This is a genomic window from Streptosporangium sp. NPDC051022 (genome assembly GCF_040683035.1).
GTDB lineage: Bacteria > Actinomycetota > Actinomycetes > Streptosporangiales > Streptosporangiaceae > Streptosporangium.
Genome location: NZ_JBFBCF010000038.1, coordinates 55,992 through 101,219 on the forward strand (window position 1 = coordinate 55,992; position 45,228 = coordinate 101,219).

Sequence of the window (45,228 nt, forward strand, 5' to 3'; positions counted from 1 at the left end):
CGCCGAATCCCGGGGTGAACGGGACGCCGGGCCGTACCCCGTAGAAGGTCGTGCCGATCTCGGCGGCGTCGGGCAGGAACGCCTGGTCGAACTCGGCGGCGGCGGCCAGCACCAGGGCCAGCTCCGCCGGGCGCAGCGCGGGCAGGTCGGCCTGGAGCGCGCCCACGGCGTCCGCGGGCGCCAGCCGTACGGCCTCCCCGGCCCCGTGGCGCAGCGCCGCGTTCAGTCCCGCCTCGGGGTCGGCGACCACGTGCGCGCCCACGGCGGTGAGCGCGCCGGCGGCCACCGGATCACCCGTCACCACCACCACGCGGGCGACGCAGGCGCAGCTCAGCGCCGCTTCGACGGTGTCGCAGGCGATCGCGACGGCCAGTGCGGCCCGGTGCGGGCCCGCGGCCTGTGAGAGCCGGGTCTTGGCGGCGACCAATGTCTTGACCGGCACGACGAGGGTCCAGTCGGAACTCTGCGGAGCAGGCATAGCCTTAAGCATCTCGCCTCGACATCCCATGCGGCCAACCGGGACACTTGGGACGCGCCGCGCTCACATGGAGGAGTTCATGAGACGTCCTGGATGGCCTTCCCGGTTCTGGGTCGCCGTGGCCGTCACGATCGTCAAGCCGATCTCATGGCTCCTGGTCAGGAAGGACTGGCGGGGAGGCGACCGCCTGCCCAGGACCGGTGGCATCATCCTGGCGACCAACCATCTGTCGTGGCTGGACCCCGTCCTGCTGGCGCACTACCTCTACGACAACGGCCGCTGGCCGACGATCCTGGCCAAGTCGGGGCTGTTCTCGGTGCCGCTGCTCGGCCACATGGTGCGGGAGCTGATGGCCGTCCCGGTCGAGCGGGGGAGCGCCGACGCGGCCCGCTCGCTCGCCGAGGCCGAGCGCAGGATCGCCGACGGGGCGTGCGTGCTGTTCTACCCCGAGGGCACCTGCACCCGCGACCCGCTGCTGTGGCCGATGGAGGGCAAGACCGGCGCGGCCCGGCTGGCCCTGGCGACCGGCGCGCGGGTGATCCCGGTGGCGCACTGGGGCGCGCAGGAGATCCTCCCGTACGGCGCCAAGCGGCCCCGGCTCTGGCCGCGCAAGACCTTCCGCGTGCTGACCGGCCCGCCAGTCGACCTGTCGAAGTACGAGGGGCAGCCGCTCCACGCCGACGTCCTGCGTGAGGCCACCGCCGACATCATGGCGGCGATCACGGCCCAGCTCGCCGAGTTGCGCGGAGAGAAGGCGCCGGAGACACCGTTCAAGCGGCCGACGGACGGCTGACTTCGACGTACGGTGATTAAATGACCAAGGCGGCTGTATTCGGTACAGGTTCATGGGGCACGACCTTCGCGATGATCCTCGCGGGGACCGGCACCAAGACCACCCTGTGGGGCAGGCGCCCCGAGGTCGTCGAGGCGATCGACCGCCGCCATGAGAATCCCGACTACCTGCCGGGCGTGGCGCTGCCGGAGACCCTGCGCGCCACCTCCGACCCGGCCGAGGCTCTCGACGGCGCCGACTTCGTCGTGCTCGCCGTACCCTCCCAGACGCTGCGCGCCAACCTGATGGGGTGGAAGCCGCACCTGCCGCCGCAGGCGGTGCTGGTCAGCCTGATGAAGGGCATCGAGCTCGGCACGACCAAGCGGATGAGCGAGGTGATCCGCGAGGTCGCCGAGGTGCCCCGGGAACAGGTCGCGGTGGTCTCCGGGCCGAACCTGGTCGGCGAGATCGCCAGGGGCCAGCCCGCGGCGACCGTGGTCGCCTGCACCGACGAGCGCACCATGGAACGGCTCCAGGAGGCCTGTCACCTGCCGCCGTGGTTCCGCCCCTACACCAACCCCGACGTGATCGGGGTCGAGCTCGGCGGGGCGGTCAAGAACGTGATCGCCCTGGCCGTCGGCGTCGCGGCGGGCATGGGACTCGGCGACAACGTCGGGGCGATGCTGATGACGCGCGGGCTGGCGGAGATCTCGCGCCTCGGCGCGGTGCTCGGCGCGGATCCCCACACCTTCGCCGGTCTGGCCGGGATGGGAGATCTCATAGCGACCTGTACATCGCCATTGTCCAGGAACCGTACCTTCGGTGAGAATCTTGGCCGGGGGATGACCCTGGCCGAGGTGGTCGCCGCGACGAAGCAGACCGCCGAGGGGGTCAAATCCTGCGAGTCGGTTCTGGAGCTGGCCAGGAAGCACGATGTGGAGATGCCGATCACGGAGGTGGTTGTGGCCGTCGTCCACGACGGGATGCCTCCTGCCGAGGCCGCCATGCTGCTGATGTCGCGGACCCCGAAACCGGAACGGTACGGCGTTTGACGCCGTTCCGGCCTCGAAGCCGAGGATTCCCAGCCGTCCGACCCCATCGACGTTCCGAGGGAGGGAAGCGCCGTCGCTCTCCGGCCCCGGGATCGGAGCACCCCCGGCGCGGATCCGGTGAATCGACGCGTACGCAGACCAAAGGGCGAGAACACCCGGTCGGTGCACCTGCCGGCCCCGGCCGAACCCCGGCAGGCCCCGCTGGGCCTGCCGGTGTGGCGCAGCTCGGACTGGGGCTTCGGCGACTCGGCCGAGTACGCCGACGTGTGCGACGAGAAGAGCTCGGGCTTCGCCTACGGCCGGATGGACAACCCGACGACCGCGGCTTTCGCCGCCGCGGTCGCCTCGCTGGAGGGGGCAGCGGCGCCCAAGGACGTCGCCGGGCAGGCGTTCGCGTCCGGGATGGCCGCGATCAACGCGGTCCTGATGACCTTCCTGCGTGCCGGAGCGCACATCGTCGCCCCGGTTCCGGTGTACGGCGGCACCTACTCGCTGATCACCAACGTGCTGTCCCGGTTCGGCGTCACCGCCGGCTTCGCGGACTACGGTGATCTCAGCCGGGTGAACGCCGAGGTCAGGTCGAACACGAAGATCATTTACGCGGAGACCCTGTCGAACCCGACCATGGCCGTCTCCGACATCCGGGGCCTGTACCGGATCGCCCGCCGGGCCGGGGCGCTGCTGGTGGTCGACTCCACCTTCGCCACCCCGATCGTGTGCCGTCCCCTTGAGCACGGCGCCGACCTGGTGATCCACTCCGCGACCAAGTACCTCGGCGGCCACGACGACTGCAGCGGCGGCGTCGCGGTCGGCCGTCCCGACCTGATCGCGCAGCTCCGCGAGGTCCGTATCGACACCGGCGGCACGCTCTCCCCGGACGACGCGTTCCTGCTCCGCAGGGGACTGGCGACCCTGCCGCTGCGGGTGCGCCGGATGTGCGCGACCGCGATGGTGTTCGCGGCCGCGGTGGCCAAGCATCCCGCCGTGCGCCGCGTCGACTATCCGGGCCTGCCCGAACATCCCGGCCACCAGCTGGCCCGGCACCTGTTCGACTCGGGCCCCGAGGGGACCCGGTACGGCGCCTGCGTGACGGTCACCCCGCACGGCGGCTACGACGCGGGCGTGGCGCTGGCCGACGGGCTCAGGCTCGCCTCGATCGCCACGTCGGTCGGGGGCACCCGGACCAAGGCCACGCACGTCGCCTCGATGAGCCATCCGCAGCTCGGCGAGGCCTCCGGGGTCGACGCGGCGGCCGTCCGGTTCTCCATCGGCCTGGAGGACGCCGAGGACCTCATCGAGGACGTGACCAAGGCGCTTGACTCCCTGCTCGACCGGGGAGCCGGGCAGGGGCAGGTACCGGGGGCGGCGCAGGGGCCGATACAGGGGCCGATACAGGGGCCGCTACAGGGATCGCCACAGGGGCCGGCGCGGGGGCCCGCGACGGGACCCGCGCGGACGGTCGCGCCTGGGCCGGCGGCCGGACCCGCGCCGAGGACCGTGCCGGGCAGGACATCTGGCGGGGCATCGGGCCGATAGGCGCGTCTGACAACCGGAACGAGCCCCCAGAGAGGGTAGATTCGGTCATCATGAGCGAGCAGCACGAAACCCGGCCGCGAGTCGCAATCGTCTTCGGTGGCCGCAATTCCGAGCACGCCGTCTCCATCCTCGGAGCCGGGAGCGTGCTGAATGCCATCGACCGGTCCAAGTACGAGGTCATCCCCGTGGGAATCGCCCAGGACGGGCGGTGGGTGCTCGCCTCGGGCGACCAGCGTTACGCGATCGAGGACGGCTCGATGCCGGCCGTCGACGCCCGGGGCGCGGCGCTGGCGCTGCCGTCGGGAGGCGGCTCGCTGGTGGCCCACGACGCGGGCAGCATCCCGGTCGAGCTGGGCCAGGTGGACGTGGTCTTCCCCGTGATGCACGGCCCCTTCGCCGAGGACGGCACGATCCAGGGGCTGCTGGAGATGGCCGGGGTCCGCTATGTCGGCTCGGGGGTGCTGGCCAGCGCGGTCGGCATGGACAAGGGCTACATGAAGATGGTGCTCGCCGCCTCGGGGCTGCCCGTCGGCCCGTACGTGGTCGTCCGCGACCGCGACTGGCGCGTCGACCGCGACCGCGTGCTCAAGGAGGTCGAGGAGCTCGGCTGGCCGGTCTTCGTCAAGCCCGCCCGCGCCGGGTCGAGCCAGGGCATCTCCAAGGCCCACGACCTCCAGGAGCTGGAGCGGGCCGTGGAGTTCGCCCGGGAGCACGACCCCAAGGTGCTGGTCGAGGCCGCGATCGTGGGCCGCGAGATCGAGTGCGCGGTGCTGGAGTCGCTCGGCGACGAGGCGCCCCGGGCCAGCCTGCCCGGCGAGGTGCTGGTCCGCGGTGACCACGACTTCTTCGACTTCGAGGCCAAGTACATCGGGGACGACATGTCCCTGGCCGTGCCCGCCGACATCCCGGCCGAGGTGGCCGAGGACCTGCGGGCGATGGCCGTGCGCGCCTTCGAGGCGCTGGGGTGCGAGGGACTGTCCCGCGTCGACTTCTTCTACACCGAGGACGGCGGGCTGGTCCTCAACGAGATCAACACGATGCCCGGCTTCACCGCCATGTCGGTCGCGCCGCAGCTGTGGGCCGCCACCGGCCTGCCGTACGCCGAGCTGGTCGAAAGGCTGATCCAGCTGGCGCTGCACCGCTCACCCGGTCTGCGGTAGCGTCTCCTTGATGGGGGTCGCGAGGTCGAGGAGCACGTTCTGCGGGACATGCTCGCGGGAGATCGTCACCTCGACGTAGGCCTCCCGGCCGATCGCCGTGAACAGCGCGGGCCTTTCCGGGTCGTTGAACCACGCCACCCCGTTGATCTCCGGCACCTGGTCGGTGGCCATCATCGTCACCGGCCGGGGCACCCCGCAGCGCAGCGCGATCCGTGCCTTCCCCCACACCGCCACGTACGGCGAGACGGGCGTGGTCTCCACGCGCTCCAGGCCGTCGAGCACGCGGGGCAGCCGCTCGCCGAGTGCCCTGCACGCGGCGGCGGCCGCCCCCTCCGGCGTGGGTGGTTCCACGCGGACCGCGCCGCCGCATCCCGCCAGGATCAGTGGGAGACAGGCGTACGCCGCCCAGCGGGCGAACCGGAGTGACATTTCACGTTCCCGATGGATCAGATATGGACGATGGGACACGTAAGAGTACGTGTGATGCCCTCCACCGCCTGAATCTGGGCCACCACGAGCTTTCCTAGATCATCCACATTGCGGGCCTCGGCGCGGACGATCACATCGTAGGGACCGGTGACGTCCTCGGCCTGGGTGACACCGGCGATCGTGGCGATCTTTCCTGCCACGTTCGCCGCCTTGCCGACCTCGGTCTGGATCAGGATGTAGGCCTGCACCATAACGTCCTCCCGGGCGATTGGATCAGTGCCGAAGGGCCACCGTACCCTGTGATGAACGGGAGGTGCGTCATCACAGTCGGAGATCTCGGCGAATTCGGAGTTGTTGCTCGTATAGCCGAACGCTTGCCACAGGGTGGGACCGTGCTCCTCGGTCCCGGGGACGACGCCGCGATGGTGAAGTCTCCTGATGGACGGGTCGTCGTGACGACAGACTTATTGATCGAGGGTAGGCACTTTCGCCGCGATTGGTCCAGTGGCTATGACATTGGCCGCAAAGCCGCGGCACAGAATCTTTCAGACGTCGTCGCCATGGGGGCCGACCCCACCGGCATCGTGGTCGGCCTCGGCATGCCCGCCGACGCGGCCACGGGCTGGCTCGACGACCTCACCGACGGGTTCCGCGACGAATGCGACCTGGTCGGCGCCAGCGTGGTCGGCGGCGACATCACCCGGTGCGACCTGGTCGTGATCGGGGTCACCGCCCTGGGGGACCTGGGCGGGCGGGAGCCGGTCACCCGCTCCGGCGCGCGTCCCGGGGACGTGGTCGCGGTCGCGGGGCGGCTCGGTCATGCCGCCGCCGGTCTCGCGCTGCTCGCCGCGGGCGAGAGCGGCCCGGTGGAACTGCTCGACGCGCACCGCCGCCCGGCGCCGCCGTACGCCTGCGGCCCCCAGGCGGCCCTGCTCGGCGCGACCTCCATGCTCGACGTCAGCGACGGCCTGCTCCAGGATCTCGGCCACGTCGCCACGGCGAGCGGGGTCGGCGTCGTGCTCTCCCCGGAGGCCTTCGAGATCCCCGCCCCGCTGCGGGAGGCGGCCCGGCTCCTCGGGGCGGACCCGCTGGAGTGGATCCTCTCCGGTGGCGAGGACCACGCCCTCGCCGCGACCTTCCCCGAAGACGTACGGCTCCCGCCCCCGTGGACCGTGGTCGGCCGCGTGGAGTCCGGCGAGAACGTGCAGGTCATCGGCTATTCGATCACGCGCGGCGGATGGGATCACTTCCGAGAGTGACGTTTCCCACTCCTGTGACATCAGTTAAAATTGCCACAAAGGGTTACTAAAATGGTATGAAGTTGGGCGGCCGAGATTCCCTAGAGGAAGGGGCGACATGGGCCGCCATGGTGGACATGGGGAAAACGCCCCCCGTAAACGGGGGAAACGTGAGCCGGAGCCCATCCCGGACTCCGCTCCACATTCCATCCCGCACGCCGCTCCGGACTCCGCTACGCACACCACCGCGGGCTTCGCCTCGCACACGGTTCCGGACGCCACCCTGCACGCCGCCCCGCACTTCGACATCCTCGACTCCGGCGCCCCCGGCCCCGGTCTCCCCGAGGAGTCGATCGGGCGCAGGCTCCGCCCCGAGGAGTCGGCGACCGCCGCCCCCCGCGGGGGCTTCCTGGGATCGGGATGGTCGGCCTCCTCCGAGCCGTCCGACCCCGTCTGGCCGGACGAGAGGCGCAGGCCGCGCGGACGGGCCAAGCTGACGCTGCTCGCCGCCGCGGCGGTGGTCGCGGTACTCGGCGGGACCGTGGCCGGCATCCAGCTGGTGGGCAGCCCGGCCGACTCGGCCACCGTGTGCCCGCCCGGCGGATGTGTCGCCGGAGCGTCGAACCAGCCGGCCCCGGAGACCTCTCTCACCGAATCCGCCGAGGAGTCCCCGCCGGTCGAGGAGCCCACCCCCGACGAGAAGGCGGAGTCGGACACGGACACCTCCCCGGTCCCCACGCCGACGACCACCCCGCGCCGGGTGGCGCCCCGTACCCAGGGAACCAAGTCCACCGTCGAGCCGACGGCCGCGCCCACCCCGCGCCGCACCCAGCCCGCGCAGCCCACCGCCGAGCCGGAGCCCACGCCGGACTCGACCAACGAGTCCCTCGTCTCCACCACCCGGCCGAGACCGCTCGACACCCCCGGCACCGTCGCTCCCACGACCGTCCCGACCACCGCTCCGACCGCCGAGCCCTCGACCCCGGTCGCGCCCGCCGGCGCGGCGGTCAAGGTCGGCTTCGGCCTGGTGCGGGACAGGGGGCAGGCCTACACCGCCCAGCTGGTGGTCACCTCCGACGAGAGGCTGAACGGCCTGACGCTGAGGGTGCCGGTGAGCGGCGAGGTCACCTCGGTGACCGGCGCGGGCTGGGACCAGGTCGGCGACACCCTGGTGCTCGAGTCCCCGAGGAACCTGGGCGCGGGGGAGGACCTGGTCGTCACCTTCACCGCGGACGGGCAGGCCCGGACGCCGCGGAGCTGCCAGAGCTCCCAGGGGGATTGCGTCGTTGTCTGACTGAAAGCTGGTTGGATGATACGTATGACCGATTCCACCCCTCCCCGTGTGCTGACCGTCGCCGGTTCCGACTCCGGCGGCGGCGCGGGCATCCAGGCCGACCTGAAGACGATGCTGGCCCTCGGCGTTCACGGCATGAGCGTCATCGCCGCGGTGACCGCCCAGAACTCGCTGGGCGTGCAGGGCTACTGGGAGCTCCCGCCGGAGGCGGTACGGGCCCAGCTCGACTCGGTACTGGGCGACATCGGCGTCCAGGCGGTCAAGACCGGGATGCTCGCCTCGCCCGTGCTGGTCGAGACGGTGGCCGAGATCCTCGCGGGGGTCGAGGCGCCGGTCGTGATCGATCCGGTCGGGGTCTCCAAGCACGGTGACACGCTGCTCGCGCCCGAGGCGGTGGACACGGTCAGGTCGCGGCTGCTGCGGACGGCCACCGTGGTCACCCCGAACCTCTGGGAGGTGGCCCAGCTCACCGGCGTCAAGGTCGAGGACGAGGGGGACATGCGCCGGGCCGCGGAGGCGGTCCTGGAACTCGGGCCGACCTGGGCGCTGATCAAGGGCGGTCACCTGCCCGGAGCCCCGGTCGACCTGCTGACCGACGGCACCCGGGAGTTCCGCTTCACCGCCGAACGGTACGACAACCGGCACACCCACGGCACCGGCTGCACCCTGGCCTCCGCCATCGCCTCCCACCTGGCCCTCGGCGAGGACGTCCCAGCGGCCGTCGAGAAGGCCAAGGCGTACGTCACCGGCGCCATCGCCCACGGCTTCGCCCTGGGCTCCGGCATCGGCCCCGTCGACCACGGATGGCGCTGGCGTTAGGGCCGGCGCCGCCCTCGTCCCCCGCGGGCCCGCCCGGCCGGGCCCGCGGGCGCGGCCTAAAGGATCTTGGTGATGGGGTCGGTGCCCAGGCGGCGGAGGATGTCGACGGCCTCGGCGGCCCGCTCGGCCTCGGGGCCGGTCCGGTGACCCGACTCGACGGCCTCGGCGAGGGCCGCCAGCTCGTGCGGCGGCAGGAAGCCGCCCGGCGTGCGCAGGCGCAGCCGTACTCTGGCGCCGTCCCGGTCCTGGACCGCCAGGTGGGGGATCCGGCGTCCCGTCCTGCGCCGGGTGTCGCCGCTCCCGGTGTACTCGGGGGAGGAGTCCAGCCAGACGCGGGCCCTGGAGAGGTCGGCCCTGCGCGTCGTGAACGTGTCCCGGACCTCCAGGACGCTCCCGTCCAGCACCGCGCGGAAGCGGAAGGTGCCGAGGACGTTGATCACGAAGACCGTGATGACCGCGACGGGGATCGGCAGGAACAGATAGGGGAGGCGGAACACGAAACCGCCGGTGAACGGCACGTCCAGGTTCACGAGCATGACGATCATGAACAGCGGGATGCCGACGAAGGGTACGGCGAAGAGCAGCATGCCGATCTTCGTGCCCCTGCCCGCGCCGACACTCAGCTCCAGTGCTCCGGGGGGAGTGTTCACCCACCAGACACTAGCCATCCAAAGCGCTGATTCCGTGAGATGTCCGGAAAAGGCGGCCTGGTGACGGCGGCCGGGAGAACCGGCGGAGGGGGCGGGAAAAGGCGACGGCCCACCGCTCCCGAGGTGGGAGCGGCGGGCCGTACGCGCACGTCTGGCTAGCGGGTGACCTTGCCGGCCTTGATGCAGGAGGTGCAAACGTTCAGCCGCTTCGGCGTGCCGTTCACCACTGCGCGCACGGGCTGGATGTTCGGGTTCCAGCGGCGGCGGGTGCGGCGGTGCGAGTGGGAGACGTTGTTGCCGAAGGTCGGCTTCTTAGCGCAAACATCGCAGACGGAAGCCACGGTTCGCTCCTTAGATCAGTCGAGAGGCTCGATCCGCCGCACTGGCGGGCGGTCATCGGGCACGCCGGGACGACCGGCTGGCCACACGAGGATATCCGATGTCCGTCCATGCATGCCAACACGGGCCGCCATGACCGGGCGAACGGGGATAATCTCCAAAGGCAACCGTATCGCATCCGCGAAGGGGGAGGGTGGCATGTCGCGAGTTCCCGGTCCACCCGCGGTCCGGAGCGATTCTGTCGCACGAACGCGATAGAAACTTGGGGTGACGAGCTTCGACGAGCCGCTGACCAAGGCGCTTGACCCCAAGACCGCCAAGCTGCTGGAGAGCGTCCTCGATCTGCGCACCGTGGGCGACCTGCTGCGGCACTATCCCCGCCGTTACGCCGAGCGGGGTGAGCTGACCGACCTCGACGACCTGCAGGTCGACGAGCACGTCACCGTGGTCGGAGAGGTCACCAGGGCCATGCGCAGGCCGATGCGGAACAAGGGCGGCACCTGGCTGGAGGTCGAGGTCGTCGACGGCCGCCGCAGCAAGATCTATCTGTCGTTCTTCGGCAAGACCTCCCACATCGCGGAGACGCGGCTGCGGCCCGGCAGGCGGGGCATGTTCGCCGGCAAGGTCGGCGCGTTCGGCCAGGGCGACAAGCGCAGGTGGCAGCTCTCGCACCCCGAGTTCGAGATGTTCGACGAGAGCGAGGCCGACGCGGAGAAGTTCGCCGCCGCGCTCGTGCCGATCTACCCCGCGGGCAAGGACGTCACCCCCTGGGCCATCCGCAGGGCGCTGGGAGTCCTCCTCGACACCCTTGAGCCCCTCGACGACCCGCTCCCGGCCGACCTGCGGGCCAAACACCACCTCCCCGGCCTGGCGGAGGCGCTCGTGGCGGTCCACCGGCCACGCGACCACGCCGACGTCGCCAGGGCGCGCAAGCGGCTCAAGTTCGACGAGGCGTTCCTGCTCCAGGCCGTTCTGCTGCAGCGCCGGATGGCCGCCGCCTCCTGGCCCGCGACCCCCCGGCCCGCGCGCGGTGACGGGTTCCTGGCCGACTTCGACGCGCGCCTGCCGTTCCAGCTCACCGAGGGGCAGCGGAGCGTGGGGGAGGAGATCGCGGCCGACCTGGCCCTGGCCCACCCCATGCACCGGCTGCTCCAGGGCGAGGTCGGCGCGGGCAAGACCGTCGTCGCGCTGCGCGCCATGCTCCAGGTGGTGGACGCCGGGGGACAGGCCGTCCTGCTGGCGCCGACCGAGGTGCTCGCCCAGCAGCACCACAGGTCGATCTCGGCCATGCTCGGCGACCTGGCCACCGGCGGGATGTTCGGCGGGACGGCGGTCGCCCTCCTCACCGGCTCGCTGGGCGCGGCGGCCCGCCGTACGGCCCTGCTCGACGCCGCCTCCGGCGCGGCCGGGATCGTGGTCGGCACCCACGCGGTGCTCCAGGATCGCGTGCAGTTCGCCGACCTGGGCCTGGTCGTCGTCGACGAGCAGCACAGGTTCGGCGTCGAGCAGCGCGACGCGCTCAGGGAGAAGGCCGGCGGGGGCCGCCCGCACGTGCTGGTCATGACCGCCACCCCGATCCCGCGCACGGTCGCCATGACCGTCTTCGGCGACCTCACGGTCTCCACGCTCTCCCAGCTGCCCTCGGGCCGCGCGCCGATCACCACGCACGTGGTGCCCGCCGCGGAGAAGCCGCACTTCCTGGACCGCGCCTGGACCCGCCTGCGCGAGGAGGTCGAGCTCGGACGGCAGGCCTACATCGTCTGCCCGCGCATCGGCGATCTGGAGGGCGACGAGGGCGACCTGTCGAAGGACGACGACGAGCGCCGCCCGCCGCTGGCCGTGCTGGAGGTGGCCGAGACGCTGTCGCAGGGGCCGCTGCGGGGGCTGCGCACGGCCGTGCTCCACGGCAAGCTACCGCCCGAGGAGAAGGACGCCGTGATGCGGGCCTTCACCCGGGGCGAGACCGACGTCCTGGTGGCCACCACGGTCATCGAGGTCGGCGTGGACGTGCCCAACTCCTCGGTCATGGTCATCATGGACGCCGACAGGTTCGGCGTCTCCCAGCTCCACCAGCTGCGCGGCCGGGTCGGCCGGGGCGGGCTGCCGGGGCTGTGCCTGCTGGTGACCGACTCCCTGGGCGGCACCCCGGCCCGCGCGCGGCTCGACGCGGTGGCCTCGACGCTCGACGGCTTCGAGCTGTCCAGGGTCGACCTGGAGCAGCGCCGCGAGGGCGACGTGCTGGGCGTGGCCCAGTCGGGCCGCAGGTCGTCGCTGAAGATGCTGCAGCTCCTGCGGGACGAGGAGGTCATCCACGCCGCCCGCCTGGACGCCGAGGCGATGCTGGCCGCCGACCCCGACCTGGCCGGCAACTCCATCCTCAGGACGGAGATCGGCAGACTGCTGGCCGACGAGCGCGCCGAGTACCTCGAGAAGACCTGAGAGGCGCGGGCGGGGCACGCGGGTGGTGACGGGGTGAGGAGCGAGGCGACCGTCCGGCGGGGTGGTCGCCCGGCGAGGTGACCGCTCGATCCGGGCGACCGCCCGAGTGCGGGGACGGCCTCCCCCCGAATGCCGTCCCCGCCTGGGCCCACTCTCGGGTCAGGTGCCGAGAGCACCGGCGTGCGGAAGGGCTCACGATCACGCCGGTCGGCCTCCTCCTGGGTCACTCGAAGGCCGCAGGACTCATCATGCAAGGCCCGGTGACCTGGGGGAACGACCCTTGCGCTTTCGTCGCCACTCCTTGCCCACTCTTGACCTAGATCACCTGTGCGGACCCTTTTGACCTGCGGTTATGTGATGCTTCGCGACACGCCGGGCTGCCGGGACGCGGGGAACGGGCGGCCTGGCCGGACAAGGGAGGACATCCGCCGGGCATGCCGTACCGGGACGGCGCCGGGACAGCCGCGGGGACAGCATCGAGACGGCGCCCAGACGGCGCCCAGACAGCGCCCGGACGGTGCCGGGACGGGGCCTGGACAGCGCTGGGACAATGGGCCGGTGAGTCGAGTCATCGCGGGAAGCGCAGGGGGACGACGGCTGGCGGTGCCGCCGGGGAGGGGGACCCGTCCCACGAGTGATCGGGCCAGGGAGGGGATCTTCGCGACCGTGGGGTCGCTGCTCGGCTCGCTGGAGGGGGTGAGGGCGCTGGATCTCTACGCGGGCTCGGGCGCGTTCGGCCTCGAGGCGCTGTCGCGGGGCGCGGTCCACGCGCTGCTCGTCGAGTCGGACGCCAAGGCGGTCAGGACGATCCGGGCGAACATCGCCTCCCTGGGGCTTGAGGGAGCCGTCCTCGCGGCGGACCGGGTCGAGAAAGTGCTCGAGCGGGGGTGTGCGGAGCCGTACGACCTGGTGTTCGCCGATCCGCCGTACGCGGTGACCGCGGAGACGGTGGAGGCCGTGCTGGGGCAGTTGCGGGACCATGGCTGGCTGGCGGAGGACGCGCTGATCGCGGTGGAACGGGAGAGCCGGGGGAAAGACCTGGTGTGGCCCAGCGGATACGAAGAGGAGAGGGTCCGTCGTTACGGTGAAGCGTCCGTTTGGTACGGTCGCGCCGCCGGAAATCCATAGAGCAGGGGGTTTCGCCTTGCGTCGCGTTGTCTGTCCGGGATCGTTTGATCCCGTTACCAACGGCCATCTGGACATCATCGGCCGGGCCTCCCGCCAGTACGACGAGGTCGTCGTGGCCGTGCTGATCAACATCGAGAAGAAGAGCCTGTTCACGGTCGAGGAGCGGATCGAGATGCTCCAGACCGTGACCAAGGAGTACGGAAACGTGCGCGTGGACAAGTTCCACGGCCTGTTGGTGGACTACTGCAGACAGCAGGAGATACCGGCGATCGTCAAGGGCCTGCGGGCGATCAGCGACTTCGACTACGAACTCCAGATGGCCCAGCTCAACTACCGGATGTCCGGGGTCGAGACGCTGTTCATGGCGACGGGTCCAGAGGTGTCGTTCCTGTCCTCCAGCCGCATCAAGGAGATCGTCCGCTACGGCGGGAACGTGACCGGCCTGGTTCCCGATCTCGTTCAGGAACTCCTGGTCGAACGGCTCCGCGGCTAGGTCCTGGTATCCTCTTGTTTCTGCCTTGCACGACGGCGTTGATTCGCCATGCCTAATGAGAGTGGAATGACTCCGCACAACCTTGACCCCCGCGCCCCATGGGTGGTCTCCACCCATGACCTGGGGCGGAGGCCAGGGTCGATGCGCCGGATGCATCTCACTCTCCCGGCACCGGCGGACATCGGCGTCGACATGATCGGCATCCCCAGGGATGCCGACGTCGAGCTGGACATCCGGCTTGAGGCGGTCATGGAGGGGGTGCTCGTCACGGGCACCGCGCAGGCCCCGCTGCGGGGGGAGTGCGTACGCTGTCTGGAAGAAGTCGTCTCGCAGGCCGAGGTGAGCTTCCAGGAACTGTTCCTCTACTCGGCGGAGGATGCCGCCGAGGACGACTCGCTTCTCGACGGTGAACTACTCGACCTCGAACCCGCCTTCCGTGACGCGGTGGTGCTCACACTGCCGCTGAGCCCGGTCTGCAGCGAAGACTGCACCGGGCTCTGCTCGGAGTGCGGGATCAGGCTGGCGGATGCCGAGCCTGATCATCGACACGAGGTCGTCGATGCCCGCTGGGCCAAGCTGCAGGGCCTGGTACCGGAACATAACAACGATCAGGAGAGCTGACGTGGCTGTCCCCAAGCGCAAGATGTCGCGGAGCAACACTCGCTCCCGCAGGTCGCAGTGGAAGGCCGCCGCGGTTTCGCTCGTGAGCTGCCCCCAGTGCCGCTCGCCGAAGCGTCCGCACGTGGCGTGCCCTTCCTGCGGCACCTACAACCGCCGTCAGGTGATCGAGCCCTCCGCCTGATCGCATTCTGACCGACGGACGCCGGCCGGACCCTTCCGGTGACGGCCGGCGTCACCGTCCGCATTTCAGTGCGATGGCGGTTCGCCCGCGGCCGTGGTGGACGCCGGGTCCGTGTTCACACACGTACCCTCCCGGCGTCCACCACGTCTTCGGGCATTTCTCGTTCGCCCCTTCGCCATCGCGCATTCGACGAGAAACGTGCGAGGAGAAGACGTGGGTATGAGCAGTGTCAAGCCGGTGGCCGTGGAGTTCGTCAGGGACGAGCTGGAGCGGCTCCTGTCGGTGCGGCTGGACGTCGCGATCCTGGAGCGGGCGCTGACCCACCGCTCCTACGCGTACGAGAACGGCGGTCTGCCGACCAACGAGCGCCTGGAGTTCCTGGGCGACTCCGTACTGGGCCTGGTGGTCACCGACACCCTCTACCGCAACCATCCCGACCTCCCCGAGGGACAGCTCGCCAAGCTCAGGGCGGCGGTCGTCAACATGCGTGCCCTCGCCGGCGTGGCCCGCACCCTGGGCCTGGGGCGCTTCCTGCGGCTGGGCCGGGGCGAGGAGGGCACGGGAGGGCGCGACAAGTCCTCGATCCTCGCCGACACCCTTGAGGCGCTGATCGGCTCCGTGTACGTCAACCGGGGCCTGGACGAGGCCTTCCGCGTCGTCCACCTGCTCTTCGACCCGCTGATCACCCGTTCGGCCTCGCTGGGCGCCGGACTCGACTGGAAGACCTCGCTGCAGGAGCTCACCGCCTCGGAGTCGCTCGGGGTGCCCGAGTACCACGTCGAGGAGAGCGGCCCCGACCACGCCAAGTCCTTCACCGCGATCGTCCGCGTCGGCGGCGAGGAATACGGCTCGGGTTCCGGGCGCTCGAAGAAGGAGGCCGAGCAGCAGGCCGCCGAGGCCGCCTGGACCCGGATCCGTGACGACCGGGACAAGCGCGAGGCCGGCTGACCCGCCGACGGGAGACCGGAGATCGACCGGCGGGGCCGGTCGGTCTGTCAGTGTGGGAGCGTGCCGGCGGCGGACCGGCCCGATCTGCCCGAGGAGGGGTGCATGCCCGAGTTGCCCGAGGTCGAGGTCGTACGGCGGGGCCTGGAGCGCTGGGTGTCCGGGCGGGTCGTCGCCCACGCCGAGGTGCTCCACCCGAGAGCCGTCCGGCGGCACGTCCCCGGGGCCGAGGAGTTCGCCTCCCGGCTCAAGGGCCGGGTGATCGGTTCGGCCGAGCGCCGGGGCAAGTACCTCTGGCTGCCCCTGGACGGCTCCGACGCGATCCTCGCCCACCTCGGCATGAGCGGCCAGCTGCTGGTCGTGGAGCCCGACTCGGATCCCGAGAGGCATCTGCGGGTCCGGATCTCCTTCACCGACGGCGGCCCCGACCTGCGCTTCGTCGACCAGCGGACCTTCGGGCACGTGCTGGTGACCGAGATGGCGCACGCCGGGGGACGGCCCGTGCCGGAGCCGATCGCGCACATCGCGGCCGACCCGTTCGAGGAGCACTTCGACGAGGCCCTGTTCGCCCGCCGCCTGCGGGCCAGGCGGACCGAGGTCAAGCGGGCGCTGCTGGACCAGTCGCTGATCAGCGGGGTCGGCAACATCTACGCCGACGAGGCGCTCTGGCGGGCGCGGCTGCACGGGACCCGGCCGACCGGGGCGCTGACCGGGCCGAAGATCTCCGAGCTGCTGGGCGCGGCCCGCGAGGTGATGACCGCCGCGCTGGCCGAGGGAGGCACCTCCTTCGACAGCCTCTACGTCAACGTCAACGGCGAAAGTGGCTACTTCGACCGTTCGCTGGCCGTCTACGGCAGGCGGGACGAACCCTGCCCGCGGTGCGGGGCACCGATCGTCAGGGAGTCGTTCATGAACCGTTCCTCCTACAGCTGTCCCCGCTGCCAGCCCCGGCCGAGGAGGACGGCGCCGTGACGGACGTCCGGTTGACCGCCTGGGTCAGGGGGCGTGTGCAGGGTGTGGGTTTCCGCTGGTGGACGCGGGCGAGGGCGCTGGAGCTCGGGTTGACCGGCTGGGCGAGGAACACCGACGACGGGCGGGTCGAGGTCGTCGCCGAGGGCGGGCGGGAGTCGTGCGACAGGTTGCTCGACCTGCTCAGAGGTGCCGAAACCCCGGGAAGGGTTGACGTGGTCGTGGAACGGTGGAGTGTGGCCAAGGGAAACCTTGCCGGTTTCCTGGAGCGCTGAGTACTTCCTTAAACCGCCCAAAATAAGGTATATTTTACTGTCGAGAGTGCCCACTGGTGCATCCACACGGAGCGTTCAACTTGACCGCCCCTCCCGCCGGTGCGACTCTTGATAAGAACCACGCGCACCCCTCCCGCGGCAAGAAGTGCGCGAACCAGTCTGGTCACTCAGCGTGGAGGACCCTTTACCATGGCGAAGGCTCTACTCGGCCACGTCGGTGGTCCTGACCCTCGTATGGTCTCGGAAATGCGCCGTCTCCAACAGCGCGTCCGGGATCTCGAGGCAGAGCTCATCCGGCTCCAGGCCCAGAACGACGAGCTCGCGGCCAACAGCCGCGACGAAGCGTTCACCCGCCTGCAGGATCGTGAGCCGGTTCTCACTTAGAGACCGGGACGAAACACACTGCCCAGGGGCGCCTCTTCGGGGCGTCCCTTGCCGTGACCGGTACTCGCCGTACGCGGGATCATGTGCAGTGCTATCTGACCACATGTGATGGAAAAAGTCACATGTGGCGGGAAAAAAATGTCAACTGCTCCGGGAGCACCCGGAGCCGATAGGCGGTGTCCGGACATCCCGGAGAGATCCCGCCCTCTGTCGTCGCGCCCAGCGCCTTCAGTCCCTTCAACATCGTTTCCGTCTGTGGAGCGCGGTCGTCGCGCTCCCCGCACCCCAGCCAGACCGGTATCTCGACCAGCTCTCGCAGCGGCGCCCGCGCCGCGGTGACGGCCGGCGAGGCCGCGGCGACAGCCGAGACCTGGCCGGGGCCCAGCTGCGCGGCCAGCCTGAGGGCTTCCGCGCCTCCCGTCGCCCAGCCCAGCAGCCCGATCCTCGTGGTGTCCAGTCCGCTGGCCCGCAGGTAGGGCAGCAGGGCCCCGGCGATGTCCACCGACGGCCAGCCGTCGATCGAGGCGAGCGCGAAGCGCCCCTGGCTCGCGGCGAGATACCGGTCGATCGCATACATGTCGAACGGCGTCCGCGCGCCGCCGGGGGCCTCCGGGAGCACGATCACCACGGAGACCGGCTCCCGGGCTCGCGGCGGCAGCGAGATGACCACCCGGCGGCCGTCCAGCCTGCTCTCCTGGCGTCGTCCCGGCCGAGCCCGGGGTGGTTCCGGCGCCGAACCGCAGACGATGTTGGCGTACGCCCTCCGGAAGCCGTCAGGCCCGGCCGCCAGCGCGAGGCCGCCGACGCCCAGTACGGCCAGCCCGCCGCCGACCAGGAAGGCCCGCCGCCTGAGACGGCCCTCCCCGCCGCGCGGGGATGCCGGAGTTTCGCGGTCACCGCGTTCCGCGTCCATGCAGGGCACCATAGGCGCTGAACGGGCGAGCGCGGGTGAAGAACGGTAGTCTTCCCAGGCGGGAGCGACCGGCCGTGGCGGGAGGGCCGGCTCGCGGTGGCCCGGACCCGTGGGGTACGGCGCCGCGGCTGCGCGGTGCCACGACGGGTGCGGACACGTGTCAGGCGGACGATACGGACACGAAGCGGCCATCACGCGAACACCGCGGGGACATCGAGGGGACACCGAGGGGACGGGGCGTGAACACGGCGCGGACGGAGCACGCGGATCGCGCCGACACCACGCCGGCACCGTGCGAACATGGCACGGGCACGGGCACGCGGGCGCGGTGGACAGGGGGCGATGGATGTATCTGAAGACGCTGACCCTGCGCGGTTTCAAGTCCTTCGCCTCGGCCACCACCCTCCGGTTCGAGCCCGGCATCACCGCGGTCGTCGGCCCGAACGGTTCCGGCAAGTCCAACGTGGTCGACGCGCTGGCCTGGGTCATGGGCGAGCACAGCGCCAAGTCGCTGCGCGGCGGCAAGATGGAGGACGTCATCTTCGCCGGGACCTCCTCGCGGGCCCCGCTGGGCCGCGCCGAGGTCACGCTCACCATCGACAACACCGACGGCGCGCTGCCGATCGACTACACCGAGGTGACCATCAGCCGCCTGATGTTCCGGGCCGGCCAGAGCGAGTACGCCATCAACGGCGACACCTGCCGCCTGCTCGACATCCAGGAGCTGCTGTCCGACTCCGGCATCGGCCGGGAGATGCACGTCATCGTCGGGCAGGGTCAGCTCGACCAGGTGCTGCACGCCGGTCCCGAGGAGCGCAGGGCGTTCATCGAGGAGGCCGCGGGTGTTCTGAAGCACCGCAAGCGCAAGGAGAAGGCGCTGCGGAAGCTGGACGCCATGCAGGCCAACCTGACCCGCGTCCAGGACCTGACCACCGAGCTGCGCAGGCAGCTCAAGCCGCTGGGCCGCCAGGCCGAGATCGCCCGTAAGGCCGCCGTCATCCAGGCCGACCTGCGGGACGCCAGGCTCAGGCTGCTCGCCGACGACGTGCTCACCCTGCGCACCACCCTCGAACGGGAGACCGCCGACGAGGCCGCCGTGCTGGCCCGCCGTACGGTGGTCGAGGCCGAGCTGGAGCGGAGCCAGGCCACGGAGACCGAGCTGGAGGCCGCCGAGGCCGAGGCCCAGCCGCGCCTGGCCGCCGCGCAGGAGACCTACTTCCGCCTCTCCTCGCTTCGCGAGCGCCTGCGGGGACTGGCGGGACTGGCCGCCGAGCGCCACCGCAACGCCACCGACACCGCCGTCGAGCGCCGGGGACGCGACCCGGAGGACTACGAGCGCGAGGCCGAGGAGGTCCAGGAGCAGGAGAGGGTCCTGCGGGAGCTGCTCGAACAGGAGCAGGAGACGCTGGCCGGGGCCGTGGCCCGGCGCGCCGAGAGCGAGGCGGCGCTCGCGGCCGAGGAGCGGCGGCTGGCCGCCGAGGCCAGGGCGGCGGCGGACAGGCGCGAGGGGCTGGCGAAACTCAGCGGGCAGGCCGGCGCGGCGCGCAGCCGGGCCGGGGCCGCGGAGGAGGAGATCGGGCGTCTCGCGCTCTCCCTGGAGGAGGCCGAGCAGCGCGCGGAGCACGCCCGCGCCGAGCACGACGGTCAGCGGCAGGCCGACCCCGAGACGGATCCCGCCCTCACCGAGGAGCTGGAGATCTCCCTGGAGGCCGTCGAGCAGGCCAGGCAGGCCGTCGACCAGGCCAGGACGGTGGTCGACGAGACCAAGGCCGCGGTCGCGGGCCCGAGCGCCGCCCTCGGCGCGGCGAAGGGCGCCCTGGGGGCCGCACGCAAGGCCGACCAGGAGGCACAGCGCCAGGTCGCCGCCCTGGAGGCCAGGTTCGAGGCGCTCGAACTGAGCCTGGCCAGTGGCGCGGACGGCGCGGCGGCGCTGCTGTCCGCAGGCCTGGCCGGGGTGCTCGGCCCGGTGGCCGCCATGCTCGCCGTCGCCCCCGGCGCCGAGGTCGCCGTCGCCGCGGTGCTCGACGCCGTCACCGAGGCCGTCGCCGTCGAGTCCCTGCAGGCCGCGGCGGACGCCGTCGACTTCCTCAGGAGCGAGGGCGCGGGCCGGGCCGCCCTGCTCATCGCCGCCGACGGGACCGAGCCCGAGACCGGGCCCGTGCCGGTCGCGGGGGCCGAGTGGGCGATCGGCCTGGTCACCGTTCCCTCCGGGCTGCGGGCCGCCGCCGCGCACCTGCTGGCGGACGTGCTGGTCGTCGAGGACCTGGCGACGGCGAGGAAGGCCGTCGAGCAGTGGCCGCACCTGCGGGCCGTCACCCGCTCCGGTGACCTGCTCGGCTCCTACACGGGCAGGGGAGGTCCGGCGGGCGGCACCTCCGCGCTCCAGATGCGGGCCGCGCTCGACGAGGCCGTCGCCGACCTGACCTCGGCCAGGGAGGCCGCTGAGCAGGCGGGCGACGTCCTGGAGGAGGCGGCCCGGGCGGAGACCGAGGCGCAGCTCGCGGTCGAAGCGGCCCAGGCGGGGGTGGCCGAGGCGCAGACGGGCGTGCAGACCGCGCAGGCCGGGGTGAACGCGGCGCAGGCCGCACTGGACCGGCTCAGGACCCGGCAGCGCGACGCCGACCAGCGGGCCGCGGCGGCCGCCAGGCGGCTCGCCCAGCTGGACGCCGCGGCCGAGGCGGCCCGCGCCGAGTGCGAGCGGCTGGCCAGGGCCGTGCGCGCGGCCGAGGAGGCCCGTGACCGTGACGCGGCCGGGCTCGCCGAGCTGGAGGAGCGCCTGGCCGCCGCCACGGCCGCCGAGGAGCTGGAGACCGGGCCGACCACCGAGATGCGCGACGAGCTCGCGGAGATCTGTACGGCGGCCAGGCAGGAGGAGATGGAGGCACGCCTGGCCGTACGGACGGCCGAGGAGCGGGTCAAGGGCATCGCGGGCCGGGCCGATGAGCTGCTGCGCGCCGCCGAGCAGGAGCGCGAGGAGCGGGCCAGGGCCGCCGAGCGGCGCGAGCTGCGGCGCAGGCAGGCGCGGGTGGCCCAGGCGGTGGTCCGCGGCACCGAGCTGACGCTGGAGCGGCTGGAGGCCTCGCTCGCCCTGTCGGCCGCCGAACGCGACGAGGCCGAGCAGGCGCGCGGCCAGATCGACGTGTCGCTGAAGGCCGTCAGGCTCAGGATCAGGGAGCTGTCCGGGGAACTGGACAAGCTGGTCAACCGGGCGCACGGCAGCGAGGTGGCCAGGACCGAGCGGCGGATGCGCCTGGAGCAGCTGGAGACCAGGGCGGTCGAGGAGTTCGGCGTCGAGTCCGCCACGCTCGTCGCCGAGTACGGCCCCGCCGAACCCGTCCCCACGGTGGACGGCGACCCGGTGCCCTTCGTCAGGCAGGAGCAGGAGAAGCGGGCGAAGGCGGCCGAGCGGCAGATGGCCCAGCTCGGCAAGGTCAACCCGCTGGCCCTGGAGGAGTTCGCGGCGCTGGAGGAGCGGCACGCGTTCCTCACCTCGCAGCTGGAGGACCTCAAGAAGACCAGGCGCGACCTGCTGCTGGTCGTCAAGGAGGTCGACGAGCGGGTCGAGCAGGTGTTCGGCGCCGCCTACGCGGACGTGGCCCGCGAGTTCGAGACGATCTTCACGCGGGTGTTCCCCGGCGGTGAGGGCAGGTTGATGCTCACCGACCCCGAGGACATGCTGACCACCGGCGTCGAGGTCGAGGCCAGGCCGCCGGGCAAGAAGGTCAAGCGTCTTTCGCTGCTGTCCGGAGGCGAGCGGTCGCTGACCGCGGTCGCCTTCCTGGTCTCCATCTTCAAGGCGCGGCCCTCGCCGTTCTACGTGATGGACGAGGTCGAGGCGGCGCTGGACGACACCAACACCCAGCGTCTGCTGACCCTTTTCGAAGAACTGCGACAGACGTCACAGCTCATCGTCATCACCCACCAGAAGCGCACGATGGAGATCGCCGACGCTCTGTACGGCGTGTCGATGCGAGGAGACGGCGTGACCCAGGTCATCAGCCAGCGGCTGAGGGAACACGACGCGGACTAGGACCGGAGGGTCGGAGCATTCCGGGTCGTCTGGAACACTGTGGTCTTGTGGAAGCCTATCTCGGCATAATCGCGATCATTGTCGTTGTCGCCCTGCTGGCGGCGGGCGGCATGTTCCTGCTGCTCAGGCCAAGAGGCAAGTCGGCACCCCCGGTCGAGCCCCCGGAGGTGCGGCCGGTTCCCGGGGAGCAGGCGCCGCCCGCGGGAATCGCCCAGGACGACGGCGGGGCGACCACCACCCTTCCTCCGCCGGTCAAACCGGCCGAGCCCATGGTCGTTCCCCCGGCCATCGAGATCCCGCCGCCCTCCGCCGGGCGGATGGTACGGCTGCGCGCCCGTCTGGCCCGCTCGCAGAGCACCCTCGGCAAGGGCCTGCTCGACCTGCTCTCGCGGGACCGTCTCGACGACGACACGTGGGAGGAGATCGAGGAGACCCTCATCACCGCCGACGTCGGCATCGCCCCCACGCAGACGATGGTCGAGGAGCTGCGGACCAAGGTGAAGGTGCTGGGCAGCCGGACGCCCGCCGAGGTGCGCGGGCTGCTCAAGGAGGAGCTGCTCGCCCAGATCGGCCCGGACACCGACCGCACCCTGCACGTCAAGCCGCACGGCGAACGCCCGGCCGTGGTGCTGGTCGTCGGCGTCAACGGCACCGGCAAGACCACGACCACCGGCAAGCTGGCCCGTTCCCTCGTCGGCGACGGCAACAAGGTCGTGCTCGGCGCGGCCGACACCTTCCGCGCCGCCGCGGCCGACCAGCTCCAGACCTGGGGCGACCGGGTCGGGGCCGAGGTCGTGCGCGGCCCCGAGGGCGGCGACCCCGCCTCGGTGGCCTTCGACGCCGTGGCCAAGGGCATCGAGGACAAGGTCGGCGTGGTCATCGTGGACACCGCGGGCCGGTTGCACACCAAGACGGGCCTGATGGACGAGCTGGGCAAGGTCAAGCGCGTCATCGAGAAGAAGGCCACGGTCGACGAGGTCCTGCTCGTCCTCGACGCGACCACCGGTCAGAACGGCATGCGTCAGGCCCGGGTGTTCGCCGAGGTCGTGGACGTCACCGGCATCGCGCTGACCAAGCTCGACGGCACGGCCAAGGGCGGCATCATCATCTCCGTCCAGCGTGAGCTGGGCGTCCCGGTCAAGCTCGTCGGTCTCGGCGAGGGGCCGGACGACCTGGCCCCGTTCGACCCCGAGGTCTTCGTGGACGCGCTCCTCGGCGACTGAGGCCCGCCTTCCGGGACTCCCGCCCGGCCTCGGCCCGGCGGGAGGGCTCCGGCACCGGCCGCCGGGAGCTCCGGTGGCCGGTGCCCGCGGTTCTCAGGACCGCTTCGCGACGGCGGGCAGGGTGCCGACGGGGACCACCAGCGGGGTGCCGGCCACCGGGTCCTCGATGACCTTGGCGTCCAGGTCGAAGACCTCCGCCAGCAGCGCCTCGGTGAGGACGTCGCCGGGAGGTCCGGCGGCGATGATCACGCCGTCGCGCATGGCGACCAGGTGATCGGTGTAGCGGGCGGCCAGGTTGAGGTCGTGCAGGACCATGACCACGGTACGGCCGAGCTCGGCGTTGAGCCGCCGGACGAGCTCCAGGACCTCGATCTGGTGGGACAGATCGAGGAAGGTCGTCGGCTCGTCGAGCAGCAGCAGGTCGGTGCCCTGGGCCAGGGCCATCGAGATCCAGGCGCGCTGGCGCTGCCCGCCGGACAGCTCGTCCAGCGGGCGTTCGCCCAGGTCGAGCAGGCCGGTCATGGATAGCGCCTCGCTGACCGCCGACTCGTCGCCGGACGACCACTGCCGGTACCACGTCTGGTGCGGGTGCCGTCCCCTGGCCACCAGGTCGGCCACGGTCAGCCCCTCGGGGGCGGTCGGCGCCTGCGGCAGCACCCCCAGGATCTTCGCCACCTCCTTGGTCGGCATCCTGTCGATGCGCTTGCCGTCCAGCAGCACCTCGCCGCCGGAGGGCTTCAGCAGCCGTCCCAGCGCGCGCAGCAGCGTCGACTTGCCGCACCCGTTCGGTCCGATGATCGTGGTCACCGTTCCGGCCTCGATCCCGAGATCGAGCCCGTCGACGATGACGCGGTCGCCGTATCCGAGCTTGACGTCGACGGCTCGTAGTCTCAAGAGCGTCCCTTTCTGCGTGCGCGAATGAGGAGATGGATCAGGTAGGGGGCGCCGAGGACCGCGGTCACCACACCGACCGGCAGCTCGACGGGGCTGAACGCGCTCCGCGCGACCAGGTCGGCGGCGGCCGTGAGGACGGCGCCGGTGAGCGCGGAGACGACCAGCGGGGGCCGGGCGACACCGGTCAGGCGCAGCGCGATCTGCGGGGAGGCCAGGGCGACGAAGGCGATGGGGCCGGCCGCCGCCGTCGCGACCGAGGCGAGCAGTACGGCGGCCAGGATCATCAGGCTCCTGGAGAGGTTGGGCCGTACCCCCAGGCCGGTCACGGTGTCGTCGCCGAAGCGCAGGGCGCCGAGGGAGCGGGTGCCGATCAGGGTCGGCGGGACGAGCACGGCGAGCGCGACGGCGACGGGGAGCACGTGCTCCCAGCCCCTGCCGTTCAGCGAACCGCTGATCCAGACCATGGCCCGGCCGCTGTCGGTGACGTCGCCGACGGTCAGCAGCCAGTACTTGACGTTGGTGAACACCGCGGAGACGCCGATGCCGACGAGCACCAGGCGGTAGCCGTCCAGGCCTCCGCGCCAGGCCAGCGTGTAGACGGCCAGCGCTCCGGCCAGGCCGCCGAGCAGGGACAGCAGCGGGATGCCCAGCGTGGCCAGCGTGCCGCCGGCGCCGCCCGCCGCGCTCGACGTGGCCACGATGACCGCGACCACGCTCACGCTGGCCCCCGTGGTCACGCCGAGGACGTCGGGGCTGGCCAGCGGGTTGCGGGCGATGGCCTGGACGATCGCGCCCGCCAGGGCGAGCGCCGCGCCGACGAGGACGCCGGTCAGCGCGCGGGGGAGCCGGAGCTCCATCACGACGAAGTGGTTCGGGCCGTCTCCGACGACGGCCCCGGCCACGTCGGCCACGCTCATCGGGATGTCGCCGATCCGCATGCCGAGCGCCATCAGCAGCGCGGCCGCGGCCAGCAGGACCAGCGCCACGACGACGGAGCGCGGCCGCAGGGACCAGGAGACGGGGCCGGCGCGCAGCGGCCGTTCGCCGGGGAGCCCGCGGGGCGCCACGGCCCGGCGGGCGGTGTCCCCGCCGACGTCGCGGGAGGCGTTCCGGGAGGTGTTCCGGGGGGTGGCGCTCACAGCCGGACCGGCTTCCTGCGGCGGACCAGGGCGACGAAGAAGGGGGCGCCGAGCAGGGCGAGCACCACCCCGACCTCCAGTTCACCGGGCCGGGCCACCACCCTGCCGACCACGTCGGCCAGCAGCAGGGCGACGGCGCCCGCCAGGCCCGAGTACGGCAGCAGCCAGCGGTGGTCGGCTCCGGACAGCGGGCGGGTCAGGTGCGGGACCATCAGGCCGAGGAACGCCAGCGAGCCGCAGGCCGCCACCGAGGCGCCGCTGAGCAGCGTGATCGCGGCGACGCCGACGGCGCGGGTCGCGGTGACGTTCTGGCCGAGGGCGCGGGCCACGTCCTCGCCGAGGGACAGCGCGTTGAGCCCGGGGGTGTTGAGCAGCGCGAGGAGCAGCCCGGCCGCGACGAACGGGAGCACCTGCCAGGCGACCTCGGCGTCCCGGCCCGCGATCGAGCCCGCCTGCCAGAAGCGGAAGACGTCCATGGCCCGCTGGTCCATGAGGACGATGGCCGAGGTGAGCGCGTAGAGGAAGGCGCTGACCGCCGTTCCGGCCAGGGCCAGGGTCACCGGGGTCGGCCCGCCGCGCCCGCCGACCATGCCGAGGGCGAAGACCCCCACGCTGGCGATGAGGGCCCCGGCCAGGCCGAACCAGATGTGGCCGTGCGGCCCGGTGACGCCGAGCACCATGATGGCTAGCACCATCGCGAACGCGGCGCCCTGGGTGACGCCGAGCAGTCCGGGGTCGGCCAGCGGGTTGCGGGTGTGGCCCTGCATGAGCGCGCCCGCGACGCCCAGCGCGATCCCGGCCAGGACGCCGACGGCCGTGCGGGGCAGGCGCAGCGACCGCACGACGATGTCGTTCTCGGCGCCGGTCCGGGCGCCGCCCTGACCCGTCAGCGCGTGCCACACGTCGCCGGGCGGTACCGGCTTCGCGCCGATCATGAGGCTCAGCGCGACCGCGACCAGGAGGGCGGCGAACAGCCCGGCCAGGACGAGCGCGCGGCGTCCGCCGGTCTTCCGGCGCCCCTTGGGCGACGAGCCGGGGGAGGCAACGGACGGGCCGGGAACCGATGACGGGCCGGGAACCGACGGGCCCGGTGGGGGGTCGGGCCAGGAAGACCGCGAGGTGGCCGCCGCTGTGCTCACCGCCGCTCCTCTCGTTCGCCGGACTCCGCGGTCCGGACGCCGGCCCCTGGGGCCGGGGCCTGGAGGCCGCTTGCCGGGCCCCGGACGAGTATGCCAGTTTAGGCATGCCTAATCTAATTTAGGTATGCCTTACCTTTTAGGGAGTTTTCGATGAGAGCGTTGCGTGCCCTGGCGGTCGGGGTGAGCGGAACCGTACTGTCCGTGGGGCTGGCCGCCTGCGGGACGGGCGGCACCGGCGCCGCGACGGGCGCGACGGGCGCCGCCACCGGTGCGGCGCCCACCCAGGCGGGCGACGCGGCGGTGTTCCCCCGGACGGTGAAGCACGCCATGGGGGAGACGGTGATCCCCGCCAGGCCGGTCCGGGTCGTGGCCCTCGACCAGAGCTTCGTCGACGCGGTGCTCACCCTCGACACGGACGTCGTCGGCTTCACCACCTACCGGGCGATCGACGACAAGCTCCCCGACTACCTGGCCCCGGTCCTCGGCCACGCCAAGGAGGCCAGGTCCGTCGGCACTCTGGAGCAGCCGAGCCTGGAGCAGATCGTCGCGCTCAAGCCCGACCTGATCGTCTCGGCGAAGGTCCGTCACGAGGCGCTGTACGACAAGCTGTCGAAGATCGCGCCGACCGTGTTCAGCGAGACCACCGGCGCGATCTGGAAGGAGAACCTCAGGCTCATGGGGCAGACCCTGGGCAAGGAGGATCTCGCCGAGCAGAGGATCAAGGCCTACCAGGACCGCGCGGCCAGGATCGGCGCCTCCGTCAAGGAGAAGGAGGGCAAGCTGCCGACCGTCACCGTCGCCCGCTTCGCCGGAGAGCCGACCGTCCGTCTCTACGTGGAGAACTCCTACTCCGGGCTGGTGCTGAAGGACGTCGGTTTCCCGCGTCCCGAGGGGCAGCCGACCACGACCGAGACAATCATGGTCGAGATCAGCCAGGAGAACATCCTCCAGCTCGACTCCGACCACATCTTCGTCGCGGCCTATCCCGACCCGGCGGTCGAGCCGATCAAGAAGAAGTTCGAGTCCAATCCGCTCTGGGGCAGGCTCAAGGGCGCCAAGCACGACGTCAGCGACGTCACCTGGATGAGCGCGGTCGGCATCCAGGGCGCCCATGCCATCCTCGACGACGTGGCCAAGGTCTTCGGGGTCGATCCCGCCAGGACGTCCTGACCCGGGGTGGGGCTCCGGCGTGGCGGGGCGGGAGTGACGGGGCGGCCCCCTGACCGGCCGGGCGTGGTCGGGGGCCGGGGAGACCCGGGGTCCGACGGCCGGTCCGGGGCTGGATGGTTCAGGGCCGGGTGGTTCAGGGCCGGGACAGGAAGTCCCTCAGCTCCTCCATGTGCGGGGCGATGTCCAGGCCGTGCGCGGCCAGCCAGGCGTCGTCGTCGTACGTGCCGCGATAGCGCTCGCCGCCGTCGCAGATGAGGGTGACGACACTGCCCCGCTCGCCCGCCTCGCGCATCTCCTCCAGGATCTGTACGGCCGCCGCGACGTTGGTCCCGGTCGAGCCGCCGACGTCGCGCCCCGTCACCTCGCGGACCCAGCGCATGGCCGCGATGGACCGGGCGTCGGGGACCTGGATCATGCGGTCGATCACGGTGGGCATGAAGGACGGCTCGACCCGGGGGCGGCCGATGCCCTCGATGCGGGAGCCGGGGGCGGTGACGGACGCCTCGCCGCTGCTCCAGGAGGGGTAGAAGGCCGACCCCTCCGGGTCGACCACGGCCAGGCGGGTCGGGTGGCGCCGGTAGCGGATGTAGCGGCCGATGGTCGAGGAGGTGCCGCCGGTTCCCGCGCCCACCACGATCCACGCGGGCTCCGGGTGGGGCTCCATCTCCATCTGCTGGAAGATGCTCTCGGCGATGTTGTTGTTGCCGCGCCAGTCGGTGGCCCGCTCGGCGTAGGTGAACTGGTCCATGAAGTGGCCGCCGGTCTCGGCCGCCAGCCGGTGCGACTCCTCGTAGATCGTTCCCGGGTCGTGCACGAGGTGGCACTTGCCGCCGTAGAACTCGATCAGGGAGATCTTCTCCGGAGAGGTGGAGTCCGGCATCACCGCGATGAAGGGCAGGCCGACGAGCCGGGCGAAGTAGGCCTCGCTCACCGCCGTCGAGCCGCTGGAGGCCTCGACGACCGTGGTCGAGGGGCCGATCCAGCCGTTCGCCAGGCCGTACAGGAAAAGGGAACGTGCCAGCCGGTGCTTGAGGGAACCGGTCGGGTGGACGGACTCGTCTTTCAAGTAGAGGTTTACCCCCCACTGCGTGGGAAGCGGGAAGACGTGGAGATGGGTGTCGCAGCTTCGATGGGCGTCGGCCTCGACGCGACGGATGGCCTCGGCCACCCAGGCGCGGGTATGAGAGTCATGCCTGTCCACGTATTCCATGCCCTCAAAGGTATCGTGAGCTGGGCTTATGTGATGCTGGACACAACCTCGGCGATATTTGGAGGGAGATGTTACGATAATGAGACTTGTCCGGCTGTAGGGCGTGTCGTACCCGCCCTCGAAGCAGCCCATGATCAACCCTCTGACCAGGCAGAACGGCTCTTAACGGCCCGCTTACGGGGCGCCTGCGAGCATTCAGCAAGCCGTTGGAAGGGGCGCGTCGTGCCTGTGCCGGACGGTAGCGGGGGAATCAGTACAAGGGGGAAGAAGCACGTGATCACGATGACCGAAGAGCAGCGCCAGGATTGGTTCGAGCGCGATGTCGTGCCGGTCACCAACCAGCTCTACGCGTCCGCGATGCGTTTGACCCGCAACTCCGCCGATGCCGAGGACCTCGTACAGGAGACGGTCACCAAGGCCTTCACCTCTTATCACCAGTTCCGCGAGGGCACCAACCTCAAGGCCTGGCTGCACCGGATCCTCACCAACAACTTCATCAACGACTACCGCAAGAAGCAGCGTTCGCCCAAGCTCTCGGCGACCGAGGAGATCGAGGACTGGCAGCTCGCCGCCGCCGAGTCCCACATGTCCTCCGGGCTCAAGTCCGCCGAGACCGAGGCGCTGGAGCAGCTGCCCGACAGCGCCGTGATGAACGCCCTGCGCTCGCTGCCCGAGGACTTCCGGGTCGCCGTCTACCTGGCCGACGTCGAGGGCTTCGCCTACAAGGAGATCGCCGAGCGCATGGGCACGCCCATCGGCACCGTCATGTCCCGGCTGCACCGGGGCCGTCGCCAGCTCAGGACCCTGCTGGAGGACTACGCCCGCGAGGAGGGCGCGCTCAGGCTGCCCGAGCAGCGTCAGGCCGCCTGACCGTTCCGCCCGGCCCGCGGCCGTCAACGCCACCGCTCCGCTCAGCCCGCGGCTATCAACGCCACCGCGGCCAGGGTGAAGCCGATTCCCGTCATCTGGACGGCGTTGAGCCGCTCCTTGAGCACGTATCTGGCCAGCACCAGGGTGCTCGCCGGGTAGAGCGAGACCAGGACGCCGACGAGGCTCAGCAGGCCGCGCTGCTGGGCGAGCATGAACAGCACGTTGGCCGCCATGTCGAGGGCTCCGGCCGCCAGGATGATCCGCAGCGCGCCCGCCCCGGGGCGCAGGGTGCTGCGGGTGGCCAGGGCCAGCAGGGCGATGAGGGTGATCGAGACCAGCCGGGCTCCGAACAGGGGCCACATTCCGGAGTCCCCGGGGGTCTGGGCGAGCAGGACGAAGAAGCCGCCGAAGCCCGCGCCCGCGGCGAGCGAGGTCAGGACGGGACCGTGGCCCCGTTCCGCCGCGACGGGTGAGGAGTCGCGGCTCACCAGCAGCACCGCGACCAGCGCGAGCGCCACGCCGGCCAGTGCCGTCGCCTCGGGGCGTTCCCCGGTGGCCAGGCCGAACAGCACCGGTAGCGCGGCCGAGGTGGTCGCGGTGACGGGGGCGACCACGGACATCACCCCGGTGGCCAGCGCCCGGTAGAACAGCACCAGCCCGGCGGCGCCGGAGACCCCGGAGGCCATGCCCCAGACGAGCGCCTCGCCGGTGAGGGCGCCGGGCAGGAGTGGCATCAGCGCCACCACCAGGGCCAGGCCGGCCGACTGGGAGAGCACCACGACGGCCAGCACACGTGATCTGCGGGTGGCCAGGCCGCCGAAGAAGTCGGCCGTGCCGTAGACCACCGCGCAGAGCGTCGCCAGCACCACAGCGGTCACGCTTCCCCCCGGTTCAATGGATTGCACTATTAGTGCAATATATATCAGGATAATATACTGCACTCAGTGCTCACTACACTGTCCTCATGGATCCAGAGACGATCACCGCCGCGGTCGCGAACAACGTGCGGGCCCAGCGGGCGCACCGGCAGATGACGCTCGACGAGCTCGCCGCGCGTTCGGGGGTGAGCCGGGGCATGCTCGTCCAGGTCGAGCAGGGGCGGACCAACCCCAGCATCACCACGCTCACCCGCATCGCCGACGCGCTCGGCGTGACGGTGGCCCGGATGGTCGAGGTGTCGGACACCCCTGTGGTGCGGGTGGTCCAGGCGGCCGACGTCGTCACCTTCCCGCACGGGACCGCGAGCTCGGCCCGGCTGCTGGTCGGCAGCGACGCGCCGTCGATCTTGGAGCTGTGGGACTGGCGTCTGGCTCCGGGTGAGCACCACGACGGCGACGCCCATCCGCCGGGCACCAGGGAGATGCTCACCGTGCTGGAGGGGGAGCTCACCCTGTCGGTGTACGGCAAGAGCCACGTCATCGGCGTCGACGACGCCGTCGTGTTCTGCGCGGACCGGCCGCACAGGTACGCCAACCGGGGGGAGGGGCCCCTGCGCTTCGTGATGGTCGTCACGGAACCTCGTGGGACGCCCGACCAATAGTGGCGAACGGGTGTCGGCGAACAGTCCGGAGTCGCATCATTACACTATGTCGCTTTCGCTGCCTCCTGCCGGCGTGCCGAGTCCGCCGGTCGACGGGGGCGTTCCCCGGCCGTGCGGTCCGCGCAGAACACGACGGCGTCGCCGGGGAGGTGACGGGTGAGCGAGTTCGCCGCGGCGGCGGAGGCGATAGACAGGCTCCGCGCCGAGCTGACGGGGCTCGGCGTCACCGGTGTCCACGAGATCGGCAACGACGGCACCCTGTCCGTGTGGATCGGGCTTGTCGTCCGGTTCCGGGATGGTTTCTACAGGTGGCAGGAGGGACAGGTGAAACGGCGTCATCTGGGCACTGATCCCGAGGGATGTGCCATTCGTGTGGCGCGTCGTTATGCGGAACTACAGTCCGATGTCCCATCCTGGTGGGAGGAACTGGCCAAGATCCTGCGGGGGGACGTGGCCGAGGATTATCCGTAGTTCCCCGCCTGGTTCGCGGGGGTGGACGTGCGGCTGTGGATCGTTCCATTCGCTCTGCTGCTCCTAGGGGCCGGGGGGTGCGGCACCTCGGCCGTCCTGCTGGACAGCGAGGGGGAGCCGTCCGCGTCCTCGTGGGCGTCACCGTCTCCGTCCCCGCCCTTCGACCCCGAGGAACTCGCCGACAGACTGGTCGGCCTCCAGCCGCAGTGGCCGAGGAACACCCTCCCGAGGTCCCCGGGGGCGCGCGGGATCAACTGCAGGCGGGTCAGGTGCGTGGCGCTGACCTTCGACGACGGGCCGGGGGAGTACACCGGCAGGCTGCTGGACATCCTCGCCAGGCACCGGGCCAGGGCGACCTTCTTCGTGCTGGGCAGGATGGCCGCCGAGGACCGGGGGGAGAACCTCCGCCGGATGGTGACCGAGGGACACGAGATCGGCAACCACACCTGGAACCACCTGCCGCTCACCCAGCTGTCGCCGGGAAGGATCAGGTTCGAGCTGGTCAACACCCAGAAGGTCGTCAGGAGGCTGACCGGGGTCCGGATGACCGTCATGCGGCCGCCGTACGGGTCCACCAACGCCAAGGTCGCCGCCGAGGCGCGCCGGGAGGGGCTCGCCCAGGTGCTGTGGGACGTCGACACCCTCGACTGGCGTGACCGCAACCCCTCGCTCGTCACGCAGCGCGCGACCCAGACCGGGCCCGGCTCCATCGTGCTCATGCACGACATCCACCCCACCACCGTCGAGGCCGTCCCGGCGATCCTCGACCAGTTCGCCAAGCGGGGCTACGCGTTCGTGACCCTCTCCGAGCTGTACGGCGTCCGCCGCCTGATCCCCGGCAGGCAGTACACCAGCCAGAAGGACGGCATACGGGGGACTCCGCCCGCCGCGATCCCGTGATTGTCGGTGGCCGGTGGCACCATGGGCGGCATGGGTTTCACCGGCTTCCCCGACGAGGCGTTCATGTTCTACGAGGGCCTGGAGGCCGACAACTCCAAGTCCTACTGGACCCGGCACCGGCAGGTCTACGAGGAGGCGGTGAAGGCCCCGATGGCCGCGCTGGGCGCGGCACTGGAGGCGGAGTTCGGGCGGGTGCACCTGTTCCGCCCCAACCGCGACGTCCGCTTCGCCAGGGACAAGTCGCCCTACAAGACGCACCAGGGGGCCTACATCGCCACCGGCGAGGCCATCGGCTACTACCTCCAGATCGACGCCGCCGGGCTCGACGTCGGGGCGGGCCTCTACGCCGCGCAGGGAGGCCGGCTGGCCCGTTACCGTCAGGCGGTCGACGAGGAGATCAGCGGCGTGCCGCTGGAGAAGATCGTGGCCGAGGCGCGCGCGGCGGGTTACGTGATCGACGGTGACCGCCTCAAGACGCGCCCCAGGGGCGTTCCCGACGAACATCCCCGGCTCGACCTGCTGCGCCACAGATCCCTGCACGCCGGTCGTGGCTTCGAGCTCGCGCCCTGGGTGCACACCCCCGAGGTCCTCGACCGGGTGCGCGCCGTCTGGCGTGATCTCGTTCCGCTCGTCGAGTGGCTCACCGTCCACCTGCCGACCGACTGAGGCCCCGCGTCGGGCACTCGCCGGTGAGCACCGGGCGAGTGCCGCCCGGACGGGCGGGCTCGTCCGGGGCATCGTCGGGGCACCATCAGGGCATCGTCAGGGCACCGTATTCCCTCGGTCTTTGTTCGTTTACGGCATGACGGCCCTCGACCGGCTATCCGGCGTTTTCCGCATATCACGCAATAAGGGGGGCCTTCCCCGGGCCTTGACAGGTCAGCCCGATTTCGGATACCCCGGAAAGGTGGCTCCGCACCACCGTAGATCCACGATGCCGTCAGCCGGAGAGCCGGAAAGGGATGTCCTGATCTCCGGGTAAGCGGGGAGGTGCTTGTGGCAACCTATGAATATATTTGTATGGATTGTGGGCGATTTGATGTTCACCTTCCGATAGGAAGCGCACCGCCGTCCTGTGACTGCTCCACCTGCGGGCGCGATGCCCGTCGCGTTTTCTCTCCGCCGAACTTCTCGTGGATGCCCGCGGCGCTGTCGGCCGCGTTCACCCGCGAGGAGCGCAGCGCGGACGCGCCCGAAGTCGTCACCGGCCTGCCACGCCGGCAGCGCGCCCCCCGGCCACCCCACCCGGCGCTGGCCCGCCTGCCCCGGCCGTAACGGGCGACGAACGGATCCGCGAACGCGCGAGCGCGCGGACAACGGGATCACGTGAGCGACGGAGCCAACACAACAGCGACCGAGCACGGAACAACGCGTCCACGCGCGCCCGGCTCCGTGATGTCCGACGTCGATGCCCGATGTTGATGTCCGGCGTCGATGTCCGGCGTTCACGGGAGCGGGGCCGGACGCGGCACCGCCCGCACATCCGGGACACGTCCGGTGGACGACGGCCGGAACACGGGCGGAGACAGCCGGGCCGCGCCGTACGACGTGCGCGGGCACGCGGCTGACAACCGCCCGTCACGGACACTAGGGGGTGTGCCATCGGTGGGAAACGTCGGACTGCTCTACGTCGGTGCGGTGCTTTTCCTCAACGGGTTGATGCTGCTGGGGAAGGTCGATGCGCGGGCCGCGGCCATTTTCAACCTCTTCGTCGGGGCACTGCAGGTGGTCACGCCGACCGTCCTGATCATCGCCGCGGGTGACAGCAGGGCCGCGGTACTCGGCGCCTCGGGGATCTTCCTGTTCGGCTTCACCTACCTCTACGTGGGCGTCGGCCTGCTCGGCGGGTTCGACAGCACGGGGGTCGGTTACTTCTCGCTGTTCGTGGCCATCATGGCGCTCGGCTACTCGTTCATCAACTTCCGGGATCTCAATGACAAGCCCTTCGGCGTCATCTGGCTCTACTGGTCGTTCCTGTGGCTGCTGTTCTTCCTGCTGCTGGGCCTGAAACGTGAGCACCTGACCGCCTACACGGGCTGGGTGGCGGCGATCGAGGGCTGGGTCACCGCGGCCATCCCGTCCTTCCTCCTGCTCGCCGGTTACTGGCAGGGCTGGAACCAGACCGTCCTGGCCATAGTCCTCGCCGTGTTCGGCGTGGTGGTGTTCGGCGGCCTGTGGGTGCTGATGAGGCGGGGTGTCCTGCCCGGCGGCCCCGCCAGGACCGGCCCCGCCGGCGGGGAGACGATCACCGCGCACTAGGCCGTCCGCCGTCCGCCGGGCCCGTGTACCGGGACCGCGCGAGAGGCGACGCGGGGAGCAGGAGGGGAGGTGATGCGACCTGCGGATATCCGATCATCGGCTACGTGTTCGTGAGAAGGAGTTGTCATGCCGAAAGTCGTGTTCACTGTGGATCAGTCGAGGTCAATGCGTGATCAGGATGTACCGGGTCACAACCGATGGCACCCGGACATACCCGTGGCCACCATGGTGCGCCCCGGAGACGTGTTCCGTGTCGAGTGCCGTGAGTGGACGGACGCCCAGCTGAAGAACAACGACTCGTCGAACGACGTGCGGGACGTCGACCTGACCCTCGCGCACATGCTGAGCGGGCCCATCGGCGTGGAGGGGGCCGAACCGGGCGACCTCCTGGTGGTCGACATCCTGGACCTCGGCCCGGTTCCCCAGGAGACCGGTGACGTACCGGGACAGGGGTGGGGCTACACCGGCATATTCGCCAAGGTGAACGGCGGCGGCTTCCTGACCGACTACTTCCCCGACGCCTACAAGGCGATCTGGGATTTCAACGGCATATTCGCCACATCGCGCCACCTGCCCGGCATCAGGTACGCCGGCATCACCCACCCCGGACTGTTCGGCACGGCGCCGTCGGCGGAACTGCTCGCCAGCTGGAACCGGCGGGAGCAGGCGCTCATCGACACCGACCCCAACCGGGTTCCGGCGCTGGGGCTGCCGCCCCTGGCGGACAACGCCCTCGCCGGGACGGCGACCGGTGAGGTGGCCGACCGGATCGCCCGTGAGGGAGCCCGTACGGTTCCCGCGCGGGAGAACGGCGGCAACCACGACATCAAGAACTTCACCCGGGGAGCACGCGTCTTCTTCCCCGTCTACGTGAAGGACGCCAAGCTCTCAGGTGGGGACCTGCACTTCAGCCAGGGCGACGGTGAGATCACCTTCTGCGGGGCGATCGAGATGGGCGGCTTCGTCGACTTCCACATCGACCTCATCAAGGGAGGCATGGAGAAGTACGGCGTCAGCACCAACCCGATCTTCATGCCGGGAAACGTCGAGCCGCGTTACTCGGAGTTCCTGTCGTTCATCGGCATCTCCGTCGACCATGACACGAACACGAACTACTACCTCGACGCCACGGTCGCCTACCGCCGGGCCTGCCTCAACGCCATCGAATATCTCAAGAGGTGGGGTTACACCGGGGAGCAGGCGTACCTGCTCCTGGGCTCCGCGCCCATCGAGGGCCGGATCAGCGGGGTCGTCGACATCCCCAACGCGTGCTGCTCGCTCTACCTGCCCACGGAGATCTTCGACTTCGACGTCCGCCCGAACGCGGAGGGACCCGTCAAGAAGGACCGCGGTCAGTGTGCGGTGACGTCCTGACCGAAGACCGTGAAGAGGGCGCGGTGGCGGCCTTTTCGCGGGAGAACCCCCGGCGATGGGGCCGGGGGTTCTCCGTCCGTCCCGGGGGTGTGGCCGATGCTCACCCGGCCGTCAGGGACCGCCCGGCGGTCCCGGTGTGCTCGATGAGTCCGGTGTGCTCGATGGGGCCGTGCTCTGCGGGTCCGGTGTGCTCGGCGGGCGCGAAAGCGGACCCGAGATCGGATCCGGGGCCGGGTTCGGTGGCCTTCACCCCGTCGAGGAAGGCCCGCCACGCGGCGGGAGTGAAGTAGAGCACGGGGCCCGTGGGGTCCTTGCTGTCGCGGACGACATGGCATGCCTCCCGTTTGTGCTCTGGACGCCGTACGGCGACGCCGAGTTCGGCGACCTCGACGCAGTCGCCCCCGTTGGGGCTGCTGAAGCTCGACTTCCGCCACGGGAGATTGCTCAGGTCCATTTCTGCTCCGCCATTCTCTTGGTGTGATCCGTCTGCATGTCGAGCGGTAATTCTCGGACGCGGGCAGCCTCAAATGGCCCCACTACCCCCCGAAACCATTAGGCGGTTCGACGATGAACCGATGATGAGGTCGCGAACGCCGTTTCCGAACACGCTACCTCGATTCCGCCCCACAGGACGGCGATATCGCCCGCTCGACCAGGTACGCCCCGCCCGTCCCCCTTCTAAAGGGCACCATTTCGGGGGAAAAGTACGAGGCCGGTAAGCGATCACTTCTGTGGGACGGCCGATGTTCTCGCACGACGGCGGAGAGGTGCGGAGAAAACGGCCATTCGAATCGGCGCCCGCCGCAAGGCCGTGAACCCGGTGGCCGGGGCACCGCCCGGGGAGCCGGAATTCGTCCTCCCGGGGCGGGCGGGCCGTACCGCCGGAGCTCAGGTGAGCAGGGGTACGAGCACGGCGAAGATCAACCAGGCGAGCGACAGGGCCAGATAAGCCGGGCCGGTCATGAAACGCATCACCGGATCCCTCCTTTCGGTGAGGATCCTGCCCGATGGCTCTTGGAGAAGGGTTGGACCTGGCTGGATGCGCCGCTCACGGGCTCGGGGCGGCGGGAAGGGTCGCGGGGCGGCGGGAAGGGTCGCGGGCGGCGGGGAAAGCGGGACGCCAGGGAAGGGAAAAGGGGCACGGGAACGCCGATAAAGCAGATAAAAAAGAAAGAAAAGGGGAAATGGCGGAAAAAGGAGAAATCACAAGAAAAACGCCGGGGTGCCGGACCTTCAGGTCCGGCACCCCGGCGTCGGTGGAACTCCCCGGGCGGGCTCGGGCGGGCCGAGTGCTCCGGGCGGGCCGGACGGTCAGTTGGCGCGCTTGGCCCGGGCGGCGGACCTGCCGCGGGTCGCGGCGTCCAGGACGACCTTGCGGATGCGCACGTTCTCCGGGGTGATCTCCACGCACTCGTCCTCGCGGATGAACTCCAGCGCCTGCTCCAGCGAGAGCTGGCGCGGCGGGATGACCTTCTCGGTCTCGTCCGCGGTCGAGGAGCGCATGTTGGTGAGCTTCTTCTCCTTGGTGATGTTCACGTCCATGTCGTCGGAGCGCGAGTTCTCACCGACGATCATGCCCTCGTAGACCTCGGTGGTCGGCGAGACGAACAGCACGCCGCGCTCCTGGAGGTTCAGCATCGCGAACGCGGTCACCGGGCCCGAGCGGTCGGCGACCAGCGAGCCGTTGTTGCGGGTGCGCAGCTCGCCGAACCACGGCTCGTAGGCCTCGAAGACGTGGTGCACCAGGCCGGTGCCGCGGGTCTCGGTGAGGAACTCGGTCCGGAAGCCGATCAGGCCGCGGGCCGGGACCACGAACTCCATCCGGATCCAGCCGGTGCCGTGGTTGGTCATGTGCTCCATCCGGCCCTTGCGCACGGCCAGCAGCTGCGTCACGGCACCGAGGTACTCCTCCGGGCAGTCGACGGTCAGGCGCTCGACCGGCTCGTGCACCTTGCCGTCGACGACCTTGGTGACCACCTGGGGCTTGCCGACGGTCAGCTCGTAGCCCTCGCGGCGCATCTGCTCGACCAGGATGGCCAGCGCCAGCTCGCCACGGCCCTGGACCTCCCAGGCGTCGGGCCGGTCGGTCGGCAGGACGCGCAGCGACACGTTGCCGACGAGCTCCTTGTCGAGCCGGTCCTTGACCATGCGGGCGGTGACCTTGGCGCCCTTGACCTTGCCGACCAGCGGCGAGGTGTTGGTGCCGATGGTCATCGAGATCGCGGGCTCGTCCACCGTGATCAGCGGCAGCGGGCGCGGATCCTCGGGGTCGGCCAGGGTCTCGCCGATCATGATGTCCGGGATGCCGGCGATCGCGATGATGTCGCCGGGACCAGCCTCCTCGGCGGGCTTGCGCTCCAGCGCCTCGGTCATCAGCAGCTCGGTGATCTTCACCTTCTGGATGGTGCCGTCGGTACGGCACCAGGCGACCTGCTGGCCCTTCTTGATGGTGCCCTGGTGGACCCGGCAGAGCGCGATCCGGCCCAGGTAGGACGAGGCGTCCAGGTTGGTGACGTGCGCCTGCAGCGGGGCGTCCGGGTCGTAGGTCGGAGCCGGGATCGTCTCCTTGATGACCTCGAAGAGCGGCTCGAGGTCCTCGGAGTCGGGCATCCCGCCGTCGGCGGGCCGGTTCAGCGAGGCGCGGCCGGCCTTGGCCGAGGCGTAGACGATCGGGAAGTCGATCTGCTCCTCGGTGGCGTCCAGGTCGATGAAGAGCTCGTAGACCTCGTCCACGACCTCCTTGATCCGGGCGTCGGGGCGGTCGACCTTGTTGATGCACAGGATGACCGGCATCTTGGCGGCGAACGCCTTGCGCAGCACGAAGCGCGTCTGCGGCAGTGGACCCTCGGAGGCGTCGACCAGCAGCACGACGCCGTCCACCATCGACAGGCCGCGCTCGACCTCGCCGCCGAAGTCGGCGTGACCGGGGGTGTCGATGATGTTGAGAATCATGTCACCGTGCTTGACGGCGGTGTTCTTCGCGAGAATGGTGATGCCCTTCTCGCGCTCCAGGTCGTTGGAGTCCATGACACGGTCATCAACATCCTGGTTTGCCCGGAACGCACCGGACTGCCAGAGCATGGCATCCACGAGAGTGGTCTTGCCGTGGTCGACGTGCGCGATGATCGCGATGTTCCGCAGGTCATCGCGGCTGTTCAAAGGCATGTTGGAATCTCACTCTGTGATCGTGGAGGCTGGCCGCGGACCGTGCGGCCTCCCCATTTTAGTTGATCCGAACAATCACTCTCACGTCCCCGCCGGACGAAGGCCCTCTGTTCACCCCGGGGACATCCTTTCGACGTACGGCTCGGCCCTTTTCTCCGGTATGGCGAGCTGACACAATCCACTTTCGTGGCAGCCGACGTAGATCATGTTCGACGTCTGTGCACCCGCGGAGACTTCCCCTGGGCGCACTCCTATGTCTCCCGTCTGATCGCCGACCGTCCCGGCGAGCCCGAGCCGCTCCTGCTGCGCGCGATGGTCCACGCTCACCAGGGCGACCCGGCGGCGGCCCGCCGTGACCTGGCCCTGGCCGACGACGCCGGAGGCACCGGAGGCACCGGAGACGCGGGAGAGGCGGGAGGTGCGGGAGAGACGGGGGCGGTCCCGCTCCGCGCCGAGGTCGAGGCCCTGCTCTCCGCCCCGGAGGATCCGGTGGGCGGGTCCGCGAAGACGGGGCCGTGGCGGACGGCCGCCAACGCGCTCCTGGCGGCCGTCATCGTGGGGGTCTTCTTCGGGGTCGTGGACACGGCGCTGTACGGCGCGGGCAACGGGATCGCCGACGCGCTCGGCCTGGCCCGGGAGGAGGGCGGTGGTTCCTTTCCCACGACGCTGATCGTCCTCGGCATGGTCGCTCTCCTGCGCCTGCTCGACTGGGCCGTCAAGGCCCGGTTCCGTCAGGACGGGATCCGTGCCGACCTGCGCCGCCGTCGTGACCGGGCCAGGGCGACGGCCGAGGGGTTCGACGACGACAACATGCGGCTCAACGCCGGAGTCCTCGCGTCCTTCCTGTGCGTGGTGCCGATGTCCTTCCCGGTTCCGGAGATGGTCGGGCTCCCGGCGCTGTCGCCGGTCTGGCCGGTCCTGGTCGTCGCCGCCCTCGCCGGGTGGATCTGCTCGCGCGTCGGCCTGCGGCAGGTCGGACGGGCCTTCCGGCTCAGCCGGCTGACGGTCGTCCACACCGTCGTGCTCCTCGGGTGGACCGCCGTGTTCGTGGCCGGGCCCCGGTGGGCGAGCTCGCTGGACGGCGGTGTGGGGCCGTACCTGGTGGGCTGGGGCCTGGGCGGCTGGCTGCCGTCGCTTCCCTTCCTCATCGCGGGACAGCGCCGGCTGAGACGTGAGGGGCGGCTCCAGGTCCCCGCCCACTGGCGCGGGCCGAGGACCGGAACGCGGCGGGCCGCCGTGAAGGAGCGCTGAAGGGTCTCGGGAGAACGGCGGGGCCCGGCCGTCCTAAGCTCGAAGGCATGCCACTAGCGCCGTCGTTCGCCGTGATGCTCAGGACCGAGGACAACGTGCGGATCGACGCCGCGCACACCCCGCCGCGCGGACCGGGCGACCTGGGGATCGTGCTGGCGCACGGGTTCACCGGATCGCTCAGGGAAGGCCCCACGCGGCGGATCACCCACGTGCTCAGCGGGTTCGGCGGGGTGATCTCGTTCGACTTCCGGGGCCACGGCCGTTCGGGGGGCGAGTCGACCGTGGGGGACCGGGAGATCCTCGACCTGGACGCGGCGGTACGGCACGCCCGGACGATCGGCTACGGCAGGGTCGCCGTCGTCGGGTTCTCCATGGGCGGGGCGGTGGCCGTACGGCACGCGGGGTGGCGCGGAACGGACGCCGGGGACCGCCGCCGGGGCGGCGAGATCGACGCGGTGGTCACGGTCAGCGCGCCCGCCCGGTGGTACTACCGGGGAACCCGGCCGATGCGGCAGGTGCACTGGGCGATCGAGCGGCCGCTCGGACGCTGGGCCGCGCGGATCGGCAAGCGGACGCGGATCGGGAAGGGGGTGTGGGACCCGGTGCCGCCGGCCCCCCACGAGGCGGCCACGGCCATCTCGCCGACCCCGTTGCTGGTCGTCCACGGCGACGCCGACGCCTTCTTCCCCCTCGACCACGCCCACCAGATCTTCGACGCGGCCCGCGACCCCAAGGAGCTCTGGATCGAACCGGGATACGGTCACGCGGAGTCGGCGGCGACCCCCGGGCTGGTCCGCCGGATCGGCGCGTGGATCACGGCGAACTCCTGACACCCGGCGTTTCCCCGAAGGTGTTTTACTCCTTGATGACAGAGGTTTCCGGGGGGTAGAAAACCATAGAAGGGGCACGTATGCGCAGCATCTACGTGGCCGGCCTCGGGCGCGGAGACGGCAGGCAGATCGTCGAGCTGGGCCTGATGGAGTTGCTCGCCCGCCGCGTCGGCAGGACCGGGGTGTTCCGGCCGATCGTCAGGGACGGCGACCGCACGCTCGAACTGCTCGGCACCAGATACCGCCCGGCGACCTCGGCGATCGGCGTTACGGCCGAGGACGCCGCGGAGATCTACGCGCGCCACGGCACCGAGGAGCTCATCGCCCGGCTGGTCGCCCGCTTCCACACCCTGGAGCGGGAGTGCGACGCCCTGCTGGTGCTCGGCAGCTCCTTCGCCACCGACGACCTGCCGCGGGAACTGGCGTTCAACGCCCGTCTCGCCGCGGAGTTCGGCGCCCCGGTGATCGTGGTGGTGGGCGCGCACGGCGAGCGGGACACCGAGATCGCCATGGAGATGCGCACCGGATACCAGGTCTTCTCCGACCTCGGCAGCACGGTCCTGGCCGTGGTCGCCAACCGGGTGCCGGAGGGGATGACGGTCGAGCCGGAGCTGCCGGTGCCCTGCTACGTCATCCCGGAGCATCCCTCGCTGTCGGCGCCGACGGTCGCCCAGGTGCTCGGGGCGGTGGACGCCAAGCAGGTCCAGGGCGACGAGGAGGCACTGCGCAGGGACGTCCTCGGGTTCGTCTTCGGCGGGGCCACCCTGCCGGTGTTCCTGGAGCACCTGGCCGACGGGGGGCTGGTGATCACGCCGGGCGACCGCGCGGACCTGCTGCTCGCCTCGGTGGCCGCCGAGGCCGCCGGAACCGTCAGGCCGTCCGGCGTGGTCCTGACGCTGGGGGAGGAGCCGACGGAGGCGGTCAAGGCCATCACCGCCCGGCTGGCGCCGGGAATGCCGGTGCTGTCGGCCGCGGCGGACAGTTTCACCGTCGCCACCACCCTGGCCGGGCTCGAAGGACGGCTCACCGCCGACAACCCGCGCAAGGTCGACACCGCCCTCGGACATTTCGAGGCGCACGTGAACACCGCCGACCTGGCCGACCGGATCGAGCTGGCCCGCTCCGACCGGCTCACCCCGATGATGTTCGAGCACACCCTGCTGGAGCGGGCCAGGGCCCAGCGGCGCCACATCGTGCTGCCCGAGGGCGAGGAGGACCGGATCCTGCGGGCGGCCGACGTCCTGCTGCGGCGCGGCATCGTGGACCTCACCCTGCTGGGCCGGCCCGAGGTGGTCCGCCGACGGGTCGCCGACCTCGGCCTCGACCTGTCCGGCGCGACCGTCGTCGACCCGCTGACCTCCCCGCTGCGCGACTCCTTCGCCGAGGAGTACGCCCGGCTCAGGGCGCACAAGGGGATGACGCCCGAACGGGCGACGGAGGTGATGACCGACGTCAACTTCTTCGGCACGATGATGCTGCACCGGGGAGTGGTGGACGGCATGGTCTCCGGCGCCGCGCACACCACCGCCGCCACGATCCTGCCCGCGTTCCAGATCGTCAAGACGGTCCCCGGCACCTCGATCGTCTCCTCGGTGTTCTTCATGTGCCTGGCCGACAGGGTGCTCGTCTACGGCGACTGTGCGATCAACCCCGACCCCGACGCCGAGCGGCTCGCCGACATCGCCGTCTCCTCGGCCCGTACGGCGCGGCGCTTCGGCATCGAGCCGAGGGTCGCGATGCTGTCCTACTCGACCGGCCGCTCCGGTACCGGCGCCGACGTGGACAAGGTGCGCGAGGCCACCGCCCTGGTCATGGAGCGGGCACCGGACCTGCTGGTGGAGGGCCCGATCCAGTACGACGCCGCGGTCGATCCCAGGGTCGCGGCGGCCAAGCTGCCCGGTTCCCGGGGCGCGGGCCGGGCGACCGTGCTGATCTTCCCCGACCTGAACACCGGCAACAACACCTACAAGGCCGTCCAGCGCTCCGCCGGGGCCGTCGCGGTCGGACCGGTGCTCCAGGGGCTCCGCAGGCCGGTCAACGACCTGTCGCGGGGCGCGCTGGTCACCGACATCGTGAGCACCGTGGCCATCACCGCGATCCAGGCCCAGGAACGGCAGGACCAGGAGGCCCGGGAACGGCAGGACAAGGGGCGGGAACGGGAAGGGCGGGAGACGACGTGATGAGCGGGTCGCGGGAAGTGATGGGTGGTTCACCCCGAAGGCGGGGAAGGCGGCGGGCGGATCGCCCCGGAAGGGAGACACGGTGAGCCGGGTGCTGGTGCTCAACACCGGTTCGTCCTCCGTGAAGTACCGGCTGCTGGCCGGGGACGAGCGGCTGGCGTCCGGAATGGTCGAGCGGATCGGCGAGCCGGGCTCCCCGGTCGCCGACCACGAGGCGGCCCTGAAGATCGTCGCTACGGAGCTCGCGGACCGCGGGTTCGGGCTCGACTCCCCGGAGCTGACCGCCATCGGGCACCGGGTGGTGCACGGCGGCACGACCTTCACCGAGCCCACGCTGATCACCGACGAGGTGATCCGGAAGATCGAGGACCTCGTCCCGCTCGCGCCGCTGCACAACCCGGCCAACCTGGCGGGCATCGAGGTCGTCCGGCGGCTCCGCCCCGACCTGCCGCAGGTCGCGGTCTTCGACACCGCCTTCCACTCCACGATCTCCCCGGCCGCCGCGACCTACGCCATCGACCGGGAGGTGGCCGAGCGGCTGAGGATCCGCCGCTACGGCTTCCATGGCACGTCGCACGCCTACGTCTCCCGCGAGGCGGCCGCCGCCGTGGGCCGGCCGGGCGGCAACGTGATCGTGCTGCACCTGGGCAACGGGGCCAGCGCCTCCGCGGTCTCCGGCGGGCGCTGCCTGGAGACCTCGATGGGCATGACCCCGCTGGAGGGCCTCGTCATGGGGACCCGCAGCGGTGACCTCGATCCGGCGATCGTCGTCTACCTGGGGCGGGTCGCGGGCATGTCCCTCGACGAGATCGACACGCTGCTCAACCGCCGCAGCGGCATGCGCGGCCTGTGCGGGGACAACGACATGCGGGCCGTACAGGAGCGGCTCGCCGCCGGGGACCCGGACGCGGAGCTGGCCTTCTCGGTCTACTGCCACCGGCTGCGCAAGTATGTCGGCGCCTACTACGCCGTGCTCGGCACGGTGGACGTGATCGCGTTCACCGGGGGCGTGGGGGAGAACTCCCCGCTGGTCAGGCAGACCGCGCTGGACGGCCTCGAGGCGCTGGGCATCGCCGTCGACCCGGCCCGCAACGCGCGGGGCGAACGGATCGTCTCCCCCGACGGGGCGGCCGTGAAGGTCGCCGTGATCCCCACCGACGAGGAACTGGAGATCGCCCGACAGACGCTCGGAATTATTTCCCGCACCAATCGCGAACCAACCGCGAATAAATCACGTCTATCTCCATCAGATGGGTGAGAACCACCGGGAGAGGTCCACGGGACTCGGCCCTCCGCGTTCGGCGGGAGTCGTGGGACCTGCTCGGTCAGGTGGTCCAGCGTCGCGGGGGCGTGCTGGACCGTTCACCCGTCCGCGGGGAGGTGTTCGTACGGCTCCGCGGACCCGAGCTCAGCCCCGGGGACCCCGGCTGGAACCACCGCGGCGACCTGATCGGCCGGGCCCTGCGGC

The 45,228-nt window shown here is 71.0% G+C and carries 43 protein-coding genes and 2 pseudogenes (1 of these 45 cut by a window edge); 32 read left to right on the forward strand and 13 right to left on the reverse strand.

Translation table 11 applies throughout. The features are described 5' to 3' along the window. A protein-coding gene (gene cofC, locus AB0N02_RS40130) for a 2-phospho-L-lactate guanylyltransferase (RefSeq protein WP_363958269.1) crosses the window boundary here: on the reverse strand, positions 1 to 490 show its 5' portion. Its footprint begins 206 nt before the window's first position; only the first 490 of its 696 coding nucleotides appear in the window; it begins with the start codon at positions 488 to 490; the stop codon falls past the left edge of the window. A 67-nt stretch (positions 491 to 557) separates the two neighbouring features. On the opposite strand from cofC, the gene AB0N02_RS40135 reads away from it, so the two are divergent. The 4 genes and pseudogenes from AB0N02_RS40135 (at position 558) to AB0N02_RS40150 (ending at position 4,998) form a co-directional block, all read left to right on the forward strand. Next, the gene (locus AB0N02_RS40135; RefSeq protein ID WP_363958272.1) at positions 558 to 1,271 is read left to right on the forward strand and encodes a lysophospholipid acyltransferase family protein; all 714 of its coding nucleotides are present in this window, start codon (positions 558 to 560) and stop codon (positions 1,269 to 1,271) included. 20 nt (positions 1,272 to 1,291) lie between these two features. Beyond that, complete coding sequence (locus AB0N02_RS40140) at positions 1,292 to 2,302, forward strand: NAD(P)H-dependent glycerol-3-phosphate dehydrogenase (RefSeq protein ID WP_363958275.1); 1,011 nt, start codon at positions 1,292 to 1,294, stop codon at positions 2,300 to 2,302. 117 nt (positions 2,303 to 2,419) lie between these two features. Beyond that, positions 2,420 to 3,622: pseudogene (locus tag AB0N02_RS40145) on the forward strand (aminotransferase class I/II-fold pyridoxal phosphate-dependent enzyme); the annotation flags it as partial. 266 nt (positions 3,623 to 3,888) lie between these two features. After that, entirely contained in the window at positions 3,889 to 4,998 is a 1,110-nt protein-coding gene (locus AB0N02_RS40150; RefSeq protein WP_363958278.1) for a D-alanine--D-alanine ligase family protein, read from the forward strand. On the opposite strand, the gene AB0N02_RS40155 is transcribed toward AB0N02_RS40150, so the two are convergent. Beyond that, complete coding sequence (locus AB0N02_RS40155) at positions 4,981 to 5,427, reverse strand: DUF3515 domain-containing protein (protein WP_363958281.1); 447 nt, start codon at positions 5,425 to 5,427, stop codon at positions 4,981 to 4,983. The two genes, AB0N02_RS40150 and AB0N02_RS40155, sit on opposite strands and share 18 nt — an antisense overlap. 17 nt (positions 5,428 to 5,444) lie before the next feature. Next, positions 5,445 to 5,678, reverse strand: coding sequence for an Lrp/AsnC ligand binding domain-containing protein (locus AB0N02_RS40160; protein ID WP_363958283.1), 234 nt, complete (start codon positions 5,676 to 5,678; stop codon positions 5,445 to 5,447). 51 nt (positions 5,679 to 5,729) lie between these two features. On the opposite strand from AB0N02_RS40160, the gene AB0N02_RS40165 reads away from it, so the two are divergent. The 3 genes from AB0N02_RS40165 to thiD all read left to right on the forward strand — a co-directional run bounded on the left by AB0N02_RS40165 (position 5,730) and on the right by thiD (position 8,778). Beyond that, positions 5,730 to 6,686: a thiamine-phosphate kinase gene (locus tag AB0N02_RS40165; protein WP_363958286.1), complete on the forward strand. Its 957-nt coding sequence runs from the start codon at positions 5,730 to 5,732 to the stop codon at positions 6,684 to 6,686. Positions 6,687 to 6,783: 97 nt separating this feature from the next. Further along, positions 6,784 to 7,959: a hypothetical protein gene (locus tag AB0N02_RS40170; RefSeq protein ID WP_363958289.1), complete on the forward strand. Its 1,176-nt coding sequence runs from the start codon at positions 6,784 to 6,786 to the stop codon at positions 7,957 to 7,959. A 15-nt stretch (positions 7,960 to 7,974) separates the two neighbouring features. Then, positions 7,975 to 8,778 (forward strand): bifunctional hydroxymethylpyrimidine kinase/phosphomethylpyrimidine kinase, encoded by an 804-nt coding sequence (gene thiD / locus AB0N02_RS40175; RefSeq protein ID WP_363958291.1) that lies wholly within the window; start codon positions 7,975 to 7,977, stop codon positions 8,776 to 8,778. 56 nt (positions 8,779 to 8,834) lie between these two features. On the opposite strand, the gene AB0N02_RS40180 is transcribed toward thiD, so the two are convergent. Then, positions 8,835 to 9,428, reverse strand: a complete 594-nt coding sequence (locus AB0N02_RS40180) for a hypothetical protein (protein WP_363958294.1) — start codon at positions 9,426 to 9,428, stop codon at positions 8,835 to 8,837. Between the two features lie 155 nt (positions 9,429 to 9,583). Continuing rightward, positions 9,584 to 9,769 carry a 50S ribosomal protein L28 gene (gene rpmB / locus AB0N02_RS40185; RefSeq protein ID WP_012894387.1) on the reverse strand — a complete coding sequence of 62 codons (186 nt, stop codon included), beginning with the start codon at positions 9,767 to 9,769 and terminating at the stop codon, positions 9,584 to 9,586. A gap of 265 nt (positions 9,770 to 10,034) precedes the next feature. On the opposite strand from rpmB, the gene recG reads away from it, so the two are divergent. The 9 genes from recG (at position 10,035) to AB0N02_RS40230 (ending at position 17,202) form a co-directional block, all read left to right on the forward strand. Further along, on the forward strand, positions 10,035 to 12,206 hold the full coding sequence (recG, locus tag AB0N02_RS40190) for an ATP-dependent DNA helicase RecG (protein WP_363958297.1): 2,172 nt from the start codon (positions 10,035 to 10,037) through the stop codon (positions 12,204 to 12,206). A 558-nt stretch (positions 12,207 to 12,764) separates the two neighbouring features. Further along, on the forward strand, positions 12,765 to 13,334 hold the full coding sequence (gene rsmD, locus AB0N02_RS40195) for a 16S rRNA (guanine(966)-N(2))-methyltransferase RsmD (RefSeq protein ID WP_363958300.1): 570 nt from the start codon (positions 12,765 to 12,767) through the stop codon (positions 13,332 to 13,334). A gap of 16 nt (positions 13,335 to 13,350) precedes the next feature. Continuing rightward, positions 13,351 to 13,827: a pantetheine-phosphate adenylyltransferase gene (gene coaD / locus AB0N02_RS40200; RefSeq protein ID WP_363958303.1), complete on the forward strand. Its 477-nt coding sequence runs from the start codon at positions 13,351 to 13,353 to the stop codon at positions 13,825 to 13,827. 66 nt (positions 13,828 to 13,893) lie between these two features. After that, a complete protein-coding gene (locus tag AB0N02_RS40205; protein WP_363958305.1) occupies positions 13,894 to 14,448 on the forward strand; it encodes a YceD family protein in 555 nt (184 codons plus the stop codon). A 1-nt stretch (position 14,449) separates the two neighbouring features. Beyond that, positions 14,450 to 14,629, forward strand: coding sequence for a 50S ribosomal protein L32 (gene rpmF, locus AB0N02_RS40210; RefSeq protein WP_179824792.1), 180 nt, complete (start codon positions 14,450 to 14,452; stop codon positions 14,627 to 14,629). Between the two features lie 213 nt (positions 14,630 to 14,842). Further along, positions 14,843 to 15,577 (forward strand): ribonuclease III, encoded by a 735-nt coding sequence (rnc, locus tag AB0N02_RS40215; RefSeq protein WP_363958309.1) that lies wholly within the window; start codon positions 14,843 to 14,845, stop codon positions 15,575 to 15,577. Positions 15,578 to 15,679: 102 nt separating this feature from the next. Then, on the forward strand, positions 15,680 to 16,546 hold the full coding sequence (gene mutM / locus AB0N02_RS40220; RefSeq protein ID WP_363958312.1) for a bifunctional DNA-formamidopyrimidine glycosylase/DNA-(apurinic or apyrimidinic site) lyase: 867 nt from the start codon (positions 15,680 to 15,682) through the stop codon (positions 16,544 to 16,546). Further along, a complete protein-coding gene (locus AB0N02_RS40225) occupies positions 16,543 to 16,818 on the forward strand; it encodes an acylphosphatase (RefSeq protein WP_363958315.1) in 276 nt (91 codons plus the stop codon). Before mutM ends, AB0N02_RS40225 begins: the two co-directional genes overlap by 4 nt. A 189-nt stretch (positions 16,819 to 17,007) precedes the next feature. Beyond that, complete coding sequence (locus tag AB0N02_RS40230; RefSeq protein WP_363958318.1) at positions 17,008 to 17,202, forward strand: hypothetical protein; 195 nt, start codon at positions 17,008 to 17,010, stop codon at positions 17,200 to 17,202. A gap of 118 nt (positions 17,203 to 17,320) precedes the next feature. Here AB0N02_RS40230 and AB0N02_RS40235 read toward each other — a convergent pair whose 3' ends face one another. Then, the gene (locus AB0N02_RS40235; protein ID WP_363958321.1) at positions 17,321 to 18,115 is read right to left on the reverse strand and encodes a hypothetical protein; all 795 of its coding nucleotides are present in this window, start codon (positions 18,113 to 18,115) and stop codon (positions 17,321 to 17,323) included. 346 nt (positions 18,116 to 18,461) lie between these two features. On the opposite strand from AB0N02_RS40235, the gene smc reads away from it, so the two are divergent. Further along, a complete protein-coding gene (gene smc / locus AB0N02_RS40240) occupies positions 18,462 to 22,145 on the forward strand; it encodes a chromosome segregation protein SMC (protein ID WP_363958324.1) in 3,684 nt (1,227 codons plus the stop codon). A 47-nt stretch (positions 22,146 to 22,192) separates the two neighbouring features. Beyond that, entirely contained in the window at positions 22,193 to 23,368 is a 1,176-nt protein-coding gene (gene ftsY / locus AB0N02_RS40245; protein ID WP_363958327.1) for a signal recognition particle-docking protein FtsY, read from the forward strand. 93 nt (positions 23,369 to 23,461) lie between these two features. Here ftsY and AB0N02_RS40250 read toward each other — a convergent pair whose 3' ends face one another. Genes AB0N02_RS40250 through AB0N02_RS40260 form a run of 3 tightly spaced genes read right to left on the reverse strand, consistent with a single transcriptional unit; the run spans position 23,462 to position 26,540 of the window. After that, entirely contained in the window at positions 23,462 to 24,262 is an 801-nt protein-coding gene (locus tag AB0N02_RS40250) for an ABC transporter ATP-binding protein (RefSeq protein ID WP_363958330.1), read from the reverse strand. Beyond that, the gene (locus tag AB0N02_RS40255) at positions 24,259 to 25,401 is read right to left on the reverse strand and encodes an iron chelate uptake ABC transporter family permease subunit (RefSeq protein WP_363958332.1); all 1,143 of its coding nucleotides are present in this window, start codon (positions 25,399 to 25,401) and stop codon (positions 24,259 to 24,261) included. The genes AB0N02_RS40250 and AB0N02_RS40255 overlap by 4 nt, the downstream gene beginning before the upstream one ends. Beyond that, positions 25,398 to 26,540, reverse strand: a complete 1,143-nt coding sequence (locus AB0N02_RS40260) for an iron ABC transporter permease (protein WP_363958335.1) — start codon at positions 26,538 to 26,540, stop codon at positions 25,398 to 25,400. Before AB0N02_RS40260 ends, AB0N02_RS40255 begins: the two co-directional genes overlap by 4 nt. 150 nt (positions 26,541 to 26,690) lie before the next feature. Between AB0N02_RS40260 and AB0N02_RS40265 the strand changes: the two genes are divergently transcribed. Beyond that, entirely contained in the window at positions 26,691 to 27,710 is a 1,020-nt protein-coding gene (locus AB0N02_RS40265; RefSeq protein ID WP_363958338.1) for an iron-siderophore ABC transporter substrate-binding protein, read from the forward strand. 133 nt (positions 27,711 to 27,843) lie between these two features. On the opposite strand, the gene AB0N02_RS40270 is transcribed toward AB0N02_RS40265, so the two are convergent. Continuing rightward, complete coding sequence (locus AB0N02_RS40270) at positions 27,844 to 28,920, reverse strand: PLP-dependent cysteine synthase family protein (protein ID WP_363958341.1); 1,077 nt, start codon at positions 28,918 to 28,920, stop codon at positions 27,844 to 27,846. Between the two features lie 282 nt (positions 28,921 to 29,202). On the opposite strand from AB0N02_RS40270, the gene AB0N02_RS40275 reads away from it, so the two are divergent. Further along, positions 29,203 to 29,790 (forward strand): sigma-70 family RNA polymerase sigma factor, encoded by a 588-nt coding sequence (locus tag AB0N02_RS40275; protein WP_363958344.1) that lies wholly within the window; start codon positions 29,203 to 29,205, stop codon positions 29,788 to 29,790. 41 nt (positions 29,791 to 29,831) lie between these two features. Here the strand turns inward: AB0N02_RS40275 and AB0N02_RS40280 are convergent, their stop codons facing one another. Continuing rightward, the gene (locus AB0N02_RS40280; RefSeq protein ID WP_363958346.1) at positions 29,832 to 30,668 is read right to left on the reverse strand and encodes an EamA family transporter; all 837 of its coding nucleotides are present in this window, start codon (positions 30,666 to 30,668) and stop codon (positions 29,832 to 29,834) included. Between the two features lie 86 nt (positions 30,669 to 30,754). Here AB0N02_RS40280 and AB0N02_RS40285 point away from each other — a divergent pair, with 86 nt between their 5' ends. The 8 genes and pseudogenes from AB0N02_RS40285 to fmdA all read left to right on the forward strand — a co-directional run bounded on the left by AB0N02_RS40285 (position 30,755) and on the right by fmdA (position 36,334). Next, positions 30,755 to 31,330 (forward strand): XRE family transcriptional regulator, encoded by a 576-nt coding sequence (locus tag AB0N02_RS40285; RefSeq protein ID WP_363958349.1) that lies wholly within the window; start codon positions 30,755 to 30,757, stop codon positions 31,328 to 31,330. A 156-nt stretch (positions 31,331 to 31,486) separates the two neighbouring features. Further along, positions 31,487 to 31,801 carry a hypothetical protein gene (locus AB0N02_RS40290; protein ID WP_363958352.1) on the forward strand — a complete coding sequence of 105 codons (315 nt, stop codon included), beginning with the start codon at positions 31,487 to 31,489 and terminating at the stop codon, positions 31,799 to 31,801. 21 nt (positions 31,802 to 31,822) lie between these two features. Further along, the gene (locus tag AB0N02_RS40295; protein ID WP_363958355.1) at positions 31,823 to 32,701 is read left to right on the forward strand and encodes a polysaccharide deacetylase family protein; all 879 of its coding nucleotides are present in this window, start codon (positions 31,823 to 31,825) and stop codon (positions 32,699 to 32,701) included. A gap of 30 nt (positions 32,702 to 32,731) precedes the next feature. Beyond that, the gene (locus tag AB0N02_RS40300) at positions 32,732 to 33,367 is read left to right on the forward strand and encodes a DUF2461 domain-containing protein (RefSeq protein ID WP_363958358.1); all 636 of its coding nucleotides are present in this window, start codon (positions 32,732 to 32,734) and stop codon (positions 33,365 to 33,367) included. A gap of 330 nt (positions 33,368 to 33,697) precedes the next feature. Then, a pseudogene (locus AB0N02_RS40305) lies at positions 33,698 to 33,823 on the forward strand (zinc ribbon domain-containing protein); the annotation flags it as partial. Positions 33,824 to 33,838: 15 nt separating this feature from the next. Further along, complete coding sequence (locus AB0N02_RS40310; protein WP_363958397.1) at positions 33,839 to 33,976, forward strand: hypothetical protein; 138 nt, start codon at positions 33,839 to 33,841, stop codon at positions 33,974 to 33,976. A 321-nt stretch (positions 33,977 to 34,297) separates the two neighbouring features. After that, positions 34,298 to 34,960: an AmiS/UreI family transporter gene (locus tag AB0N02_RS40315; protein WP_363958361.1), complete on the forward strand. Its 663-nt coding sequence runs from the start codon at positions 34,298 to 34,300 to the stop codon at positions 34,958 to 34,960. 126 nt (positions 34,961 to 35,086) lie between these two features. Then, entirely contained in the window at positions 35,087 to 36,334 is a 1,248-nt protein-coding gene (gene fmdA, locus AB0N02_RS40320) for a formamidase (protein WP_363958364.1), read from the forward strand. A 100-nt stretch (positions 36,335 to 36,434) separates the two neighbouring features. Here fmdA and AB0N02_RS40325 read toward each other — a convergent pair whose 3' ends face one another. Together AB0N02_RS40325 and typA are read right to left on the reverse strand one after the other, a co-directional pair. Then, positions 36,435 to 36,788 (reverse strand): DUF397 domain-containing protein, encoded by a 354-nt coding sequence (locus AB0N02_RS40325; RefSeq protein ID WP_363958367.1) that lies wholly within the window; start codon positions 36,786 to 36,788, stop codon positions 36,435 to 36,437. Between the two features lie 857 nt (positions 36,789 to 37,645). Next, positions 37,646 to 39,499 carry a translational GTPase TypA gene (gene typA, locus AB0N02_RS40330; RefSeq protein ID WP_363958370.1) on the reverse strand — a complete coding sequence of 618 codons (1,854 nt, stop codon included), beginning with the start codon at positions 39,497 to 39,499 and terminating at the stop codon, positions 37,646 to 37,648. A gap of 186 nt (positions 39,500 to 39,685) precedes the next feature. Between typA and AB0N02_RS40335 the strand changes: the two genes are divergently transcribed. From AB0N02_RS40335 to AB0N02_RS40350, 4 genes are all read left to right on the forward strand, one after another. After that, on the forward strand, positions 39,686 to 40,750 hold the full coding sequence (locus AB0N02_RS40335; RefSeq protein ID WP_363958372.1) for a hypothetical protein: 1,065 nt from the start codon (positions 39,686 to 39,688) through the stop codon (positions 40,748 to 40,750). Between the two features lie 47 nt (positions 40,751 to 40,797). Continuing rightward, on the forward strand, positions 40,798 to 41,580 hold the full coding sequence (locus tag AB0N02_RS40340; protein ID WP_363958375.1) for an alpha/beta fold hydrolase: 783 nt from the start codon (positions 40,798 to 40,800) through the stop codon (positions 41,578 to 41,580). 80 nt (positions 41,581 to 41,660) lie between these two features. Continuing rightward, the gene (pta, locus tag AB0N02_RS40345; RefSeq protein ID WP_363958378.1) at positions 41,661 to 43,760 is read left to right on the forward strand and encodes a phosphate acetyltransferase; all 2,100 of its coding nucleotides are present in this window, start codon (positions 41,661 to 41,663) and stop codon (positions 43,758 to 43,760) included. An 82-nt stretch (positions 43,761 to 43,842) separates the two neighbouring features. After that, positions 43,843 to 45,018, forward strand: a complete 1,176-nt coding sequence (locus AB0N02_RS40350; protein ID WP_363958380.1) for an acetate kinase — start codon at positions 43,843 to 43,845, stop codon at positions 45,016 to 45,018. The last annotated feature ends 210 nt before the right edge of the window (positions 45,019 to 45,228 follow it).

What these genes read in the sequence shown, in the direction of transcription:
- AB0N02_RS40135 (WP_363958272.1), top strand. Translation starts at nt 558, where the DNA reads ATGAGACGTCCTGGATGGCCTTCCCGGTTCTGGGTCGCCGTGGCCGTC.
- AB0N02_RS40140 (WP_363958275.1), top strand. Translation starts at nt 1,292, where the DNA reads ATGACCAAGGCGGCTGTATTCGGTACAGGTTCATGGGGCACGACCTTC.
- AB0N02_RS40150 (WP_363958278.1), top strand. Translation starts at nt 3,889, where the DNA reads ATGAGCGAGCAGCACGAAACCCGGCCGCGAGTCGCAATCGTCTTCGGT.
- AB0N02_RS40155 (WP_363958281.1), bottom strand. Translation starts at nt 5,427, where the DNA reads ATGTCACTCCGGTTCGCCCGCTGGGCGGCGTACGCCTGTCTCCCACTG.
- AB0N02_RS40160 (WP_363958283.1), bottom strand. Translation starts at nt 5,678, where the DNA reads ATGGTGCAGGCCTACATCCTGATCCAGACCGAGGTCGGCAAGGCGGCG.
- AB0N02_RS40165 (WP_363958286.1), top strand. Translation starts at nt 5,730, where the DNA reads ATGAACGGGAGGTGCGTCATCACAGTCGGAGATCTCGGCGAATTCGGA.
- AB0N02_RS40170 (WP_363958289.1), top strand. Translation starts at nt 6,784, where the DNA reads ATGGGCCGCCATGGTGGACATGGGGAAAACGCCCCCCGTAAACGGGGG.
- thiD (WP_363958291.1), top strand. Translation starts at nt 7,975, where the DNA reads ATGATACGTATGACCGATTCCACCCCTCCCCGTGTGCTGACCGTCGCC.
- AB0N02_RS40205 (WP_363958305.1), top strand. Translation starts at nt 13,894, where the DNA reads ATGACTCCGCACAACCTTGACCCCCGCGCCCCATGGGTGGTCTCCACC.
- mutM (WP_363958312.1), top strand. Translation starts at nt 15,680, where the DNA reads ATGCCCGAGTTGCCCGAGGTCGAGGTCGTACGGCGGGGCCTGGAGCGC.
- AB0N02_RS40230 (WP_363958318.1), top strand. Translation starts at nt 17,008, where the DNA reads ATGGCGAAGGCTCTACTCGGCCACGTCGGTGGTCCTGACCCTCGTATG.
- AB0N02_RS40235 (WP_363958321.1), bottom strand. Translation starts at nt 18,115, where the DNA reads ATGGACGCGGAACGCGGTGACCGCGAAACTCCGGCATCCCCGCGCGGC.
- smc (WP_363958324.1), top strand. Translation starts at nt 18,462, where the DNA reads ATGTATCTGAAGACGCTGACCCTGCGCGGTTTCAAGTCCTTCGCCTCG.
- AB0N02_RS40265 (WP_363958338.1), top strand. Translation starts at nt 26,691, where the DNA reads ATGAGAGCGTTGCGTGCCCTGGCGGTCGGGGTGAGCGGAACCGTACTG.
- AB0N02_RS40270 (WP_363958341.1), bottom strand. Translation starts at nt 28,920, where the DNA reads ATGGAATACGTGGACAGGCATGACTCTCATACCCGCGCCTGGGTGGCC.
- AB0N02_RS40275 (WP_363958344.1), top strand. Translation starts at nt 29,203, where the DNA reads ATGACCGAAGAGCAGCGCCAGGATTGGTTCGAGCGCGATGTCGTGCCG.
- AB0N02_RS40285 (WP_363958349.1), top strand. Translation starts at nt 30,755, where the DNA reads ATGGATCCAGAGACGATCACCGCCGCGGTCGCGAACAACGTGCGGGCC.
- AB0N02_RS40300 (WP_363958358.1), top strand. Translation starts at nt 32,732, where the DNA reads ATGGGTTTCACCGGCTTCCCCGACGAGGCGTTCATGTTCTACGAGGGC.
- AB0N02_RS40310 (WP_363958397.1), top strand. Translation starts at nt 33,839, where the DNA reads ATGCCCGCGGCGCTGTCGGCCGCGTTCACCCGCGAGGAGCGCAGCGCG.
- fmdA (WP_363958364.1), top strand. Translation starts at nt 35,087, where the DNA reads ATGCCGAAAGTCGTGTTCACTGTGGATCAGTCGAGGTCAATGCGTGAT.
- AB0N02_RS40325 (WP_363958367.1), bottom strand. Translation starts at nt 36,788, where the DNA reads ATGGACCTGAGCAATCTCCCGTGGCGGAAGTCGAGCTTCAGCAGCCCC.
- typA (WP_363958370.1), bottom strand. Translation starts at nt 39,499, where the DNA reads ATGCCTTTGAACAGCCGCGATGACCTGCGGAACATCGCGATCATCGCG.
- AB0N02_RS40340 (WP_363958375.1), top strand. Translation starts at nt 40,798, where the DNA reads ATGCCACTAGCGCCGTCGTTCGCCGTGATGCTCAGGACCGAGGACAAC.
- pta (WP_363958378.1), top strand. Translation starts at nt 41,661, where the DNA reads ATGCGCAGCATCTACGTGGCCGGCCTCGGGCGCGGAGACGGCAGGCAG.